The sequence below is a fragment of the Paenibacillus sp. ACRSA genome (assembly GCF_022346845.1).
GTDB lineage: Bacteria > Bacillota > Bacilli > Paenibacillales > Paenibacillaceae > Paenibacillus.
The window spans coordinates 115,344-161,423 of sequence record NZ_JAKRNP010000010.1 but is presented as its reverse complement, the minus strand read 5'-3'; the positions used below and the strand labels follow the sequence as shown (position 1 = coordinate 161,423).

General features: G+C 45.9%; 39 protein-coding genes, 9 tRNA genes and 1 rRNA gene (1 of these 49 cut by a window edge). 42 read left to right on the top strand and 7 right to left on the bottom strand.

The genetic code is table 11. The features are described 5' to 3' along the window. The 34 genes from MH215_RS23505 to MH215_RS23340 form a co-directional block, all read left to right on the top strand. Positions 1-112: ribosomal RNA gene (locus MH215_RS23505) — 23S ribosomal RNA — on the top strand; the annotation flags it as partial. Positions 113-197: 85 nt separating this feature from the next. Beyond that, a tRNA-Ser gene (locus tag MH215_RS23500) sits at positions 198-289 on the top strand. A 49-nt stretch (positions 290-338) separates the two neighbouring features. Next, positions 339-415: transfer RNA gene (locus MH215_RS23495), tRNA-Met, on the top strand. Positions 416-424: 9 nt separating this feature from the next. Further along, a tRNA-Val gene (locus MH215_RS23490) sits at positions 425-500 on the top strand. A gap of 5 nt (positions 501-505) precedes the next feature. Then, positions 506-581, top strand: a tRNA-Thr gene (locus MH215_RS23485). A 9-nt stretch (positions 582-590) separates the two neighbouring features. Further along, positions 591-668 (top strand) — tRNA-Asp (locus tag MH215_RS23480). Positions 669-687: 19 nt separating this feature from the next. Next, positions 688-760: transfer RNA gene (locus MH215_RS23475), tRNA-Phe, on the top strand. A gap of 12 nt (positions 761-772) precedes the next feature. Then, positions 773-858, top strand: a tRNA-Tyr gene (locus MH215_RS23470). A 7-nt stretch (positions 859-865) separates the two neighbouring features. Then, positions 866-938, top strand: a tRNA-Lys gene (locus tag MH215_RS23465). A gap of 249 nt (positions 939-1,187) precedes the next feature. Next, positions 1,188-2,369, top strand: a complete 1,182-nt coding sequence (locus tag MH215_RS23460) for a PucR family transcriptional regulator (protein ID WP_239293570.1) — start codon at positions 1,188-1,190, stop codon at positions 2,367-2,369. 103 nt (positions 2,370-2,472) lie between these two features. Further along, positions 2,473-3,597 (top strand): ABC transporter ATP-binding protein, encoded by a 1,125-nt coding sequence (locus tag MH215_RS23455; protein WP_062837775.1) that lies wholly within the window; start codon positions 2,473-2,475, stop codon positions 3,595-3,597. Between the two features lie 367 nt (positions 3,598-3,964). After that, the gene (hprK, locus tag MH215_RS23450; RefSeq protein ID WP_145052149.1) at positions 3,965-4,903 is read left to right on the top strand and encodes an HPr(Ser) kinase/phosphatase; all 939 of its coding nucleotides are present in this window, start codon (positions 3,965-3,967) and stop codon (positions 4,901-4,903) included. Positions 4,904-5,262: 359 nt separating this feature from the next. Continuing rightward, positions 5,263-6,318, top strand: a complete 1,056-nt coding sequence (lgt, locus tag MH215_RS23445) for a prolipoprotein diacylglyceryl transferase (RefSeq protein ID WP_239293569.1) — start codon at positions 5,263-5,265, stop codon at positions 6,316-6,318. A gap of 7 nt (positions 6,319-6,325) precedes the next feature. Further along, positions 6,326-6,982 carry a pyrophosphatase PpaX gene (gene ppaX / locus MH215_RS23440; RefSeq protein ID WP_239293568.1) on the top strand — a complete coding sequence of 219 codons (657 nt, stop codon included), beginning with the start codon at positions 6,326-6,328 and terminating at the stop codon, positions 6,980-6,982. Continuing rightward, positions 6,979-7,506 (top strand): acyltransferase, encoded by a 528-nt coding sequence (locus MH215_RS23435; protein ID WP_239293567.1) that lies wholly within the window; start codon positions 6,979-6,981, stop codon positions 7,504-7,506. The genes ppaX and MH215_RS23435 overlap by 4 nt, the downstream gene beginning before the upstream one ends. Positions 7,507-8,085: 579 nt before the next feature. Beyond that, on the top strand, positions 8,086-9,312 hold the full coding sequence (locus tag MH215_RS23430; RefSeq protein WP_239293566.1) for an ATP phosphoribosyltransferase regulatory subunit: 1,227 nt from the start codon (positions 8,086-8,088) through the stop codon (positions 9,310-9,312). A 1-nt stretch (position 9,313) separates the two neighbouring features. Next, positions 9,314-9,973, top strand: a complete 660-nt coding sequence (gene hisG, locus MH215_RS23425) for an ATP phosphoribosyltransferase (RefSeq protein WP_239293565.1) — start codon at positions 9,314-9,316, stop codon at positions 9,971-9,973. A gap of 173 nt (positions 9,974-10,146) precedes the next feature. Beyond that, the gene (hisD, locus tag MH215_RS23420; protein WP_239293564.1) at positions 10,147-11,451 is read left to right on the top strand and encodes a histidinol dehydrogenase; all 1,305 of its coding nucleotides are present in this window, start codon (positions 10,147-10,149) and stop codon (positions 11,449-11,451) included. Next, a complete protein-coding gene (gene hisB / locus MH215_RS23415) occupies positions 11,444-12,073 on the top strand; it encodes an imidazoleglycerol-phosphate dehydratase HisB (protein ID WP_275446303.1) in 630 nt (209 codons plus the stop codon). Before hisD ends, hisB begins: the two co-directional genes overlap by 8 nt. Positions 12,074-12,076: 3 nt before the next feature. Further along, positions 12,077-12,685, top strand: a complete 609-nt coding sequence (gene hisH / locus MH215_RS23410; RefSeq protein ID WP_239293563.1) for an imidazole glycerol phosphate synthase subunit HisH — start codon at positions 12,077-12,079, stop codon at positions 12,683-12,685. A 425-nt stretch (positions 12,686-13,110) separates the two neighbouring features. After that, the gene (gene hisA, locus MH215_RS23405) at positions 13,111-13,845 is read left to right on the top strand and encodes a 1-(5-phosphoribosyl)-5-[(5-phosphoribosylamino)methylideneamino]imidazole-4-carboxamide isomerase (RefSeq protein WP_056695220.1); all 735 of its coding nucleotides are present in this window, start codon (positions 13,111-13,113) and stop codon (positions 13,843-13,845) included. Positions 13,846-13,874: 29 nt separating this feature from the next. Beyond that, a complete protein-coding gene (gene hisF / locus MH215_RS23400; RefSeq protein WP_128099833.1) occupies positions 13,875-14,636 on the top strand; it encodes an imidazole glycerol phosphate synthase subunit HisF in 762 nt (253 codons plus the stop codon). Positions 14,637-14,649: 13 nt separating this feature from the next. Further along, positions 14,650-15,369: a bifunctional phosphoribosyl-AMP cyclohydrolase/phosphoribosyl-ATP diphosphatase HisIE gene (hisIE, locus tag MH215_RS23395; RefSeq protein ID WP_239293573.1), complete on the top strand. Its 720-nt coding sequence runs from the start codon at positions 14,650-14,652 to the stop codon at positions 15,367-15,369. Positions 15,370-15,381: 12 nt separating this feature from the next. Further along, the gene (gene hisJ, locus MH215_RS23390) at positions 15,382-16,221 is read left to right on the top strand and encodes a histidinol-phosphatase HisJ (protein ID WP_239293562.1); all 840 of its coding nucleotides are present in this window, start codon (positions 15,382-15,384) and stop codon (positions 16,219-16,221) included. A 64-nt stretch (positions 16,222-16,285) separates the two neighbouring features. Then, positions 16,286-17,233 (top strand): ribose-phosphate diphosphokinase, encoded by a 948-nt coding sequence (locus MH215_RS23385; RefSeq protein WP_056695229.1) that lies wholly within the window; start codon positions 16,286-16,288, stop codon positions 17,231-17,233. Between the two features lie 273 nt (positions 17,234-17,506). Next, positions 17,507-19,765 carry a helix-turn-helix domain-containing protein gene (locus tag MH215_RS23380; protein WP_239293561.1) on the top strand — a complete coding sequence of 753 codons (2,259 nt, stop codon included), beginning with the start codon at positions 17,507-17,509 and terminating at the stop codon, positions 19,763-19,765. Between the two features lie 483 nt (positions 19,766-20,248). Further along, positions 20,249-21,835, top strand: coding sequence for an extracellular solute-binding protein (locus MH215_RS23375; protein ID WP_239293560.1), 1,587 nt, complete (start codon positions 20,249-20,251; stop codon positions 21,833-21,835). Between the two features lie 130 nt (positions 21,836-21,965). After that, entirely contained in the window at positions 21,966-22,865 is a 900-nt protein-coding gene (locus MH215_RS23370) for an ABC transporter permease (RefSeq protein WP_239293559.1), read from the top strand. Positions 22,866-22,925: 60 nt separating this feature from the next. Then, positions 22,926-23,798 (top strand): carbohydrate ABC transporter permease, encoded by an 873-nt coding sequence (locus MH215_RS23365; protein ID WP_145051934.1) that lies wholly within the window; start codon positions 22,926-22,928, stop codon positions 23,796-23,798. A 68-nt stretch (positions 23,799-23,866) separates the two neighbouring features. Beyond that, complete coding sequence (locus MH215_RS23360; protein WP_239293558.1) at positions 23,867-24,820, top strand: sugar phosphate isomerase/epimerase family protein; 954 nt, start codon at positions 23,867-23,869, stop codon at positions 24,818-24,820. Positions 24,821-25,139: 319 nt separating this feature from the next. Beyond that, positions 25,140-26,900: a hypothetical protein gene (locus MH215_RS23355; RefSeq protein ID WP_239293557.1), complete on the top strand. Its 1,761-nt coding sequence runs from the start codon at positions 25,140-25,142 to the stop codon at positions 26,898-26,900. Between the two features lie 191 nt (positions 26,901-27,091). Then, complete coding sequence (locus MH215_RS23350) at positions 27,092-28,825, top strand: tetratricopeptide repeat protein (RefSeq protein WP_239293556.1); 1,734 nt, start codon at positions 27,092-27,094, stop codon at positions 28,823-28,825. A gap of 206 nt (positions 28,826-29,031) precedes the next feature. After that, a complete protein-coding gene (trxB, locus tag MH215_RS23345) occupies positions 29,032-29,991 on the top strand; it encodes a thioredoxin-disulfide reductase (RefSeq protein WP_056695247.1) in 960 nt (319 codons plus the stop codon). 164 nt (positions 29,992-30,155) lie between these two features. Continuing rightward, the gene (locus tag MH215_RS23340) at positions 30,156-31,187 is read left to right on the top strand and encodes an AI-2E family transporter (protein ID WP_275446305.1); all 1,032 of its coding nucleotides are present in this window, start codon (positions 30,156-30,158) and stop codon (positions 31,185-31,187) included. Positions 31,188-31,376: 189 nt separating this feature from the next. On the opposite strand, the gene MH215_RS23335 is transcribed toward MH215_RS23340, so the two are convergent. Genes MH215_RS23335 through MH215_RS23320 form a run of 4 tightly spaced genes read right to left on the bottom strand, consistent with a single transcriptional unit; the run spans position 31,377 to position 34,833 of the window. Further along, entirely contained in the window at positions 31,377-31,979 is a 603-nt protein-coding gene (locus MH215_RS23335) for a response regulator transcription factor (RefSeq protein ID WP_239293554.1), read from the bottom strand. Then, positions 31,976-33,109, bottom strand: a complete 1,134-nt coding sequence (locus MH215_RS23330) for a sensor histidine kinase (protein WP_239293553.1) — start codon at positions 33,107-33,109, stop codon at positions 31,976-31,978. Before MH215_RS23330 ends, MH215_RS23335 begins: the two co-directional genes overlap by 4 nt. A 9-nt stretch (positions 33,110-33,118) precedes the next feature. Next, positions 33,119-33,856: an ABC transporter permease gene (locus MH215_RS23325; RefSeq protein WP_239293552.1), complete on the bottom strand. Its 738-nt coding sequence runs from the start codon at positions 33,854-33,856 to the stop codon at positions 33,119-33,121. A 2-nt stretch (positions 33,857-33,858) separates the two neighbouring features. Next, positions 33,859-34,833: an ABC transporter ATP-binding protein gene (locus MH215_RS23320; protein WP_239293551.1), complete on the bottom strand. Its 975-nt coding sequence runs from the start codon at positions 34,831-34,833 to the stop codon at positions 33,859-33,861. 356 nt (positions 34,834-35,189) lie between these two features. Between MH215_RS23320 and MH215_RS23315 the strand changes: the two genes are divergently transcribed. The 6 genes from MH215_RS23315 to MH215_RS23290 all read left to right on the top strand — a co-directional run bounded on the left by MH215_RS23315 (position 35,190) and on the right by MH215_RS23290 (position 40,461). Beyond that, complete coding sequence (locus MH215_RS23315) at positions 35,190-36,140, top strand: ROK family glucokinase (protein WP_056695255.1); 951 nt, start codon at positions 35,190-35,192, stop codon at positions 36,138-36,140. Between the two features lie 50 nt (positions 36,141-36,190). Continuing rightward, positions 36,191-37,090, top strand: coding sequence for an RNase adapter RapZ (gene rapZ, locus MH215_RS23310; RefSeq protein ID WP_056695257.1), 900 nt, complete (start codon positions 36,191-36,193; stop codon positions 37,088-37,090). A gap of 13 nt (positions 37,091-37,103) precedes the next feature. Then, positions 37,104-38,090, top strand: a complete 987-nt coding sequence (locus tag MH215_RS23305; RefSeq protein ID WP_056695259.1) for a gluconeogenesis factor YvcK family protein — start codon at positions 37,104-37,106, stop codon at positions 38,088-38,090. 6 nt (positions 38,091-38,096) lie between these two features. Next, positions 38,097-39,035, top strand: a complete 939-nt coding sequence (whiA, locus tag MH215_RS23300; RefSeq protein ID WP_056695261.1) for a DNA-binding protein WhiA — start codon at positions 38,097-38,099, stop codon at positions 39,033-39,035. A gap of 258 nt (positions 39,036-39,293) precedes the next feature. Next, the gene (locus MH215_RS23295; RefSeq protein WP_056695263.1) at positions 39,294-39,563 is read left to right on the top strand and encodes an HPr family phosphocarrier protein; all 270 of its coding nucleotides are present in this window, start codon (positions 39,294-39,296) and stop codon (positions 39,561-39,563) included. 145 nt (positions 39,564-39,708) lie between these two features. Next, complete coding sequence (locus MH215_RS23290; RefSeq protein ID WP_239293550.1) at positions 39,709-40,461, top strand: SIMPL domain-containing protein; 753 nt, start codon at positions 39,709-39,711, stop codon at positions 40,459-40,461. A gap of 196 nt (positions 40,462-40,657) precedes the next feature. On the opposite strand, the gene MH215_RS23285 is transcribed toward MH215_RS23290, so the two are convergent. Then, entirely contained in the window at positions 40,658-42,592 is a 1,935-nt protein-coding gene (locus tag MH215_RS23285) for a hypothetical protein (protein WP_239293549.1), read from the bottom strand. Between the two features lie 345 nt (positions 42,593-42,937). Here MH215_RS23285 and MH215_RS23280 point away from each other — a divergent pair, with 345 nt between their 5' ends. Then, entirely contained in the window at positions 42,938-44,035 is a 1,098-nt protein-coding gene (locus MH215_RS23280) for a stalk domain-containing protein (RefSeq protein ID WP_239293548.1), read from the top strand. Positions 44,036-44,233: 198 nt separating this feature from the next. Here the strand turns inward: MH215_RS23280 and clpP are convergent, their stop codons facing one another. Together clpP and MH215_RS23270 are read right to left on the bottom strand one after the other, a co-directional pair. After that, on the bottom strand, positions 44,234-44,830 hold the full coding sequence (gene clpP / locus MH215_RS23275; protein ID WP_056695272.1) for an ATP-dependent Clp endopeptidase proteolytic subunit ClpP: 597 nt from the start codon (positions 44,828-44,830) through the stop codon (positions 44,234-44,236). A 179-nt stretch (positions 44,831-45,009) separates the two neighbouring features. Then, positions 45,010-45,084, bottom strand: a tRNA-Arg gene (locus MH215_RS23270). Between the two features lie 482 nt (positions 45,085-45,566). Here MH215_RS23270 and MH215_RS23265 point away from each other — a divergent pair. Next, positions 45,567-46,080: the 5' portion of a sugar-binding transcriptional regulator gene (locus tag MH215_RS23265; RefSeq protein ID WP_239293547.1), read on the top strand. It continues 512 nt past the right edge of the window; 514 of the gene's 1,026 nt are visible here — the first part of the coding sequence; it begins with the start codon at positions 45,567-45,569; its stop codon lies beyond the right edge, outside the window.

Below are 46,080 nucleotides of genomic sequence, written 5' to 3'. Positions count from 1 at the left end.
GAGATTTCCCAGTATGTAAGACCCCTTGAAGACGACGAGGTAGATAGGCTGGGGGTGGAAGTGCAGTAATGCATGGAGCTGACCAGTACTAATCGGTCGAGGGCTTATCCAATTGCAAGTTTTAAATCGCAGACTTTCCGTTTCGAATCTAGTTTTCAAGGAGCAATCCTTGTAATCATTGTTTATGATTGTTATTTGGAGAGATACCCAAGTGGCTATAAGGGGACCCTCTGCTAAGGGGTTAGGCTGTGTAAACGGTGCGAGGGTTCGAATCCCTCTCTCTCCGCCATCTTTATCCTAATGGAGATGGACAAGCAATCAAGACAATTCATTAATATGGCGGTGTAGCTCAGCTGGCTAGAGCGTACGGTTCATACCCGTAAGGTCGGGGGTTCGATCCCCTCCGCCGCTACCATATTACCCAGGAGGCTTAGCTCAGCTGGGAGAGCATCTGCCTTACAAGCAGAGGGTCGGGGGTTCGATCCCCTCAGCCTCCACCATATACGCCGGTGTAGCTCAACTGGTAGAGCAACTGACTTGTAATCAGTAGGTTGGGGGTTCAAGTCCTCTCGCCGGCACCATTAATGCCTGGAACCGTGGTGTAGTTGGCCTAACATGCCTGCCTGTCACGCAGGAGATCGCGGGTTCGAATCCCGTCGGTTCCGCCATTAATCCCAAAACAAATAAGGCTCGGTAGCTCAGTCGGTAGAGCAGAGGACTGAAAATCCTCGTGTCGGCGGTTCGATTCCGTCCCGAGCCACCTTATTATTTTGGAGGATTAGCGAAGCGGCCAAACGCATCAGACTGTAAATCTGCTCCCGTACGGGTTCGGTGGTTCGAATCCATCATCCTCCACCAGTTTTATGAGTCATTAGCTCAGTTGGTAGAGCACCTGACTTTTAATCAGGGTGTCGAAGGTTCGAGCCCTTCATGACTCATCTTATAGAAAGAGTGAATAATCATTAACATGATTATTCACTCTTTTTTTGTTGTTTTGAAATTAAAACTAACTAAATAGTAGCCGAGTGTTTAGAGAATATTCTAGGGAACATAGATAAAAAGGTTAGCTGCCAATACACAATAAATTATATATTTTCGTAATCATTGTTATAAACCAATAGGTAAAAGGCGATCTCCCTTAGGATATGATAAGATAGTAGAAAAAACAGAGTGGTGACGTTCATATTATGATGATCATACCAGGTCTTAAACAACAAATTGAAACAGTTATCGGCACTACATTAGATGAATATGAAGTTACTATAGAAGAATGGGAAGAGTCAGCGGCTAAGTTATTCAATCATAACTACGATAACTCTACCTATAATGGAAAGCCCGGTGGTCAGCTGAGCGAGCCAGAAAGAGTTACCTATACTGAAGCCCGGAGTTTGAGCACAGGAGAACGGATTTATTTTAAAGTCGGAGTGAATGCCAAAGAAGGAAATATTATATGTTGGGGATGCTCTACTGAAGCAATAACTAGAGAAACCAAGGGTCTCATTGAACTTCTGATCCTTAACTATACAGAAGCATCACTCGAAGAAACACCTGTAGTATATGAAAGTGATCGAGAGCAGCAACTTGCTGAACTGGGACAATGGCTTGTGCAGCAGATGAACGATCCATCCCAATATGAATCGGTACCGGAGCATTTATCGATTAAGGTGGAGCTTAACACTGAGAAAATTCCTTTTTTGCTGCAATGTGAAACACCGGATGCTCATCGAATTCGCTCCAAAGAGCTTAATAAATTATTGGAGAGTTACTTCGGTGAGGTAATTATATTAATTCCTATGGGAGAACAAGAGTGGGTCTTTCTTGCTGATGAAGAGATTGTTATGGGTGAGGTTGAGGAAGATACCGTTGAGGCAAGAAAAGATCTGCTTAATGCCTTCTGTCTTGGACTATATGAATTGGTAGCGAGTGAATGGGCTGGTGTCTTCCATCTATCTGCATTGTTACCTTGTCACCCAGTAACTCAACTGGCGCCTGCTACTGCGCTTTTGCAGGAAAGTGTACAGTTAGGCAGGGCATTCCATGTCGCACAGCATATTCATCTTCCTTGGAATCTACAACTAGAACAAGTTGTTGCAAGTATTCCTGAGCAGCAGCGGCTCCGGTTCATCAAGGATACAGGTAAAGATACCACAATATTTAACGATAGTGAGACCCTCACAACGCTAGAGACCTTTTTTAGCTTGGATTGCAATGTGAGTGAGACGGCCAAGCGGCTTTTTATCCACCGGAATACACTGGTTTATCGTCTGGATAAGATCAAACAAGAGATTGGATACGATGTTAGAAGCTTTGAAAATGCTGTTCTAGTGCGGCTTTTGCTGCTTATGTACAAAGTGACGAAAAAGCTCTGATATTTTTGTGCAGTTTGCGAATAGTCAAACATCACATGCATGGGTTATTATAAAACTACAAAATGTATTCGATTACAAAATGATCTCTGAGGAGGCAACAATCATGGCAGGTGTACGTTTAGAGCATATTTTTAAAAAATACCCGGGTTCCGATAAAGCAACAGTAGTTGACATTAACCTGGACATTAAAGATAAAGAATTTTTGGTACTGGTAGGTCCGTCCGGTTGTGGTAAATCAACAACACTGCGTATGATCGCAGGCCTTGAGGAAATTTCCGAAGGTAAACTCTATATCGGTGACCGTGTCGTAAATGATGTTGCTCCTAAAGACCGCGATATCGCGATGGTATTCCAATCCTATGCCTTGTATCCGCATATGAGCGTATATCAAAACATGGCGTTTGGTTTGAAATTGCGTAAAGTGAAAAAAGACGAGATCGACAAACGTGTACGTGAAGCAGCTAAAATCTTGGATATCGAGCATTTGCTTGAGCGTAAACCTAAGGCATTGTCCGGTGGTCAACGTCAGCGTGTCGCTCTTGGACGTGCGATTGTCCGTGATCCACAAGTCTTCTTGATGGATGAGCCACTCTCCAACTTGGATGCTAAACTTCGTGGTCAGATGCGTGCGGAAATCACAAAACTGGCTAAACGTTTGGAAACAACTGTTATCTACGTAACGCATGACCAGATCGAAGCAATGACGATGGGTGACCGGATCGTAGTTATGAAGGATGGTATCATCCAACAAGCTGCTTCTCCGGAAGAACTGTATAACTTACCGGCTAACCTGTTCGTAGCTGGATTTATCGGTTCCCCAACAATGAACTTTATCTCGGGTAAACTGGCTGAGCAAGGTGCTAACTTGCACTTCGTAGCTCCAGGTGTAGATGTTGAAATCCCACAAGGTAAAGCACAAGTGTTGAAATCCAGAGGATATATTGGTAAAGAAGTGATTCTGGGTGTTCGTCCAGAAGATATCCACGAAGAGCCAGTATTCTTGGAAGCATCCCCGAACTCTGTATTCTCTACACACGTAGATGTAACAGAGAACTTGGGTCACGAAATGCTCCTCTACTTGAGCGGCGTAGGTAACGATACTACAATTGCACGTGTAGACGGACGTTCTAACACTCGTGATGGTTCCACAGTTAAAATGGCAATTGACATGAACAAGGTTCATATCTTTGACAAAGAGACTGAAGTGAACGTACTTCTTCAAGACTAATATTACTGGGATTCCTCGGTAACGATGAAATCTATCAGTTAACGCAATCATACATTGTATTCAGAGCCCCTTCCGTTATTGCTGGAAGGGGCTTTTTTGACTAATAACAGGCATAGGCCAAGATTGCATTCAGCGGTGAATTCATTTAAGATTATTTGAAGGTTATCGATTGATGAAACAGAGCTCGAGTATGCTATATCTGCATGGAAAACATCCGATAACTGTGGTCTGTCTTCGCTGAATAACGTTGATCGACGTTTCGTATAGGCTGTACATGGAATCAAACTGAATGCGCTCTTAAAGTAGTGAAATGATGTGTCATCTTGATGTACATACAGAGGCAGCGAATGCTGAAAGGAAGAGACAAATGGCGAAAAAAGTGAAAGTATCCGAGTTAGTCCAACAATTTCAGCTTGAGGTTGTTTCGGGATCTCATGGATTAAAGAGATTCATTACAGTAGACGATCTGAACCGACCTGGTCTAGAAATGGCTGGTTATTTTGAATATCATCCTCAAGAACGGGTACAGCTTCTTGGAAGAACAGAACTGGCCTTTTTTGCAATGTTGTCTGAACAAGAGCGCCGTGATCGGATGCAGCGTCTATGCACAGAAGAGACACCTTGTATTGTTATTACCCGCGGACTTGACGTTCCACAGGAATTGATTGATATCAGTGAAGAACAGAACTTGGCTGTACTTCGCAGTAATATGGCGACAACGATTCTTTCCAGCCGGATCACGGGTTTCCTTGAAGGAAAGCTTGCGCCAACTGCGACGATCCATGGTGTTTTGTGTGATGTGAATGGTGTAGGGATGTTGATTACGGGAAGCAGTGGTATCGGTAAAAGTGAGACGGCCTTGGAATTGGTTAAACGTGGACATCGCTTGATTGCCGATGATGCGGTAGAGATTCGCCAAACGTCCGACTTCCAGCTTCACGGTACAGCTCCAGAGTTAATTCGTCATTTGCTGGAGATTCGCGGAGTTGGTATCATCAACGTTATGACGCTGTTTGGTGCGGGTGCTGTACGTAACAATAAACGAATTACCCTTGTTGTTCGACTTGAAGCATGGCAACAGGACAAGCAGTATGACCGTCTTGGGTTGGACGAGGAGACTACACGAATTATTGATACGGATGTACCTCTGGTTACGATTCCGGTTCGTCCTGGTCGAAATCTAGCTGTAATCATCGAAGTTGCAGCCATGAACTACCGTCTGAAGCAAATGGGATTGAATGCGGCGCTGCAATTTACGAATAAGTTGACAGCAACCATCTCAGAAGATATGGAAGACATGGATTAATTAAATTAGTTCAGGGAATTGTGGTATGAGACAAAGCTGTGCTTTGCTATACCACTTTTTCTTGGATATAGGTAGCGTGGGGAATTTGCACAGTTAGAACACAGTACCATTTGCGTAAGTGAATCAGTTCCATCATATTTTTAGCTGCTTCAAATTAGGATAGATCTCGTCCTAAATGGTTCAATTGGTTTGGATATCGTTACAAAATCACTATTTATAGTGAGTTATGAAATGGATTCAAGTGATCTATGTTAAACAAGAAATTTCTCTTGTTCATAGGTCGATAACGTGCGTGTTACTGCGCAAATCGTATAGTTTGAGAGTGAGTGGCATGAGTGAATTTATAGGAGTGTGAATGAATGGATACATTATTACTGTTGGACCCGGTTGCGTTCTCTATTGGACCACTGACGGTTCACTGGTACGGATTAATTCTGGGTGCAGCAGCGCTTGTAGGTCTATTGCTGGTCATTCAGGAGGGGAAACGATATGCCATCCCGCAAGAAGTGTTCATGGACATGGTTCTGCTCGGCGTACCGTCTGCTATTATTGGGGCCAGAATTTATTATGTGGCATTTAAATGGGACGATTATAAGGATAATTTCTGGGATGTATTTAAAATATGGAATGGCGGCATCGCCATTTATGGCGCACTAATTGGTGCAATTATATGTGCAGTTATTTTCTTCCGTCGTAAAGGATATAACTTCTGGCGTATGGCCGACATTTGCGCGCCTGGTCTCATCGTTGGACAGATGATTGGGCGTTGGGGGAACTTCGTGAATCAGGAAGCCTACGGCGGACCTGTAGAGGAATCATTTTTGCGGAACAATCTGCATCTTCCGGACTTTATCGTCAATCAGATGAACGTAAATGGTGTATTCCATCATCCGGCGTTCTTGTATGAATCGTTATGGAGCCTGGTAGGATTAGGTATTCTACTCGTATTGCGTCGTCAGAAGTTTCTACGTGCAGGTGAACTATTCATGTCTTATTTTATCTGGTACTCTATCGGTCGTTTCTTCATTGAAGCACTGCGTACAGATAGTCTTGGGTTCCAAGCACCAGCATGGGTGGCTTCTGTCGTAAATGGAATGTGGTCTCCAATGACGGCAATGGGCTTCGAGCAAGGGTATCTAGATCCAGCCTACGGCAACGTTAGAATTTCGCAACTGCTGGCGATCGCTATTATCATTGTTGCGGTAGTATTCATTGTGGTAAGAAGAGTGACAGGTCGGGCAGATGTACGTTATAGTGACCCAATCGTATCGACGAAAGTACCTTCGGAACCATCGGATGATATGCCACAGACAGGTGCGCCAGGTACAGGTGCTGGCAAAGACAGCAAAGAAGACAAAACAACATCAACGCTAGCTAGAGAAGAGCAGAGGCAAGCTGAAGACAAAAAGGAGTAATGCAGGTATGATCAACACGGTTTTGTTTGATCTCGATGGAACGATTATAGATACGAATGAGTTGATCATCAGCTCGTTCCTACATGTAATGGGGGAATGGGAGCATTCAGCTCCGTGGACAAGGGAAGAAATTATTCCACATATGGGTGGCACGCTGGAACAACAGATGCGCACATTTTCTGGACAAGAGGATGTCTCTAAGTATGTGAAGGGCTACCGTGCATATAACGATATTCACCATGAGGCAATGGTGCAGCCTTTCCCTCATGTGTTGGAGGTTATTGAAGCTCTTCATCAAGCAGGTATCGTAATGGGAGTCGTGACAACGAAAATTCGTCCATCCACACTTAAAGTGTTAGAGCGCTTCGACTTGCTCAAGTATATGCAAACGATTGTAACAGTCACGGATGTAACACATCCGAAACCTCATGCTGAGCCGGTACTGAAGGCGATGAACGAGCTTGGTGCCGATCCTACCAAAACATTGATGATTGGGGACAGCCCCGTGGATATTCAGTCGGCTCAAAATGCAGGTGCACTCTCCGTAGGAGTGGCCTGGTCTCTCAAGGGAGAAGAGAAACTGAAAGAATACAACCCGGATCATATTGTGCACGATATGAGGGATCTGCTTGCACTCACAGGTATTGAAGCGAGACGTACATGAGAAAAGTAACCCGCTATCCGGTAGAAGGTCATAATGCATTATGGCATATCTATCAGACTGTAAGCCCATGGAAGGGTGTTCGTAATTTTATCTGGATTCAGCTATCACGTTACTGTCCGATTCTATCGGTAAAGAACTGGATCTATCGCCGAATGCTTGGCATGAAGGTAGGTAAACATACGGCATTTGGCTTAATGGTGATGGTAGATGTGTTTTTCCCGGAGAAGATCACGGTGGGCGAAAACTCAGTCATCGGATACAACACGACCATTCTAGCTCATGAATATCTCATCAAAGAGTACAGGCTGGGCGAGGTCATTATCGGTGAAAATGTACTTATTGGTGCGAATACAACCATCTTGCCGGGGGTAACCATCGGGGATGGAGCTGTAGTTGCAGCAGGCGCTGTGGTTCACAAGGATGTTGCGCCAGGAGCCTTTGTGGGGGGTAATCCACTACGGGATCTATCCCAGTCTGCACGTCCAGAGCAAGATATGCTCGTGAATACAGAGGAACCAGTTTAGGAAACGAAGGTCGTTGGAAAACGACATTTGAAACATGTATGCCTGTGACCTATGATTAGAACCATAGGAACTAACAAGATATATCCAGTGGTGAAGGTGAAATCTGAACCGCTGAGGGAGAAGCTGCTAAGAGCAGCTTTTTTCATATACAAATATCCTCGTCACGCTTGTACAATGCGGGTAAACCATAGAAGGAAGATGGCTGGCTAGCCATGTGGTTTTGTTGACGATGTGGCGTCATTCATGTTATCATATCCCATATCCTTTAGTTTATTAGCACTTTACCATACGAAAGCAAAAGGCGATAGAAGGAGAAATAAACAATCTTCTCTCGCTGAGGGTCTGAACCCATAGAAATGATATGCTGCTTGGCAGCTAGAGCACGAGAACAGCTTCACAGAAGAACGCATAGAGGATTTACGAAGGCATTTTGGGGCTTCGGCTGATATGGATAGATGCTGGCTACATAAATCCTGTTGAGATACAGATTGAAATGCAAATTGACGAATGAATTGATGTAAGAATCGATATACAGACTGCTGTACGATCCAAACTACTGACTCGGGGTGAATGATACTAATGTCTAAACCAAAAGGCTTCGAGAAACCGACGGGTTTCCGTGACTATACACCGCTTGTCGTGAACAAGCTGAGAACGATTGAACGAAATGTACTGGAGTGCATGGAACGCTGGGGTTATCGCCAGATTATGACGCCAACGATTGAGTATTACGATACGGTAGGTGTAGCGAGCTCTACATCGGACCGCAAATTGTTCAAGTTGCTGAATAGCCGAGGAACAACGCTCGTATTGAGATCGGATCTGACAGCTCCTATTGCGCGGGTTGTATCTTCTCTACTGAAGGATGAGCAGCTTCCTCTCCGTTTATCTTATCATGCGAATGTATTCCGTTCGATTGAAGAGGAAGCAGGGCGAGAAGCGGAGTTTTTCCAAACGGGTGTTGAACTCGTGGGTGATGACTCACCTGAAGCGGATGCTGAAGTGGTTGCTTTGGCTATTGCCTCATTACAGGCAGCGGGTGTGTCTTCTTTTAAAATAGCGATGGGTCACATGGGTTTCCTGAATGGATTGTTGGAGGAGGTTATCCCGGGTCAGACTGCACAGCAGCAAGAATTGAAAAAAGGATTGCTCGGACGGGATTACGTTGGTTATCGGGAGTCTATTGAAGCGCTCGACCTTGAACCGAAGTTGAAGGATCAACTTGAAGCGATTCTACGTTTGCGAGGTGGCAAAGAGATCTGTGCACATGCGGCTCAGTTGAGCTCCAGCCCCGAAGCAGCGGAGTCTATTGCTCATCTGTGCGCGGTATTTGAGGTGTTAGAGGCATACGGAGTCTCTGAGCATGTGTTGATTGATCTGACGATGATTGGTGACTTCTCGTATTATACAGGTATGACGTTTGAAGGTTATGCGGCAGAGCTTGGATCTCCTGTATGCAGTGGTGGGCGATATGATAATCTGCTGCAGCAGTTTGGACGTGCGCTTCCGGCTACAGGGTTTGCACTCAAAACAAACCGAATCATTGACGGAGTACATGGAATTACAATAGAAGAAGAAAAGCCTGTGCTGATTGAATATCAATCCAAATTCCGAGCTGAAGCACTTACGGAAGCGGCGCGGTTACGCAGTTTAGGAAAGAACGTTGTGACAGCCCTTCTCTCCGAAGAGAATAGCACCAATGAAGTAGCGAAAGTAGCTGGGACCTCTGGTGAACAAGAAGTGCGGAGTGACAAGCGGTATGCCGAGGTCATTCGTTATGCATCTGAAGAAAGGGGAGCACGCTGAGATGTCGGATATTTTGAAGGTAGCGATGCCTAAGGGTCGAATCTATAAAAAAGCTTCAAAGCTATTCCGTGAAGCAGGTCTCGACATTCCCGTTGATGTGGATGATACACGCAAGCTGGTGATCGAGGTGCCGGAAGCTGGTATGGAATTTATTATGGCGAAGCCTGTGGATGTCCCAACCTATGTAGAATATGGTGTGGCGGATATCGGGATCGTGGGCAAGGACGTACTGCTTGAAGAAAACCGGGATGTCTATGAGTTGCTCAACCTGGGAATTGCACAGTGCCGGATGTCCGTTATTGGCCTTCCTGATTGGAAGCCAGGTATTCAGCAACGTGTAGCAACCAAATACCCGATCATTGCTTCCCAATATTTTAGAGAACAAGGACAGCAGGTGGAAGTCATTAAGCTGAACGGCTCCATTGAGCTTGCTCCACTGATTGGCTTAGCAGATCGAATCGTCGATCTAGTCGAGACGGGGCAGACCCTGCGCGAGAATGGATTGGTAGAGATGAATTCAATTCTTGATATCACGAGTCGCCTTATTGCCAACCGGGTTAGTTATCGGATGAAAAATGATCGGATTCAGTCGTTATGCGACGCATTGCAGAAGGTTATTCCAGCATCAACGGAGACGCCTAGCGGGATACTTCGAGGCTGACGAAAGCCTCTTAGCTTATTATCATGGACATGTATCAGGCCTCGTAAATGTGCAGCGGAACATGGTGTACTAAGACTACACTGGGAGCGAAACTGCGGCTTGATAGAAATTATGGATATCAAAGAATGACCATATAGCATGGTGGTATTACAGGAGAGAAGGAGGTTATATGCATGAAGATTGTACCTGCACGGGAGTTTAATCTGAAACGGGAAGTCGAATATGGTACACCTGAGCAAAATGAAACTGTACGGCGCATTGTCAGTGACATCCGCCGAGAAGGTGATACTGCGTTGCTCCGATATACAGAGCAACTGGATCGGACGAAGCTCGCGGCTTCAGAGCTTCGTGTGCCGCAGGAAGAGCTACAAGCAGCGTATGCCGCGGTGGAGCCATCATTTGTAACGGCGATTCGGCAGGCCGCCGCTAATATTCGTGCGTTTCATGAGAAGCAGAAACGCAATTCTTGGATGGATTGGCAGCCGGACGGCAGTCTGCTGGGCCAGGTAATCCGACCGCTGAAGCGGGTCGGTGTGTATGTACCTGGCGGCAAAGCAGCATACCCTTCGTCGGTGCTGATGAATGTGATTCCGGCACAGGTAGCGGGTGTGCCGGAGATTGTTCTGGTGACGCCGCCATCCACTAATGGTGGCGAAGGCATTAACCCGTACATTCTCGTGGCTGCCGCGGAAGCAGGCGTAAGCGAGATGTACCGGGTGGGCGGCGCGCAAGCCATCGCCGCCCTCGCCTATGGCACGGAGAGTATTGCCCCGGTGGATAAGATCTGTGGACCGGGCAATATTTACGTGGCGCTCGCGAAGCGCGAGGTGTATGGGGCGGTCGATATCGACAGTATCGCGGGACCCAGTGAGATTGTGGTGCTCGCCGATGATACGGCGAACCCGGTGTATGTTGCCGCAGACTTATTGTCGCAGGCGGAACATGACGAGATGGCATCGGCTATTCTCGTCACGACTTCGGCTACGCTGGCGGAAGCCGTGCAGGCCGAGGTGAAGCAGCAACTGGAAGTGTTGCCGCGTAGAGATATAGCGGCTGCTTCGGTGGAGCAGTATGGTGCAATTATCGTGGTTGATTCCTTAGATGAAGGAATTGATGTGGTGAATCGCCTTGCACCGGAGCACTTAGAGATTATGGTGCAAGAGCCGATGGCTTACGCCGGACGGATTGAGAACGCTGGTGCCATCTTCTTAGGGCCATATAGCTCGGAACCGGTAGGGGATTATTTTGCCGGCCCGAATCATATTATTCCGACGAATGGTACAGCCCGGTTCAGTTCACCAGTGGATGTGGATGATTTTATTAAGAAATCAAGCTTGATCTATTACAGCAAGGAAGCATTGCTCCAGAACGGAGCAGCTATTATAGAATTGGCTCGGCATGAAGGTCTTGAAGGTCACGCGCGCGCAATCGCTGTGCGGTTAGAACAGGAAGGAAAGGCGGAATCAGATCATGGATAATCAAGAGAATGGCTTGGGACTAGAGAACAAAGGTGCTGTGCGCGAGGCACAGGTAGACCGCAAAACGAATGAAACTAATATTCAACTCGCATTTTCCGTAGATGGAACGGGGCAATCGGTGATTGAGACGGATGTTCCATTTCTGAATCACATGCTGGATCTGTTCACGAAGCACGGACAATTCGATCTAAACGTACAAGCGCGCGGGGACATTGATATTGATGATCACCACACTGTAGAGGACATCGGCATCTGTCTCGGACAGACTTTACGAGAAGCATTGGGTGACAAACGGGGCATTAAGCGTTATGCCAGTGTTTTTGTACCTATGGATGAGGCTCTCGCTCAGGTCATCATTGACGTCAGCAACCGACCTCACTTTGAGTATCGTGCAGAATATCCATCCCAGCAGGTAGGCAGCTTCTCAACAGAGCTTGTACATGAGTTTCTGTGGAAACTGGCATTGGAAGCTCGGATTACCTTACATGTGATTGTGCACTACGGACAGAACACACATCATATGATTGAGGCTATATTCAAGGCACTAGGCCGAGCATTGGATGAGGCAACGATGATTGATCCACGTGTAACGGGTGTGCCTTCCACGAAGGGAGTGCTGTAGACGATGGCGATTGCAATTGTCGATTACGGTATGGGGAACCTGCACAGCGTCGGCAAAGCGGTCGAACGTCTAGGCTATGAAGCGCTGGTAACGGGAGACCGTGAAGCGATTCTGGGTGCAGATGGTGTGATTTTGCCAGGTGTAGGTGCATTTGGCGATGCGATGGAGCATCTGCGGGAGAGCGGTCTGGATGCTGTAGTCCAAGAAGCGGCAGCAAGCTCGAAGCCTCTGCTCGGCATTTGTCTTGGAATGCAGTTATTGTTCAGCTCCAGTGAGGAGCATGGAGAACATGAAGGACTGGACATTTTACCGGGAAAAGTGGTGCGCTTCGCACCAGGTGAACTGAAAGTTCCACATATGGGCTGGAACCGTCTGGAGTTCCTACAACCGGAAAGCCCGTTGTTGGCTGGTCTGGATGCAGGACACGTGTATTTCGTCCATTCATATCATGCAGTTACTGAAGTGCAAAGTGATCTACTAGCAGTCACCGATTACGGACATCCTGTGACGGCAATTGTGGGTAGAGGATCAAACTTCGGTATGCAGTTCCATCCGGAAAAAAGTGGCGAGCTAGGTATGAAGCTTCTGGGTAATTTCTTGGCTTTAACGTAAACGGGCTGTATATGTTTGAGCATTAATATGTTCAAATTAGAGCTTCACCGGAATGATCTGAATAACTCGTGTAAGACAACGTAATTTGTTTATTCGGTACATTGGGGTCAGATTGGATCATCGTGCAAGAGAGTAGTGAGTTCTGAAATGAAATGTTACTCTAAACTAAACATCAGCTATAAGTGCGTGTTCAAAAAGGACGGTTTTCAGTACCGAGAAGATGGGATGAAGCTAGAAATGGAGTAGTGGAGCGTAGGCAAACCTACGTGAGCAACTACATTGTTTCCGAAGGAAACAAGCTTCGTAAGCATTCACTTATTTCGGCTGAATTCCATATTCGATGCTGAGATGCCGTCAGGCATTCTTCGTAATCAAAAGCGGACTTTTTGAAAAACCTCTATAAAGCGATAATCAGGAGGGCTTGTATGTCATCTTTTATCATATATCCAGCAATTGATATCCGGGACGGTAAATGTGTAAGACTGGTGCAAGGCGATTACAATCAGGAGACGGTATACAACGACGACCCTGTACAGGTTGCCCTATCCTGGGAGAAGCAAGGCGGTACATATGTTCATCTTGTAGATCTGGACGGTGCTAAGGCTGGACATCCCGTTAATGATGAGCTGATCGGTCGAATCGCTTCAGCAGTAAACGTGCCTGTTCAGGTAGGTGGCGGTCTTCGTACAGTTGCCGATGTGGAGCGTTTGCTCGGACTTGGCGTTAGCCGACTTATTATTGGAACAGCGGCGATTGAGGATCGTGCTTTTACGGAGGAAGTATTGGGACGATACGGCGATAAGGTTGCCATCGGGATAGATGCTCGTAACGGTTATGTCGCTACACGAGGCTGGCTCGAAACATCAGAGGTTCAGGCGGAAGTGCTGGCGAAGGAGCTGGCTGCATTCGGCGCAGAAACATTTATCTTCACTGATATTTCTCGGGACGGCATGATGCAAGGGCCCAATGTGGAAGCGATTGTGTCTCTAGCTAAGGCGAGCGGCAGAACCGTCATTGCTTCCGGTGGTGTGAGTGTGATGGATGATCTACTTCGCCTTAGCCGCCATGCAGATGATGGCGTTGGTGGAGCAATCGTGGGCAAAGCGCTATATACAGGTAGCATCGATCTGACTGAAGCGGTACGTTCGGTGAATAAATAAGCGATATTCGGGTAGAGAGGAAGAGGAGCATGCTGGCAAAAAGAATCATTCCTTGTCTGGACGTGAAGGACGGGCGGGTTGTCAAAGGCGTTAACTTCGTCAATCTCCGCGATGCGGGTGATCCGGTTGAGCTGGCGGCGCTATATGATCGTGAGGGTGCCGACGAACTGGTATTCCTCGATATTTCCGCTTCGGTAGAAGGACGAGAAACGATGGAAGAAGTCGTACGTCAAACGGCTGGCGAAATTGCGATTCCATTTACGGTGGGTGGAGGTATCTCCAAGGTTGAAGATATGAAACGTATTTTGCGAGCAGGCGCGGACAAAATTGCCGTTAATACAGCAGCAGTGCTTAATCCTCAGTTGATTGCAGATGGGGCACGTCGGTTTGGTTCCCAGTGTATTGTGGTAGCGGTGGATGCCAAGTACAACGATGCTTGGGGCGAGTGGGAAGTCTATACCCATGGAGGCCGGAAAGCTTCAGGCATCAAGGCACTGGAATGGGTCAAGCAGGCTGAAGAATTAGGAGCAGGTGAAATTTTGCTGACAAGTATGGATGCGGACGGCACCAAAGATGGCTTCGATCTAAAGCTGACGGCTGCGGTATCAGAATCGGTGCGTATACCGGTTATCGCCTCAGGCGGTGCCGGCAAGGAATCCCACTTCTACGATGTGTTCACGGCGGGTAAAGCGGATGCGGGGCTCGCAGCAACGATATTCCATTATAAAGAAATCGCCGTACCGGCACTAAAACAACATTTGAGTGAACAAGGGGTGGAGATCCGTGAGTAATACAAGTAATGAAATGAAGGAACAATTGTCCCTTACACAGGTAGTGGAGCATATCCGCTGGAACGATGGATTGGTACCTGCCATTGTACAGGATGCTGAAACTCGCGAAGTCTTGATGATGGCTTACATGAACCGGGAATCTTTGAAGCTGTCGCTGGAGTCTGGTGAAACGTGGTTCTGGTCACGCTCTCGTCAAGAGCTATGGCACAAAGGAGCAACATCAGGTAACGTACAACAGATCACTTCGCTTAAATATGATTGCGATGGAGATACGTTACTTGTTGAGGTTAAACCGAATGGACCAGCTTGCCACACAGGTGAAGTGACTTGTTTCCACAATGAAATCACTGGTTTGCCGGAAACGTCCAAACAAGCAAGCGAAGCGAATAGCACGTCTTCTGGTCAGAATGATGCAGCGCCAAGCGAAGCGGAGGCACGTTTTGCTGTACTTGGTGAACTTGAATCTGTCATTGCTGAACGTGAGCGTGAGCGCCCAGAAGGGGCTTATACGACGTATCTGTTCGACAAGGGCGTAGATAAAATTCTCAAAAAAATCGGTGAAGAAGCATCGGAGACGATCATTGCTGCGAAAAATAAAGATAATGACGAGCTGCGTCTGGAAGTCAGTGACCTCATGTATCACTTGCTCGTTCTCCTTCAAGAGCGCAAGTTGCCACTGGACGATATTATGTCAGAGCTGAGCCGTCGTCACGAGCGGCCTCGCCGCGATTAGGAGGAGACAGGCGTGCGAATAGACTATCATACACATCATGAGCGGTGTGGTCATGCCGTTGGTAAGTTGGAAGAGTATGTGAAGCGTGGCGTAGACATTGGGCTATCCCAGATCGGGCTGTCTGATCATATGCCGTTACTCCATGTAGATCCAGCCGATTATTATCCCGAGATGGCTATGCCGATGGATGAGCTTCCACGCTATGTTGAGGAGTGTTTCTCTCTGAAGGAGAAATATCGTGGTCAGATTGATGTACGTGTCGGTCTGGAGGGCGATTATATTGAAGGCTGGGAGAATGAGATTCGAGCAATTATTGAACGGTATCCGTGGGATTATGTCATTGGATCTGTACATTTCCTGGGCGAATGGGATATTACTGATTTCCGTCAAACGCATCAATGGGAAGGGCGTAACGTGTTGGAGGTATATCGCCAATACTATGATGCGGTGAGCAAGGCAGCTGCAACGGGAATGTATGACATTATGGGACATACTGACGTCATCAAACGATTCGGCTTCTCCCCTGCATCTGAGGAGGCAGATGAGCGTATTGCACTGGAGAATGCTGCTCTGCAAGCGATAGCTAAGAGCGGCTGTGCAATGGAGCTTAATGCCTCAGGGTTATCGAAGCCCTGTGCTGAGATGTTTCCTGGACGGCGAATGCTGACAAAAGCGATTGAGTTAGGTATCCCGTTGACGCTTGGCTCGGACGCGCATGATCCTTTGAAGCTGGGGGATTACTTACCTGAGGCAGAAGCACTCTTGCGTGAGTTAGGGTGCAACGAGGTGGCTGTCTTTGAGAGTCGCCGTCGCTCTTTCGTTCCTTTAAATGGAGGAGACAGTAGAGTATAATAAGGTTGAAAATAACCTTATTCATAAGGGATTATATAGGGGCTTCAACCCTCGGGAGGGCATTATGCAGCAATCGTTACGTATTTTTTCCGGTTCATCGAACCCGAAGCTGGCAGAACAAGTATGCGACAAGCTGGGAGTACAGCTAGGCAAGATCAAGCTGTCCCGGTTCAAGAGCGGAGAGATATACGTTCATTATGAAGAGACTATTCGTAACTGTGATGTGTTTCTAATTCAGTCGTTGTCTAACCCGATTAATGAGTTGTTCGTTGAACTGCTCGTTATGATCGATGCTGCGAAGCGAGCCTCTGCTCGGACAGTGAATATCATCGTTCCCTATTATGGATATGCTCGTCAGGAGCGTAAGTCAGCCCCGCGCGAACCGATCTCAGCCAAGATGGTTGCGGATGTGTTGACCACGGCTGGAGCGAACCGGGTTGTGACGATTGACCTCCATGCAGCAGCTATCCAAGGATTCTTCAATATTCCGGTTGATCATATGACCTCATTAGATCTAATCAGTGAGTATTTGCTAAGCAAAGGTATTGAACATCCAGTTGTTGTCTCCCCGGATGCTGGGCGTGCCTCTATGGCAGAGAAGCTAGCGAACCGGTTGGATTCACCTTTTGCCATCATGATCAAGAAGAGACCAAGCCATAACGAATCTATCATTACCCATGTCATTGGTGATGTTGAAGGTCGCACACCGATCATTATTGAGGATCTGATTGATACAGGCACGACAATTCTGAATGTCGTTGAGGGACTCAAGGAGCGTGGCTCCAATAATGTATACGTATGTGCTACACATGGCTTGTTCTCCGATGGAGCATTAGCGAAACTCAATCATCCCTCCATAGCTGAGGTGGTTGTTACCGATTCGATTGCGCTGCCAGATGATCATCCTGAATGCTTCAAAGTATTACCGGTTTCTCCGATGCTGGCAAGAGCCATTCGTATTATCGTCGATGGCGGCTCTATGGCAACACTGTTTAGAGATTCTGGCATCTAATGAAGGATCGGAGAATGAGTTTACTCCATAGAGTTGTTCCGTGTCTGAGTTGTCTGCTCAGCACGGCTTTTTTGTTTTATTCATAAGACAGGCAGAATTCTAGGGAGTCAATTCTTTGCTTGCTCTTCCAAACCATGTGCTATAATAACATCAAAATAAATTCATGAGAGCGCTTTAATATGGGGTGATCCAGCCCAGAGGTGCGACAGATGATAAACAATAGAACTGCGGCCGATTCTGTGGTTGGCATCGTAGAGTGAGGAGTGGGGTCGATTGTCCCGTACTTGGTATTATCGTTTACTATTTTCGTACTTTCCTATTTTCTTTCTGACTGTGACCATACTCATTTTTATCGCGTTTGTTTTCATTAATGACATCTCTAGGGCCGAAACGAAAAAAGCAGACCGCATCTCGTCCAACTATCTAGCGGATACGGTAGATCACACCATCAGAGATATCGAATTATCATTGATGGAGGCGGTACAGAATGACCAAGCCTATAAAGACTATTTTAATCATAGAGTTGGAGCGAGTTCCGAAACAGTCTATGCGATTGCACAGAGTTTGCGTGAGTTAACCAGTTCGTCTTCATGGATTGAATCCATTTATTTATATGACAATATGAATAAGAGCATTGTGACGGTGAGTGGGCCTAGAGATGTGGAGAGCTTCTCAGACAAAGCATGGATTGAGCAGACGGTGTCCGGGAAGTTATCTCCGGGATGGCAGCCCGTTAGAGAGTACGATGGAGGTATTATTCAGCGTGCCCCTATTCGAGTAATAACCGTTAATAAGGATATGCCTCTGCCTTTTGGATCCCAAGGTACACTTGTGATTAATATTAAAATGAGCAGTATTGAACAAACAGTCGATAACATGGTTAACGGACAACTGTCCTTCATGACCATTTCAAACCGTGACGGTCAGGTGGTATACAACGCACACTTGGATGATGAAGATGCCACAGAAGGAAGAGTATTGAACACGCTTACGCTCGATAGATTAGGTTGGACGTTATCCAGTGGGATCAAGGCGGGAAATCTGTTTGGATGGGTATCTGTTATTTCTTATGTATGGGTAGTCATTGCCATTGTGACGGTGGTTAGCGCGATCATTTACATCATTTATGTTACACGTCGAAATTATAAGCCAATTCAGATTATTATGAACCGGATTGAAGCACATCAGATTCGGACACTTGAAGATTCGGGATCTCGTAAAGATGAGATGAAAATGATTGATGGCGCGCTTGAAAATCTGATTAACCACATGATGGATTATGATGATAAAAAGAGGGAAAATGTGCTGTTGCAGCGCAGCAAGCTGTTCAACAGTCTGTTGCATGGCGAGCATCTCGACCTAGCCGCAGCACGGCTTGAGGAGCTATCTCCATTTGACGCCGTGGGAGAGTCTGTCCGCTTCGCAGTTGTCGTTGGAGAGATTAACCGTTACGAGAAGGGATTTCAAGAGTTATATACGAGAGGTGAACAAAATACTCTCAAATTCGCATTGATGAATGTTCTACAGGAGCTCTCACGCAACAAGGGCATTCAATGCTGGGCTGAATGGGTCAGTGCAGAACGGGTAGCCATTCTATTTCTCTCCACAGAGGATAGCAGCGAGCATGATATGACTGGACAGATTCGTGATGTTGCAGAGGATTGTCGGTTCTGGGTTGATCAGAATCTGCGTATCTCGCTAAGCTTTGGGATTGGGCCGATTGCAGATGGCATTGGGACTATTCGAGAGTCTTATACTGGTGCAGAAGCGGTCATGCATCGGAAATGGCTGATGAACGGAGACGTGGGCTTGGCCGAGAGTGGGGAGAAGTCGAAGCCATTAATAGAGACGTACACCTACTTGCAGATGATTGCTGACTTTGTAAAACGATTCCGCATGTCGAGCGGCCAGTGGCGTGAAGAACTGGAAGAGATTTTCACGGCATTTGAACGTAATATGCTGCCTGATGAAGATATTCACTCCTTAATTCAAGCGATGCTACAGATGCTAAGCCGTGAAGTAGCCCTGATGTCTGACGATCTTCAAGAGAAATTATCAGAGGACAACATGAATAATTGGCTAAAGTCTATAGAAGAAGCAGAGACACTTGCTGACGTAAAGGCACTGCTGTTTGAGGACTTAACCGATCTGTTCAGAACGTATGTCTCGGTAACAGAAACCAAGAGCTACAAAGCTATGGTCAATGAGATGAAAAGTTATATCGAAGAACAATTTGCCAACCCTGACCTTTCTCTGAAACATTTGAGTGATCGGTTTCAGATCTCTGGCAAACATGCGAGTTATTTGTTTAAGACAGAATTCAATATGAAGTTTGTGGACTTCGTGACCGAGCTGCGAATGAAGGAGACGGAACGACTTCTCTGCACAACTGACTTGGCATTGCAGGATATTGCCGTGAAGGTAGGGTATGCTAATGGTATTACGTTGGGGCGTGTATTTAAACGGGTTACAGGCATTACTCCAGGCGATTATCGCCGAGCAAAGCGTGAACATCATATGGATGAGTCCTAGTCATAGGTAGTAATGTAGCGTGGATTGCTTATTTTTCGAGTAAACGAGCTTAATGTGAGGGGTGGAATTCCCGCAGGTATTCTCCGTAGGAGGGCTACTTGCTGGAGTCCACCTTTTTGCTGTGATTCAGGGCGGTGTGTTTGCTCAATCCGAACACTGTTTTTAATTTATGCGGTTTTTCAGAGTGTAGACGTGGATGGATATTCCAGTTTGTATGTCGGATACGAAAATAGGCAGTATCAGAAAATGGTTTATCGACCTAGCTAAGAACAAACTGTACTGAAGTGGGGGTAAAGTGTGTCTGCGCGCGGGTTTAGAGCAGTATTACTGAAAATGGATTGTCTGCGAAAATGGTTAGGAGAATAAACCACAATCGATCTGTAAGCGCTTCCGAAACTGGTTTATTGCATGAGAGCAAGAAGGTATGGAATACTCGGATCAAGCTTTAAAAACATTCAACGCAAAGCCAAAGGGGATGACAAAATGACAAGAAGAGCAACCAAAGGGAGTATGAAGAAATGGATGGGTCTGGCGCTTACAATGGTAATGGGGGTTTCACTATTAGCAGGATGTTCATCTGCATCTGATCAATCGGCTGAAGGCGGTGCATCAGGTAGTGGTGAGCGTGTCACCTTGAAAGTGGAGGTATTCGATCGTGGTAACAGTCCTTCTCCACATACGATCACGAATAACTACTTAACTAAATTTGTTCAAGAGAAATTTGGCGATCCGAATAACATTGATGTGCAATTCGTACCTGTTCAACGTTCAGAAGAAACAACCAAGCTCAACGTGTTAATGGCCAGCCCCAGCGACGTTCCAGATATTGTGTTTGTATATGACTCCAGTGTGTTCTACCGTTACGCTCAGCAAGGCGGTCTAACTGACGTAGGCGAACTTCTTAATGAACATGCACCTAACTTAAAAGAATATCTCGGCGATGACCTGTTGAAATTCGGTCAGCTTGAAGGTCAGCAATTCGCTATTCCGGGTAAACGTGCCATTACGGCTCGTTATAACTCATATATCCGCCAGGATTGGCTCGATAAAGTCGGTATGAAAGCTCCAACAACAACAGATGAGTTGTATGAAACGTTGAAAGCATTCAAAGAGAAGGATCCAGGCAATCTGGGTAGCAAAAACATCCCAATGGGTATGGCACTTGCCCCAGCTCAGTATGAAACACTGATTTACTCCTTTATCAAGCCTGTACAAGACGGACTTACGTACAGTCAGCGCTACGAACTACCATTGCATGATGGCTTCAAAGATGCGATGCAGTTCCTTAATAAGCTATACAATGAAGGTCTGATCAGCAAAGACTTCAGTCTTGATGAAGAAAAAGCGCAATTGGTCAAAGACTTCCAAAACGGTAATATTGGCTACATGTCTGAGGACGTAGGTCAGATTTTGTATGCAGATGGTATGCTTGATAATTTGTACAAAAATGTACCGGATAGCAAAGTTGTAGCAGTTGACGCTTATACTAACCCGAATGTGGACAATAAACACATCAAATCACGTTATGGCAGCAACGGTATGTACATCATGATTCCAAAAAGCAGCAAACGTTCGGTTGAAGCAGTGAAATACCTGGATTGGATGGCTTCCGGAACAAATCTGCTAGAGATGAACACCGGTGTTGAAGGTGAAAACTACGATATGGTTGACGGTGTTCCGGTTGTTAAAGATGATGCTCCACAGGATGTCAAAGATCGTCTCTACAACGGTGGTGATATGGCCATTATTGCCAACGGTAAAGTAGTTGGAGATCAGGCAGCCAATGAAGCGGCATGGATTGCAGGCTTCCCTGAGCGTAACCAAGAGCTAATGAGACAGTCCATTGATATTGCAAATACAGACACAATCGGCCCGGTTATCTTCAGCAAACCGATTGAAGCAGAATCGAAATATGGTACGGCGCTAAATGATAAGTTGAAAGTGCTTATTGTGAAAACAGCGATGGCTAAGCCGGCAGATTTTGAATCGGTATATGAAAAAGAAATGAATGATTTCATGTCACTGGGTGGCACAGAACTGAAGAAAGAGCTTGAAGCAGCACTTCAGTAAGCGTTATCAATTAAAAGGTTCATCTTGTGATTACCAAATCAATATGTAATTTACCGCATAACTTTAGAAGGAACGTGTGCCGCCAGTATGGGCGGCACAGCCGTTTCTCTGTTGATAGGAGGAAACCGACTTGACCATCACATACTTGAAAAGGTATTGGCAATTATATGCGCTCATCTCACTGCCTCTGATCTACTTCTTGATCTTTCGCTACGGCCCAATGTACGGGGTTCAGATCGCTTTTAAGGATTTCAACTTGTTTCAGGGCATCAACGGGAGTGAGTGGATCGGTTTCGATGCTTTCCGTGAAGTATTTGGAATGCGGGACTTCTACACCACATTACGAAATACGTTCATGCTTAACTTTCTAGATTTGCTCGTTTCATTCCCTGCTCCAATTATCTTGGCGATCATGCTCTACGAAGTTCGGTTTAAGTGGTTTAAAAAGATTTCACAAACGATCCTGTACATTCCTCACTTTATTTCCTGGGTTATTATCGGGGGGATCGTGTATCAATTATTCGGCAATCAATCCGGTATGGTGAACGGTTTGCTGGAGAGTATGGGTCTCAACTCCATACCATTTTTGACAGAGAAGAATCCATGGCTTGTTACGTACTTGTTCACAGGTGTTTGGCAGAGCGCTGGATGGGGAACCATTCTGTATCTGGCTGCATTAACCGGCGTTAACAAGGAATTGTTTGAAGCTGCTGAGATTGATGGAGCGTCACGTCTGAAAAAAATCTGGCATATTACTTTGCCTAGTATTAAACCAACGATTGTCACTTTGCTTATTCTGAATCTCGGACAAATGGTCAGCATTGGTTTTGATCGTCCTTACATTATTGGTAATACTGCTGTACGTGAATACTCCGATGTACTGAGTACCTTCGTGTACAGGGTTGGTTTGGAATCTGGACAATATACACTGGCGACTGTCGTCGGACTCTTCCAGGCTGTTGTAGGACTGATCTTCGTACTCGGTTCAAATTATATTTCGAAAAAGGCGACCGGTGAAGGTATTTTGTAAGAGCGAGAGGGATACCAATCGGCTGTTTGTATAGACCATCAGTAAAGGAGCTGTGCGCATATGAGTGAACGCACCTCAAACCGGGTTTTTGACATCGTTAATATTACCTTTATCAGTTTGTTTGTTATCTTCTGTCTAGCTCCGTTCTTGCACACGATTGCGATCTCACTAAGTTCCAATCGGGCAATTACATCTGGTGAAGTGACCATATTCCCTAAAGAATTTAATTGGGATGCCTACATTCAGGTATTCTCTGACCAATCCATGATCTATTCACTGGGCTTCACGAGTGTTCTAACGGTAGCAACCACTGTGCTATGTATGCTCTTCACACTGGCGGCTGCATATCCATTAACGAAGAAAAAATTGAAGGGGCGCAAGCTCTTCATGTACGTCATCATCATTACCATGTTCTTCAGTGGCGGGATGATTCCTGAATATTTGCTCATTCGTGACCTGAATTTGCTTAATTCCGTCTGGGCGCTGATTTTACCGGGTCTCGTAAGTCCGTTTAACCTGATTATCCTGATTTCCTTCTTCCGCGGCATTCCAGAAAGCTTGGAGGAATCGGCTGAGATTGACGGTAGTTCGCATGTGCACACACTCTTCAAAATTATATTGCCATTATCTATGCCTGTCTTGGCTACACTGGCTCTATTCTATGCGGTTGGTCGCTGGAATGGCTTCCAGGATTCATTGCTGTACATTAATGATCCGAAGCTGTACCCGCTGCAGCTTAAACTCTTCCAAATGGTACAAAACAATATGGTCAGCGAGCTTACGCTCATGGAAGGTGCTAACCGTGCACCATTGACCCCAGAGAGCCTCAAGGCAGCAACGGTTATATTTGCAACTGTACCAATTCTGCTAGTGTATCCTTGGCTGCAAAAGTATTTTGTCAGCGGTGCGATGCTGGGCGCGGTAAAAGGCTAATTCTAGAGTTAGCGTAAGTATAGGATAGATAGTTCGACTTACCATAATGGGAAGGAGAAGGGATTCGAATGCAGGCACAGGACAAGGGAATATACTCATTTTCGACATGTTGGAACATCAGGAAGCATACGGTTGGAGCAGATATGATTCGAGAGATTGCAGAGCTTGGCTTCAGCCGGGTGGAGCTTAACTATAATGTGACGAAGGAAATGCTCACCACTATAGAGCCCATGATCGAGCGAGGAGAGATCGGAATCTCCAGTGTTCATAATACCTTTCCACATGATCCAGATCCAGATTACGGCACTGACTCTGTATTGCTCGGCTTCGAAGATGAAGTGAAGCGGCAGCGAGCGATTGAATTGCTGGTAGGATCAGCAGAATATGCCCATCGTTACGGAGGGGAAGCCGTAGTTGTACATCCCGGAGAGGTACCCTTCCCAGAGGATATCAGCAAGGATCTTAGTAAGTTCTATAACGAAGAAGGGCCGGATTCACCGAGGTATCGCAGCAAGTGGGAAGAACTGATGGAGCGTCGGCAGGCTCTTAGTTCAGGCTATGTCGATAAAATTATCGCGAGTCTGGATGAAGTCTGTAATCGTGCGGCTGCCAAAGGTCTGAATGTGCGCTTTGGAATCGAGACGAGATCAAGACCCCAACAGATTCCTACACTGGCGGAAGCAAAGACGATCATTCAAGCACTTAAAGGAGCTCCGGTTGGTATCTGGTATGATACGGGTCATGCCATCATGATGGATCGACTAGGTCTCTATGATAGCGTAGGAGAAATGCAGGCACTGATGGACGATATCGTGGGTGTCCACATTCATGAAACGCTTGGACTTTCGGATCACTGGTGCCCTTATGTACACAGCAAGGATATGCATTTCTATGATGCCTATCTGCCGATGATAGAGCGCGCACAGGTGAAGGTCTATGAGTTGAAGTCGGCCTGCCAACCAAGTGAAATTCATGAGAGTCATGACTTGTTAATGAAGAAGCTTGAAGTCGTTGAGTCATAAACAAAAAGCGTAAAAGAGTCCTTTCAAAGACCCTTAGGTAGAGCCGAATAACCGGTAGATGTTTGTAAGACGTTAGTGTAGGCTTGGCCGCACGGCTGAGCATCTTGATGCGCCAAACTCATTACACCGCGCTCTAATATAGCCGCGGCTACGGCTGCTATGATGTCTGAATCTCCTGGCGACTTTTGGTGAGATATGGTATATACTGACGAGAAATTAGCTCGTATACAGGTGATATGAGTAGCTTCCACCCTATGGAGGGGGTGGGTCATGTCCTTCGTTCATCGGGCAAATGCATTGGTATGGAGGGGAACTGCACATGTACAGACAACTGGTAGATAGTAATGACAGAGCAGTAGAACGAGGTATGGCCAGGCAGATGCTTGATCCAGAGAATCGATATTACGGTGGTACGATTGATCCGTATACAGGTGTGGCTTGGGTGAATCATACCACTGGAACGCCGACGGATATGTGCTACTGGGGAGCAGCGCTCTCTAATCCGGACTCGATCTATTACCGGGATGAGGCATTGTTAGACAGACTGCTATTGGCCACTGAGTTTGTACTACGCCTACAGCATGAGGATGGATCAATATCACCCGGCTGGACGAACTACCATTCCCCGCCGGATACCGCATTTGTCGTAGTAGGATATTCGCAGTTATATCAGCTACTCGTTAAGCAGGAGTGGGAAGCACTAGAACCGGTTCTTAAAAATATGCGTTTGTTCCTAAAGCGAACGATACCTGTGATGCTAACAGGAGGTTGCCATACGCCGAATCATCGCTGGGTGCTATGCGCGGCGCTTGGTTTCCTGCACGACATTTTTGGTCTGGAGGAAGCTGTGCAGCGCGCAGAGCAGTGGCTGGCAGAAGGCATAGACATTACGCCAGATGGCGAGTGGACCGAGCGAAGCAACGGAATTTATAATGCAGTGAGTGACATTATGCTCATTCATGCAGCAAGGCTGCTCGGTCGTCCGGAATTGCTGGAACCTGTACGTTTGAATCTTCGCATGATGGTATACCTGGTGCACCCAACCGGTGAAATCGTTACGGATTATTCAGGACGCCAAGATCTGGGCAGCATTCATGACTTGTCGTCGTATTACTTGCCTTATGCCATCTTAGCTCAATTGGATGGAGATCCGATTTTTGCAGGCATGGCAGCCCAGGCCGATAGTACCCTGACAGACCCTGGCGTATGCTCAGTCAATGCGCTTGTAAGGTTACTGTTAGAGCCCGAGCTTCAACAGACGAGCGGATCGCAGGACGTGTTACCAGAGCAGTATGAGGTTATGTTGAACGAGCATTTTGTAAGAGCCAACTATTTGAATCAGATGGAGGCTGTCGGTCACCACGGTCGTATATCCCACAGCCGAATGCATACGGATTTTGGTGCGCCTGTAGCTCGAATTCGTAATGGCGAGACCAGTGTAACGGTGATGACGGAGGTGCCTCCTTTCTTCGCTCTGCGTCATGGCAAGGTGCGTCTACTTGCTGTACAGCTGGCTTCCTTCTTTAATCCCGGGTATATCCCAATGCAAGATATGACCCGTTTGCCTCAAGGGTATCGATTGACAGGGGAGCAAAAGAAGGGTTACTATGGTCCGGTTCCTACCAATCAACTGCCAGAGACAGCGGCTTCGGAGATAAGTCCATGGTACCTACTGCCGCATCAGAGTCGCCGACTTACCCATGAGCAGACATTCCGTGTGGGAGCTGAGGTGTTACATACGGAGAACGGTTGGACAATGCATCTGACGGGGGAAGAACCGGAGGACATCATGATGCAGTTATCCTTTGTATTCGGGAGCGAAGGAGAGTTAACCTACGAGGATGGAACGGAGACAAGTGATGGTCATCACTTATGGAGCAGCGGTAATTTGCGTTATACCTGCGGTGAAGACTGGATCGAGATCAGTGGAGGCGAAACGGGACATTTGGCTTCATCCGTCCGTGAGGCGAAGCTGCCAGAGAAGTGCAAAATTGTGCTCGTTAACTTCATGACGCCGTTTGATAAAACAATTCAACTCTCACTTTCACCATCCATGGCGAAGAAGTTGCAAGATCAATAAGTCTTCTTACGAAATTGAATATGGCGAACAAGAACAAGGCGGTATTTCATTCCAATTATGGATGATGGCATACCGTCTTTTTTTTGCACATTTTTTGCCTAAATCACATGAAACTACATGTTGAGAAGCCTACCGCAAGATGTGGTATACTGGAGAGTATGAATGAAAGCAAAGAGGAGGTGCCTTGGAAGATGAAGGGCAAGCTACTGCGGGCTGAGGGAGACCTCGCCAACATTATACCGATTCATTTGGATGCGTCTTTCTTTTTTGAAAGAGCTGTCCGCTCGCTAGACCGTAATCACGTCGACAAGGCATTAAAATATTTTCGTAAAGCTGTTGAATATGAACCGGAGAACCCGGTGAATCATTGTAATATGGCGGGTATATTATCTGAGAAAGGGGATTACGAGGCATCTAATGCGATTCTCGCGAATGTATTGGATGTCGTAGATCCGTCGATGACCGAGTGTTATTTCTATATGGCGAACAATTATGCTAATATGGATCGGTTTGAAGAAGCGGAGCAAGCGTTAGTAACGTATTTGGAAGAGGACACCCAGGGTCAGTTTATGACGGAGGCAGAAGAGATGATGGAGCTTCTGTATTACGAGTTGGACCGCCCAGCTAAACTGAACCGGATCAAATCACGTAAGGGTGTTGTGGAGCATGATCATGCACGGGAATTATTAGAGGAAGGGAAATTTGCACAAGCAGCTGAACTTCTGGAGGGCATGCCACCTGATTATCCAGATTATCTGGCTGTACGTAATAACCTAGCCCTTGCCTATTATTATATGGGACAGTTTCCCAAAGCACGTGAGACAATTGCCGAGGTACTTGAGCAAGAGCCGGGCAATCTGCATGCGCTGTGTAATCTGGCGATCTTCCATCAGAACGAGAACCGGACAGATCAAGTGCTACTATTGATCAAAAAGTTGCGTGTCATCGTACCTTTCCAACAGGAACAGGTCTATAAACTCGCAACCACGATGGGTATTTTGGGGCAGCATGATACCGCCTATGTACATTTTCGTAGATTGCTTAAAGCCGAAGAGACGGCAGCTGATCCTGCGCTTGCGCACTATGCTGCAGTTGCGGCCTTTAATACCGGACGTTATGATGCAGCCGAGCGGTTATGGCATCATGTAAGCAAGCTTGATCCAGGGTCTGAAGTATCTCCGTTTTATTTGTCTCGACTTAAGGCGGTACAACAAGACGAGCTGCAGCCTGAAAATTTAAGCTACCATTACCATCTTCCTTTTGATGAGCAATTCAAGCAATGGGAGAACTACGGAAATGGCATTCCGGAGGAAATGAAGAATGATCCACTGATTCGTTCATCATTTTTCTGGGCATTACGCCATGGTGACCGGGCAACCAAGCTTCAAGTCATTCATGCGCTCGGTATGATCGGAGACTATGAAGTACAGCAAGCGTTACAATCCTTCATACAGGAATCCGATGAGCAGCAGGATCTCGTGGAAGCTGCTCAATCTGTACTGAACGAACTGCTTGCGACTGAACAACATTCGGAGCGGAGCCGCGCAGTACCACCGCTCTCAACGGTGGCCGCGCGATCTATTCAGAATGCAGCAATCAGCGCAGAAAGCTCGCAGACAGAATCCGTTTCTCACTGGCAAGCGGTCGTTGATCGTGCGCTACAGATGACGGAAACGAAAGCAGAGTTACAGCAGGAAATGGAACGTATATGGACCGAGTATGTGTCCCGTGCTCATCCTGAAATGACAGCGATGAAGCAAATTGAGGGATGGGCTGCAGGGCTGGAATATTTGGCTGCCAAAATTCACAGACGACCTGTAACCTATCAAAGCGTAGCAGATCGATATGGCATTTCGGCATCAACGGTTAGTAAATATGCGAAGCAGATTAACAAGGTGTGTAGTACGGTACCACCTACAGTATAATCGGATGATTTAGAGTGGTTATTCTTAATGTTTTAAAGGCATGACAGGGATTTAAGCGGCTTGAAGAACGATTGAGGAAGATTGGGATTTCATGAAGGATACATTTGCCTGCAAAACGGGTAAACTTAATGGATGGCTATTGTCACATGGATCTAGAAATGAATCAGTTCATATACTCTCAACCTAATCAAGGAGGCTGTATCTATATGTCTAAATACAGAACGATTGTGATTGGAACCGGACCTGCCGGATTAACAGCAGCAATTTATTTGGCGCGTGCCAACCTTAATCCATTGGTTATCGAAGGCCTTCAACCAGGTGGACAATTGACCACCACGACAGAGGTTGAGAACTTCCCTGGATTCCCGCAAGGCATTATGGGGCCAGAATTGATGGACAACATGCGGAAGCAAGCGGAGCGTTTTGGCGCAGAATTTAAGAATGGCTGGGTGGAAGAGGTAGACTTCAGTAAGCCCCCGTTCAAAGTGAAGGTTGGCGGCATTGGTGATCTCGAAGCCGATTCAATCATTATCTCGACCGGTGCATCTGCCCGCTACCTCGGTATCCCGGGAGAGCAGGAAAATGTAGGGCGCGGGGTAAGTACATGTGCGACATGTGATGGATTCTTTTTCCGTGGCAAAAAGATTGTCGTTGTTGGTGGGGGAGACTCTGCGATGGAAGAGGCGAGCTTCTTGACCAGATTCGCAACAGATGTAACCTTAGTGCATCGGCGGGACGAGTTACGCGCATCGAAGATCATGCAAGATCGGGCACGAGGGAACGAAAAGGTAAAATGGGCATTGAACCGTACACCACTTGAGGTGGTGCCTGAAGCGCTGGGTGTGAAAGGACTTAAGGTACGGAACAATGAGACAGGCCAAGAAGAGCTGTTAGAGGCTGATGGCGTATTCGTTGCCATCGGACATACACCAAATACCGGATTCCTCGGCAACCAAGTGGTGTTGGATGATCACGGGTATGTGGTTGTTAAACCAGGTACGACAGAAACGAACATCCCAGGTGTATTTGCTTGTGGCGATGTCCAAGATACGAAATATCGTCAAGCGATTACTGCAGCAGGGTCAGGTTGTATGGCAGCAATGGACTGTGAGAAATTTCTGGAAGGCAGCATTGTGCACGACTGGAGCGAAACATTGGATAAATAAGCATGTTTGGCTTGATTGTCCACATAAGATTAGGAATAGAGACAACGGGAAGTCTCATGATGTGAGAGAAGCCGGTAGGCTTCTCTTTTTTTCTGAAACGAAAGTGGGCATGAGATCGTATACATAATGGGCATATTAGCTGTGAGGTGAAGACTTTGGGGGAAATGATAAAAGATTGGCTACAGAACACAACGGTCAGGCGTTTTCTTATCTTGCTGTTGTTCTGTTTGGTTCTATTCAGCATGGGGAGTATGCTGCACATGATTTTGCTGTTGTTCCTTGTGACGTATGTCATGAATCGACTACAGCACTTCATTACGGGACAGTTAAATCGGCTGTTTCCGATTAACTACAAGGTCGTTGTCATCTTGCTATATTTGATTGTGATTGCGGCGATTGTGCTAGGAATATCTAAGTATTCGCCGAGGATTGTCGATCAGGTCATACAACTGACGAATGAAATCATTAAGTTTCTGGATACGGCTGAAGGCGATAATTATGCATCGAAGATTGCAGGGTATCTGCAGTCATTTGATATTAAGAACTATACGAATAATGCGCTGAAGTATATTTTTGCTCTGAGTAAAGGGCTGGAGTTTATTTTGCTGGTTATTATTCTGAGTCTGTTCTTCTTGCTGCAAAAACAAGAAATCGTCAAATTCACATCCAAGTTCAAAACAAGTAAGCTCGGCTGGTTCTATAAAGAAGTGGCTTACCTTGGAGATAAATTCGTATCTTCCTTCGGTAAAGTCATTGAAGCTCAGCTATTGATTGCGGTGTTCAACACGGTTCTTACGATGTTGGGACTATGGATTCTTGGATATCCGTATCTGTTCGCATTAACCATTCTGGTATTCCTACTGAGCTTGGTTCCCGTTGCGGGGGTTGTCATCTCACTGGTGCCATTGTGTCTGATTGGGTATCAGATTGGCGGATTGCAGCTTAGCATTATCGTTATTGTCATGATTATTATCATTCATGCGCTGGAGACATATTTCTTGAATCCAAAGTTAATGGCGCACAAAACAAAGCTTCCAATGTTCTACACATTTATCGTATTGATTCTGTCACAGCATTTCCTCGGAATCTGGGGACTGATCATCGGAATTCCGATCTTTGTATTCCTGTTGGACATCCTTGATGTAAATAAAATGGAGAAATCAAACGAACCGGTGCGTGTAGATTCGAAGCTGTAGCTTAGTGTAACGCTTGTAAGTATCGAATGTAGCATGTGAAAATAGTGTAGAACGCCTCCCTGACTGATCGAGGGGAGGCGTTTTTTGGTGTACATTTTTGCGCTTGCGCTTGTATGAGAAATGCATAGCTCATGATAGAATCATTCATTTTGACGATATGTATTACATGAATAGATGATGGATCTCCTTCTACAGCCAGCCCTTCTCTTGGGCAATACGTATAGCTTCTACACGATTCTTAGCCTCTAGCTTATTGAAGGCTTCCGATAGATAATTGCGAACTGTGCCGTAGGACAGATGAAGTGATACTGCGATCTGGTTGGCATTCATGCCTGTGGCGGCAAGTTTTAACATTTCTCTCTCTCGTTCCGTTAGTGGATTAACACCTTTGGATGCGCCAAAAATAAGTTCGGGAGATACTTCTCGTCCGCCCCCCATAACACTACGAATGGCCTGAGCTAAGCGGTCACTTGGCTCATCTTTTAGCAAATAACCTTGTACGCCAGCTTGAACCGCACGCTCTAGAAAACCAGGACGAGCGAATGTGGTTAGGATGATGATCCGACAGAGGTTACCTTGTTGTTGTAAACGTTCTGCCACGTCAAGTCCACTCATAACTGGCATTTCAATATCCATCAAAGTGAGATCTGGTTCTAGAGAGGAGATTAGTTTCAATGCTTCTTCCCCGTTACCGGCTTCCCCAATGACTTCAAAATCATCTTCGAGATCCAATAGGGAGGCGAGAGCACCCCGAAGCATGCGTTGATCTTCTGCAATTAAAATACGAATCATGATGATACTCCTCCTTGGGAATCACTTACGATTAATGGAAAGAAAAAGGATAGCTCGGTTCCTGCTGAATCGGAAGAAATCTGAAGAGAACCATCGATCAGGCTCAGCCGCTCTGACATACCTTTTAGACCGTTACCATGAGGTTTGCTGGGATCTATCCCTTGTCCATTATCTCTAATACGTAGCTTGATCCCTTCCTGCGTGCGCTCAATTGATAATGTACTTCGTGTTGCTTGACTGTGTTTGACAATGTTCGTGACCGCTTCAATAAGACATAGGCTCGCCATATTCTGGGTTAAGTCTGGCACATCATCGTAGGAGTCCTGCTCCTGAGTCACTTGAAGTGTGATATCTGCACTCTTTAACATCTCTATCGCATCTGCGACTGCTTCAGGAATGCTGATGGCTCGCATATCCGAGACGAGTTGACGCACCTCACGTAGGGCAGCACGGGAAGTCCGTTCGATCTCGCGTGCCTCCTGAACTGCCCGTTCTGGATTTTTGACGATTAGCTTGGTCACGAGTTCGCTCTTAAGGGTGATTAAAGATAACGTATGTCCCATGGTGTCATGCAAATCTCGGGCAATGCGCATGCGTTCCTCACGCTTAATCAGTTCTTTGATATGCTGCTGAGCTTCATCGAGCTGCTCCTCTAGATGCCGCTGTTGCATCATGGATCGAATGCCATAAGGAGACGCAAGCATGATGAGGTAAAAGGGAGTGAAGAACATGAGCTGAGAAGCTGTCAGTGACGAGAAATGAATAGCAATGGGAATGGTCTGAACAATGGCGAACACCAATAGAAATAGGCGAAACATCCGTTTATCTGTATACCATCCAATAAAATTCGCTGTGAAAAAACCGAGAAAAAACATGTTGGGATCAATAACCGAACTCAAGATAAGTACAGTAAGCATCTGTAACGTCATCCAATAGGAAAATAGAGCAGTTCCTGCTGTCATATAGAGCTGTCGATAGGTCAGGATAAATACAAGGAAAGCAGACAGCCCGATATATAGTTCATGACCGCGTGCTTCCCATAAATAATACATTGGCATGGCCAAATAGATCATCCAAATGTAAGGATAGAAGCCATATCGCTTCGGGAAAATCTCAAACTTCTGAAGCATAGATGAGGGTTAAGCCTCCTTTTGTTCGCTGCGGATATAAGTGGATATTAACATAAACACGATCAGGTACGCTGTCAAAATTAGTATATCACGGAAAGCTGGCGTGTTACCGCTGACGATCGCCCAAGCGCCATTACCAAAGCTGTTCGACGGAAGCCAACTTCCGATCTGACCCAGCCATGAAGGCATAATATCGAGCGGCATCCACATGCCGCCAAGGAGTGCTAGTGAGAGATAGAGAGCATTGCTGAGACCACTGGCGGTGTCGACTTTGCGTAAGGTTCCAATACAAGTGCCTAGAGCAAGAAAGGGTAACGATCCAGCTAGAACCCATAGGGCACTTCCTATCCATTGTAGGGCAGATAAAGAGACACCATTAATCAGATATCCAGCGGTAAAAATAACGATGATGGAGAACAGGTGCACCGTCGTCTGACCGACCATTTTGCCACCAAAATAAATGGCATCAGATAGCGGGGTTACCCGCAGGTACGAAACCCAGCCATGTACACGTTCCTGAACCAAACGTATGCCGAGTGTCATGATGGATGAACCCATCACGCTGAAACAGGTCATGGACATTAAGTAGTGAGCATTCCATTGTTCTGGGTCAACAGCGTCCGTTGTGAAGATCCGGGTATATAGCACATAGAATAAGACAGGCATCATCAGAGACCAGAAGATAAAGTAAACGTTGCGAAACATGCGGAGCATCTCCATCCGCGATTGTACAAGCAATGTAGACATATTTATTGTTCCTCCTTCATCGTAGCAAGCAGCTCAGCATAAGCGTCGTCGAGTTGTCCCGTTTCAATGCGGATATCCCGTACAGGTAGCTGGCGCTGGATTACATCACGAATCAGTGTGTCTGTATCGGTGGTGTAGAGACTCCAGCGTCCGTTACGATATTCCACCTGGTCAACATTAGGTAGCATCGCAATCTGAGCTTCAATATGTATGTGAGGTGAGTTCGTGTTGTGATCAGCCTGTGTGTCTGACGGGGAAGCTGATTCCCCAGGTATCATTCCATGCTGAGCGGAGAAAGAAAGAATACGCTTGGTAAGCCCCGACTTGAGACTCTCCGGTGTTCCGTCCGCAATGATCCTACCTTCGCTAAACAGAATAATCCGATCAGCCGCTTCATCGGCTTCTTGGAGGTAGTGCGTGGTGAAAAGCACGGTTTTCCCCGCCTGTGTCAATTGGCAAACCTGTTTCCAGAAATGTTTACGTGTCTCCGAATCCATGCCTACCGTTGGTTCATCTAAAAATAAAAGCTGTGGATTGCCTGCCATCGCAAGGGCAAAGTTGAGGCTGCGTTTCTGACCGCCCGATAGTTTCTCCGCTCTTCTCTTCAGATCGATCTCTGATAGCCCTGTCAGGTGTTCAATTTCATCTATTGGAAGAGGATTACGGTAATAACTGTGAACCATGCAGATGATTTCGTGTACTGTAAGCCCATCTATGACACTTACATCCTGTAGCATGACCCCAATCTGTTGTCGTACCTGCTGGTGATTCGGGGACTGTCCTAATACGCTGATTTTCCCGGAGGTCGGCTTACACATACCCAGAAGCATTTTCATCGTTGTGGTCTTGCCGGCTCCATTCGGGCCGAGAATTGCTACAATTGAGCCCGGCTGGATTTCAAGAGACAGGTCGCTTACTGCGAGCTTGTTTTTAAATTGTTTGTTTATATATTCAAGTTGGATGATGGGGGAATTCATCTGTACTCACGCCCTTCGTTTTGATCTAACTTCATTTTAGAGGGCGAAGGAGTAGGGTTTTAGTAAGAGTTGTCATGACTTTTAGGTGACAACTGTCATCTTTTATGAATGGAACGAATCCAGATGCAATATGATTAGATGAGACTTCCTCTACTAAGGAGGGAGATTTAAGCGGTGCGTTTTGATAGAGAACATAGAGGGTGAATGCGCATTCATGAAAAGGGTGTGACAGTGTTCACAATAGCGCCAGGACTGGAGATAGCAAAGGTCTTATCGTCCTTGACCCAGGCGTATCCTTCAATTATAGTTGGTACGTAGGATTAAACTATTTTAGATAGATAAAGGTGGCTTGCAGCATGTCTGAGAAAATCTACGTTGGGGTCGATCTCGGCGGAACAGCAATTAAGGTCGGTATATGCGATGATCAAGGTCAACTTAAGCATACGTATGAAGGACCGACAGAAGTGGATAAGGGCGTAGATACGGTTATCGCCAACATCGAGAAGTATGTCCGTCATATCGTTGCCGAGTCGCCGTATAGCTGGGAACAGCTTGAAGGTGTCGGTGCTGGAGTTGCCGGGTTCACGAATGTACGTGAGGGAATTATTGTCCTTGCCCCTAACATTGGATTTCGGAATGTACCTATTCGTTCGATTCTGGAAGAACGTCTGGGCAAGCCAGTCAAAATAGATAATGATGCCAATGTTGCGGCGCTTGGCGAAGCTTGGGCGGGTGCCGGCAAAGGTGTAGATAACTGTGTATGTTACACGCTGGGTACAGGCGTTGGCGGCGGCTTGATCTTGAACGGCAGTATATACCAAGGGTTCTCCGGTATGGCGGGTGAACTGGGACATATTAATGTGGTACCTGATCTGGAAGCAATTAAGTGTGGTTGTGGCAAAATGGGATGTTTAGAGACAGTATCGTCTGCAACGGGTATTATCCGTATGGCGAAGGATGCTGTAGAGCGTGGGGATCATACTTCGCTTGCTCTTGTTGACAGAATTGCAGCTAAAGAAGTATTCGATGCTGCTAAATCAGGTGATGAAGTGGCGCTGCGAATCGTTAATCGTGCTGCATTCTACCTGGGTAAATCGATGGCTACAGTTGCGGCAGTTATTAATCCGGAAGTGTTCATTATTGGGGGCGGTGTATCCAAAGCAGGTGACTTCCTGTTTGACGAGATCCGTACTGTATATGCTCAATTAACCCCAGAACCGCTGCAGGGCGGCGTTAAGATTCTGGAAGCTACACTTGGCAATGATGCAGGTATTGTTGGTGCGGCAGGTCTTCTCTTGCGCTCCTAGTCCACTGTAACAGTATAAACCGACAGCAATATGATAAGGAGGGGACATATATGCTTGAAGGTGAAGTTTCACCGAACACAGGCGCCACGCTCATTATCATTACGGGTATGTCCGGGGCGGGAAAGACCATTGCAGTTCAGAGCTTAGAGGATCTTGGCTTCTTCTGTGTAGATAATTTACCACCCGTGCTGATCCCAAAATTCGCAGAATTGATCGAGCAGTCCAATGGTAAGATTGGCAAGGTTGCTCTCGTTATTGACTTGAGAGGGCGTGAATTTTTCACAGCGTTGTCCGAGTCGTTGAACTACATTAAAGATCATTTTACCATCCATTGTGAAATTTTATTCCTGGATGCTACAGATTCTGTCCTTGTTCAGCGGTATAAAGAGAGCAGACGTAGACATCCTTTAGCTCCGGAAGGCATGCCGCTGGACGGTATCCGGCTTGAGCGCAAAATGCTGGAGGAGCTTAAAAACTCTGCAACCCAGGTACTCAATACCAGCACGATGAAACCGGCTCAATTGAAGGAACGGATTATATCCCGTTTTTCTCATTTAGAGAGCCATATGTTATCTGTAAATATAACGTCATTTGGGTTTAAATACGGAATACCGATTGATGCTGATCTGGTATTTGATGTTCGTTTTTTACCGAACCCGCATTATATTGACCATCTGCGTCCAAATACAGGACAGAACAGCGACGTATACGAATACGTCATGAAATGGCCAGAGACACAGTCCTTTCTGACGAAGTTGCTGGATATGCTGCATTTCCTGATTCCGCAGTACCGGAAGGAAGGCAAGAGCCAGGTTATTATTGGAATCGGTTGTACCGGAGGCAAGCATCGTTCGGTAGCAATATCGGAATATTTGGGCAAAATGTTGGGAAGCAGCGAGACTGAGGCTGTTACCGTAAGCCATCGCGACGCTGACCGGGATCGTCATTGAAGAGGGTGAAGGGATGAAAGAAGCCGGACCACGAAGAGAACGTCCGAGAATTGTAGTCATGGGCGGAGGAACCGGATTATCCGTGATGCTGCGCGGTTTAAAAGAAAAGCCGCTAGACATCACGGCCATTGTCACGGTTGCTGATGACGGTGGGAGTTCAGGCATTCTACGCAGTGAGCTGCATATGCCGCCTCCGGGCGACATCCGTAACGTACTTACGGCGCTAGCTGACGTAGAGCCACTGCTTTCGGATATGCTGAGTTATCGTTTCAACACAGGCGCGGGGCTTGCAGGCCACAGCTTGGGGAATTTGATTTTGGCGGCAATGACAGATATATCAGGCGACTTCGTAACCGCAGTGCGGGAACTTAGCCGCGTGTTTGCTGTTCGGGGTGAGGTACTTCCCGCAGCCGGTCAGGCGGTTGTGCTACATGCTGAGATGGAGGATGGATCGATTGTTACAGGCGAGTCCAAAATCCCTGAAGCAGGTGGACGCATTAAACGTGTTTTTCTTGAACCGGATCACGTGGAGCCGTTGCCAGAGGCTGTAGAGGCTATTCGTCAAGCGGATGCGATATTGATCGGGCCAGGTAGTCTGTATACGAGTATTCTTCCGAATCTGCTTGTACCCAAATTAGCTGAAGCTGTCGTTGAGGCTGACGCAGTTAAAATGTTTATATGCAATGTTATGACACAGCCAGGAGAAACCGATGACTATACCGTGAGTGATCATCTCAAAGCGATTCATGAGCATATAGGTCATCAGCTCTTTGACTATGTCATCGTTAATAATGGTGAAATTCCACTGCAAGTTCAGAATAGATATGCAGAAAAAGGAGCAAAACCTGTAGTATTAGATATGAATGTGCTGAAGAGTTCTGGATATCAGGTTGTCGCAGATACGTTGGTGCTATTCCGTACCTATCTTCGTCATGATGCCGACAAGCTCAGCCATCACATCTATCAACTGGTACAAAATTGGATGTTACGGAAGAGGTGAAGTCCCATGTCGTTTGCAGCACAGACCAAAAAAGAATTAACGATGATTGAGAGTGAACCGTGCTGCGAAAAGGCGGAACTTTCAGCCCTCATCCGTATGCTTGGTGCCGTGCAGTTATCGAATAAAAAAGTGATCTTAGATATTTCGACGGAGAATGCCGCTATCGCTAGACGGGCATACTCTCTGCTTAAAAAGCATTTTCAAGTGCATACGGAATTGCTTGTCCGCAAAAAAATGCGGCTGAAAAAGAATAATGTGTATATTGTTCGTATTCCGACCATGGTACAAGAGATTTTAAAGGATTTGTACATCGTATCCGAAGGCTTTATGTTCACACCAGGAATTAATCAGGAGCTGCTTCGGAAAAACTGTTGTAAACGAGCTTATCTCCGCGGTGCCTTCATGGCTGGTGGCTCGGTGAATAACCCTGAGGGTTCCTCCTACCATCTGGAGATTGCATCTATGTATGAGGAGCACTGCCAAGCCTTGGTTGATCTAGCTAATGAATTTCATCTTAATGCCCGGTGTATAGAACGCAAAAAAGGATTCATCCTATACATCAAGGAAGGCGAGAAAATTATTGAGCTGCTCAGCATCATTGGTGCACACCAAGCTTTGTTTAAGTTCGAAGATGTTCGTATTATGCGCGACATGCGGAATTCAGTGAATCGGATCGTCAACTGTGAGACGGCGAACCTGAACAAAACCATTGGAGCTGCTGTAAGACAGATCGATAACATCAAGCTTTTGCAAAAGGAAGTTGGCCTAGAGTCCTTACCTGAGAAGCTACGTGAAGTGGCTGAAGTGCGACTTGCCCATCCTGATATTAACTTGAAGGAAGTTGGCGAGTTGTTAAAGGGAACAGTCAGTAAATCTGGGGTGAACCATCGTTTGCGTAAAATTGATGAGCTAGCCGAGAAGGTTCGTAATGAACGGATGGGGTAGGCTGTTAGAGGCCGGAGCTCTTACTTAGGTTAGATTTATTCGTATTTTAAACCGTTGTTGGGCAACATTAACTCATGTGCAGAGAAGCGGGGATTGGCGTCCTGAAGTGTGATTCCGTGTCAATATAATGTCCTTGATTGGGAGTTCATACCTGACTGGTTTTTTTCTTCTAGTGTCCTGCACGGGTTAATGGTATAATGTTATATAAATATAATTGTGTATTTAATGTCTAGATTTCATAATAGGGGGTAAGTTTCTATGACAAAGCACCCGGTAGTTGTCCGTTTGAAAACGGGTCTCCATGCCAGACCTGCGGCACTGTTCGTTCAAGAGGCGAATAAGTACTCATCTGAAGTGTTCGTCGAGAAGGACGACAAGAAAGTAAATGCAAAAAGTATCATGGGGATCATGAGTCTTGCAATCAGTACAGGTACGGAAATCCATATTAGTGCTGAAGGCGCGGACGCCGAACAGGCTGTAAACGCTTTAGTTAGTCTGGTTAGCAAAGAAGAGCTTGAAAACCAATAAGATATGACTGAACGAATGAAGAAGTCCCGAAAGGGGCTTTTTTGCGTTTAAGAGTCAAGCAATGCAACATTTTGGAATTTGCTCCGTCTGTTAAGGTATCAAATCACTTTGAATTTGAGATGTTAACTACAAGGAGGCTACGGTCATGGGTAAAAAATGGATGAGACCGCTTGGTGCGGTACTGGTGGCAAGTACATTATTGGTTGGAGGAACAGCTTGGGTTGCTCCAGGGAATTACGCATATGCAGCTGAGGTTCAAGGTGTACAGCAGAACGTAATCAATGTTGTTGGTAAAGGTGAAATTCAGGTGAAACCGGACATCGCTTATCTATCCATCGGGGTAAATAGTACAGCGGAAACAGCGGCATCAGCTCAAAAAGCAAACGCAGCTAAAATCCAAAAGGTAACTAATTTGCTGAAGAATACATGGAAAATCAGTGAAAATGACATTCAAACAAGTCAATTCTATGTGCAGCCTAACTACACATACAGTGAAAAAGATGGACAGCAAGTGAAAGGGTACACAGCTCATCACACATTGACAGTAACCTATCGTGAGATGGATAAAATCGGTGAGTTGTTGGATGCAGCTTCCCAAGCTGGGGCGAATAACATTGAAAATGTAAGGTTTACTGTAGAGAATCCAGAGAACTATGAATCTCAAGTGATTGAGAAGGCTGTAGCTAACGCGGATGTAAAAGCTGGAGCGATTGCGAAGGCAGTTAAACGTCAGTTGGGGGCAGTATTATCTGTGAGCCAGCCTGATGCTAACGTGCCTGTATTCTATGCATCGGAGAGTTTGATGTCCAAAGCTACGGATACCGCAGCGGGTACTGAAATTGAAACCGGTCAGGTTAAAGTAAGTACAACACTAAACATCACATATGAGATGAAATAAGACGTTGTTCATATTTAGGTATTTTGTATAAACAAGCGACCACCTGCTCTACGCGGGTAGTCGCTTTGCTTATTTTAATATTGCAGATGAGATCTACATTGTTTTGCCCATGATACGGCTTAATGGGTTAGTGTATTGCAAGTGGGAGAGATTCATTTGCGTTCATCGTGAAGTTTTAAGTGGATTGCTAATAGACTTAGAATCGATTAGGGTCAAAGACCGGTAGTTGTAGCTTATATGACAGATACACCTCCGGATTGTAAGGAATGGCGATGGTTGCTACTCCGTTTTCTAATACATCGGTTGGTATAGCAGTGGATGTTGCCTCGTATCTATTGAGCATATCCACCGGAATGTCCATTAGCACTTTGCTGTAATCGTTGCTTAATATCTTCACATGGAGCATTCCTCCATTATTCTTATAATTCTGCATCCGAATTCGTAACGTGCGATTGTGATTCAACACAACTTCTATATTACGAAATACAGCGCGATCAGGATTGCTCATCTCGTAAGGTTGAGTACCTACAAAAGAAACAGATTCCCCGGCTACCTGCTTCACCTCTTCCACAGTTGCTCGATAAGCGAGTGGTGCAGGTGTCATGGCAGCATCCGTTTTACGTTCCTCATCACTGAATTGTAGCTCGGTATTCATGACATGTTTGCTTGCGATGGATACTTTAAGTCCAAGATCCTTGTTCCATTGCCCCAGTGGAAGATAAACCTTACCCCCGACAACCTGTTGCTTGCTTTGACTCACGGCTAGCTTACTGGTTCTGCTATTCCGCTCAAATAACAGGTCTCCCCCTTGAATTTCATATTTAATATGGAAGGCATTCGTGAACTCCTCTAAAGGAACATAATATAAGCCGTTCATGTAGAACGTAGGTTGTCCGTTATAACGAAGCACGCCTTCACCAGAGGTGATTGCTACAGGTAGTGTTAAAAAGAACATGCCTTCATAAGAGAAGGAGTCCCAATAATTCACCCAATCTCTATATTGACTATACTCAATCTTAAAGTGTTTTCCTTCCGGAATATAGTAGAAGGAAGGTGGGTATGCCTGTGGGTTAGAGAAATAATAATCGATGACATACAAATCATCTGAGGCCCATTGTATTCCTTCCACGCTCGCCCGGTACAAGCTTTCGTAGGATCGAACCTGCTTCAATGTTTTGAGATCATATACAAGCACCTTGCTTGCCTTGGTTTTCTTGATTCCTACCGAGGGATCAGCGATCAGTACCAAATACTTAAGATTAGGTGAGACGAACGTTTTTACATCTCTGACTTCGCCTTTAAAAAGTGAGGTCGCTTTTCCGCCGCGAATCCCCTCTACAACCGCACGGTAGGTCTGTTCTTTATAAGTGCTGGTCCACTTAATTTTTGTGTCTCCTGCCATAAACGTCTTACTGGAGACAGGCTGTTTGGTGTCGTACACGATGTCATTTTTGGTTACTTTCACGGGGCTACCCTTTAATCCGCCAAATAAGAGGGTAAAGCAACTGGTGAATTTTGCGTCAGGGCAGTATACACCAAGAGGTGTGGACGAAGTTGAACGATTTGTACTGAATTTAGTATCTGTCACATCTTGGCTCGTAATAATACTGCCATTGGATAAAACTCGTTTGTTATCTACAAGGGAATAGTACTGGGTATCACCGTTATCCGATCTTACGGAGTACAGCCCTTGTTTCGCCCAAAGTTTGAGCCATTTGTTGGATTTAATCTCTGTGATTTTGCGAAGCTTAATGGAGGCATAGTCATATTCATAAATGACGGCACCTGTGTTCAGGTAGGCTAATGTATAAGCCTTCAAACCTTGGGTGGTGTCTACGACAACACCATCTTGTTGGTTGAATCCGTTCGTCGATGTGAATCGATATGAAGAGGGCTGCAACGATGAGTCAGTGAAATCATACTCGTTAACCTTTTTCATACCTGTGTCATAACTAATTACCGTTGTCCTTACAGTGACCTGCTGTTGTCTTTCATCAAATATGTAGGTTGTGCGGTGTCTTACTTTTTCCTTGCTACCTTCTGTAGCTGCTGCTGAATGTCCAGTCTCGGGATGAATTGTGAGCAATAGGGAACAGATCAACAACAGGGCAATACATTTCCTAATAATCATACGACGTTTCCTCTTTCCTCTTCATATATTGTCTTTTTTTCAAGATGTGTGCGGGTTAACCCTAATTCATAATATCGGTGAGTTTATTGATGTTGTTTAATGAATTATTGGACGGGCTGAATCCTGTTTATCGTTCATTTGGTATCTTTTTTGTAGATATGTTCGTGACAAAACGGTCATTTTCGGTGCAATTTATTTCAAGTTAATCGTCAAGATTGTAACTGGAGCTGTAAACCTTTCCTCAAATGGGTTAATTATAATAAAGAGGTGAGCGTATGAGGCGTTGTCGTTCAAAATACATACGCAATGAACCCTTAGTGCGAATTTAGAGAGGAGTTTTTATATATGACATCATGGAAGAAATGGACAAGTGCGTTGCTGGCAGCTGGAATTATTGTAGGTAGCGGAGCAGGGTGGCAGGAAAGTTCGGTTCAAGCAGCTTCTGTCTCATCTAAAGTGACGGCACCTATTGAAGTAACGCTGAAATCCGCAGGTAAGACGCTGACTCAAAAAGGGCTTTTGCAGGGTGGATCTACATGGGTATCTCTAACTGCGGTCAAAGATGTTGCAGGTGGAACACTAACCTATGATGCGAAGAACAAAGAGTATACGCTGACCGCAGCTAACAATAAGATGAGAATTAGTCTAGCTGATGGATCACCAATGCTTAGAGTGAATAACTACTATCCCGGCGTTGAGGCGAAGTTGATTCAAGGGCGGTTATACATTCCTTTCTCAGCGATGAGAGATTATCTGGGTGTTCAGGGAAGCTGGAATGGGCAAGCGAAGACGTTAACACTTAGCAAAGTGAAGCAGAACAATGTAACAGTGAAAGCAGCTACGGTGAAAGCGACTGTCAAAAATGCTGAAGTGGATATCCAATATCCGCAGGTAAGTGGACTCGCGAATGATAAAGCTCAAGCGGCAATCAACAAGGTACTGAAGGATGAGGCTAATGCATTTGTAGCAGGCTTCAAGAAGCAGGTTTCTGAGAATGGGGCTGCTACTGCGGATCGCCCATATGCTTTTGAGAGCACATATGTTGTGACATATAACGAAAATGGCGTGCTAGGACTCATTACACAGCGCTATGAGGACTACGCGGGAGCTCATGGCATGACGACCCGTTCAGGACACACATTTGATCTGGGAACGGGCGAGGAACTGACGCTGAATGATGTGTTACAGAACAATGCATCCATGCGTGAATCTCTTGGCAAAAAAGTAGGCACACAGCTTAAAGCTCGTGGCGGTTATCTGGACGGATATACAGGATTGAACAAAGATCAGGACTTCTACGTTACGCCAACAGGTATAGTCGTGTTCTTCCAACTGTATGAGTACACTGCGTATGCTGAAGGGTTCCCTGAGTTCCCATTCACGTACAAAGAAGTGCTTCCTAAAGGTGCAACGCCATTCAGTGGAGTAGCAGCTGAAAAGTAAGAGCAGAAACGTTATCATATGTTCAATAATTATTGGATGTATCACGTATAGAACAGAAGTTTAACGACGCGTAGTTGCAGTTGCTATCATCATAAAATCACAAAAAAATCCCACCATTCGTAGAATGGTGGGATTTTACTAGTTCATAGTTAGAAGCCAAGAAGGCTTCAACTCATGACTTTATAGGTGAGTTCACGATTATACGCCTTCTGAACCTACTCTTTCGATAACTTTATCAATGATACCATAATCGGCAGCTTCAGCAGCACTCATGAAGTAGTCACGATCTGTATCTTTCTCGATACGCTCCAGGGGTTGACCGGAACGCTCGGAGATGATGCGGTTCAATGTGTCACGCATTTTCAGAATGCGACGAGCACGAATTTCGATATCTGTAGCTTGACCTTGTGCTCCACCAAGTGGTTGGTGAATCATGATCTCACTGTTAGGCAATGCAAAACGTTTACCTTTGGCACCCGCATTAAGCAAGAATGCACCCATGGAAGCTGCCATACCTACGCAGATTGTAGATACATCTGGTTTGATGAATTGCATTGTATCGTAAATGGCCATACCGGCTGTGATGGATCCGCCTGGGCTGTTGATGTATAAGTGAATGTCTTTCTCTGGATCTTCTGCAGCCAAGAATAACATCTGTGCCATAATGGCATTCGCCACAACGTCATTCACGTCGCTGCCAAGGAAGATGATACGATCCTTCAGCAATCTGGAATAGATGTCATAGGCCCGCTCACCGCGGTTGCTCTGTTCAACGACCATTGGAATATAACTCACGTGAAAAACCTCCTCGGAAATGTAAATGTTAAATTGGTGTTTATATTTAAACTGTTACCGTATTACCCACATCATAAACAATTCCAAACAAAAAGTCAAAGAAAGTCAAACTAACTTTGAAAAAAAAGAAACCTTTCCGGTTTCATTGGTTAAAAGGGTTATGTACTACGAAATAAGAATGGCGCGCCCGCCAAGAATCGAACTTGGATCTCAGGCTTCGGAGGCCTACGTCATATCCATTGGACCACGGGCGCACATGAATGGTTGGCTACTCTTTCGTAGCACGAATGCTTGCACACAAATGAGCTTCAAATATGTGACAGCATTAATGATTATATCTTAAGCGTGGTTGAAATGCAAGCAAATGATCAGCCTCATAGTTTGGAATACAACGAAAATGATCATGATGAAGATAAGTGGATAAAGAACGCATTTAAGTACATGCTATAAGAGGTTTTGCACATGTTGAGCAAGTTAGGAATGGAGCCATATATAGATGATAATTTAGACTTTCTTCTATATGTAGTGTGAAACAGATTCAACGCCTACTAGAAGCTCAAGATTGTGAAAATAAGCGCGTACAAGCTTAAAGAAACGTTATGAAATGGGGCATTTGAAACACTTGCATGTCGCGTCAGTTTTAGGTAGAATAGACGTGGGACTTAAAAAGTTAACCCGGGACATTTTGAGGCCATGAAAGAGAGCTTGGAACGAGAAGCTTGCGGGAGTGGAAAGCATGCGAAAGATTTTAGAAGTGCAAAAGCAGCTTCTGCCTGATCTCATGGATGTCTTGAAGAAGAGGTATACGATTCTACACCAGATCATGTTATCGGATGTGATTGGACGAAGAACGTTAGCTAATTCCATGCAGATGACCGAGCGGGTTCTGAGGGCTGAGACCGATCTATTAAAGGCTCAGGGACTTATTGAAATTGACAGTACAGGAATGAAGATCAGCGAGGCAGGTCATGATTTGCTGCAGCAGTTAGAGCCCGTCGCCAAAGAGCTGTTCGGATTGTCCGAACTGGAAGAGTGCATCAAGCAAGCCTACGGTCTGCAAAAGGTAGTCGTTGTTCCTGGCGATTCGGACGTATCTCCATTTGCCAAACGGGAACTGGGCAAGGCCGGAGCAAAGGCTCTTGGCAATATTATGAATGATAACGACGTTGTTGCCGTAACTGGCGGTTCAACAACGGCTGAAGTTGCAGAGCAGCTTAATCCGCCAACACCACTCAAAGGTGTCTGGTTCG

Coding starts and splice junctions, on each gene's coding strand:
- hisIE (WP_239293573.1), top strand. CDS start 14,650: ATGAAGGAACAATTGTCCCTTACACAGGTAGTGGAGCATATCCGCTGG.
- ppaX (WP_239293568.1), top strand. CDS start 6,326: ATGATCAACACGGTTTTGTTTGATCTCGATGGAACGATTATAGATACG.
- hisA (WP_056695220.1), top strand. CDS start 13,111: ATGTCATCTTTTATCATATATCCAGCAATTGATATCCGGGACGGTAAA.
- MH215_RS23280 (WP_239293548.1), top strand. CDS start 42,938: ATGACATCATGGAAGAAATGGACAAGTGCGTTGCTGGCAGCTGGAATT.
- lgt (WP_239293569.1), top strand. CDS start 5,263: ATGGATACATTATTACTGTTGGACCCGGTTGCGTTCTCTATTGGACCA.
- MH215_RS23320 (WP_239293551.1), bottom strand. CDS start 34,833: ATGAATTCCCCCATCATCCAACTTGAATATATAAACAAACAATTTAAA.
- MH215_RS23325 (WP_239293552.1), bottom strand. CDS start 33,856: ATGTCTACATTGCTTGTACAATCGCGGATGGAGATGCTCCGCATGTTT.
- MH215_RS23350 (WP_239293556.1), top strand. CDS start 27,092: ATGAAGGGCAAGCTACTGCGGGCTGAGGGAGACCTCGCCAACATTATA.
- MH215_RS23285 (WP_239293549.1), bottom strand. CDS start 42,592: ATGATTATTAGGAAATGTATTGCCCTGTTGTTGATCTGTTCCCTATTG.
- MH215_RS23460 (WP_239293570.1), top strand. CDS start 1,188: ATGATGATCATACCAGGTCTTAAACAACAAATTGAAACAGTTATCGGC.
- MH215_RS23430 (WP_239293566.1), top strand. CDS start 8,086: ATGTCTAAACCAAAAGGCTTCGAGAAACCGACGGGTTTCCGTGACTAT.
- MH215_RS23435 (WP_239293567.1), top strand. CDS start 6,979: ATGAGAAAAGTAACCCGCTATCCGGTAGAAGGTCATAATGCATTATGG.
- MH215_RS23330 (WP_239293553.1), bottom strand. CDS start 33,109: ATGCTTCAGAAGTTTGAGATTTTCCCGAAGCGATATGGCTTCTATCCT.
- MH215_RS23385 (WP_056695229.1), top strand. CDS start 16,286: ATGCAGCAATCGTTACGTATTTTTTCCGGTTCATCGAACCCGAAGCTG.
- whiA (WP_056695261.1), top strand. CDS start 38,097: ATGTCGTTTGCAGCACAGACCAAAAAAGAATTAACGATGATTGAGAGT.
- MH215_RS23340 (WP_275446305.1), top strand. CDS start 30,156: ATGATAAAAGATTGGCTACAGAACACAACGGTCAGGCGTTTTCTTATC.
- hisB (WP_275446303.1), top strand. CDS start 11,444: ATGGATAATCAAGAGAATGGCTTGGGACTAGAGAACAAAGGTGCTGTG.
- MH215_RS23355 (WP_239293557.1), top strand. CDS start 25,140: ATGTACAGACAACTGGTAGATAGTAATGACAGAGCAGTAGAACGAGGT.
- trxB (WP_056695247.1), top strand. CDS start 29,032: ATGTCTAAATACAGAACGATTGTGATTGGAACCGGACCTGCCGGATTA.
- MH215_RS23335 (WP_239293554.1), bottom strand. CDS start 31,979: ATGATTCGTATTTTAATTGCAGAAGATCAACGCATGCTTCGGGGTGCT.
- hisH (WP_239293563.1), top strand. CDS start 12,077: ATGGCGATTGCAATTGTCGATTACGGTATGGGGAACCTGCACAGCGTC.
- MH215_RS23305 (WP_056695259.1), top strand. CDS start 37,104: ATGAAAGAAGCCGGACCACGAAGAGAACGTCCGAGAATTGTAGTCATG.
- rapZ (WP_056695257.1), top strand. CDS start 36,191: ATGCTTGAAGGTGAAGTTTCACCGAACACAGGCGCCACGCTCATTATC.
- MH215_RS23375 (WP_239293560.1), top strand. CDS start 20,249: ATGACAAGAAGAGCAACCAAAGGGAGTATGAAGAAATGGATGGGTCTG.
- hisG (WP_239293565.1), top strand. CDS start 9,314: ATGTCGGATATTTTGAAGGTAGCGATGCCTAAGGGTCGAATCTATAAA.
- MH215_RS23315 (WP_056695255.1), top strand. CDS start 35,190: ATGTCTGAGAAAATCTACGTTGGGGTCGATCTCGGCGGAACAGCAATT.
- MH215_RS23360 (WP_239293558.1), top strand. CDS start 23,867: ATGCAGGCACAGGACAAGGGAATATACTCATTTTCGACATGTTGGAAC.
- hisD (WP_239293564.1), top strand. CDS start 10,147: ATGAAGATTGTACCTGCACGGGAGTTTAATCTGAAACGGGAAGTCGAA.
- MH215_RS23290 (WP_239293550.1), top strand. CDS start 39,709: ATGGGTAAAAAATGGATGAGACCGCTTGGTGCGGTACTGGTGGCAAGT.
- hisF (WP_128099833.1), top strand. CDS start 13,875: ATGCTGGCAAAAAGAATCATTCCTTGTCTGGACGTGAAGGACGGGCGG.
- MH215_RS23455 (WP_062837775.1), top strand. CDS start 2,473: ATGGCAGGTGTACGTTTAGAGCATATTTTTAAAAAATACCCGGGTTCC.
- MH215_RS23295 (WP_056695263.1), top strand. CDS start 39,294: ATGACAAAGCACCCGGTAGTTGTCCGTTTGAAAACGGGTCTCCATGCC.
- hprK (WP_145052149.1), top strand. CDS start 3,965: ATGGCGAAAAAAGTGAAAGTATCCGAGTTAGTCCAACAATTTCAGCTT.
- MH215_RS23365 (WP_145051934.1), top strand. CDS start 22,926: ATGAGTGAACGCACCTCAAACCGGGTTTTTGACATCGTTAATATTACC.